The following is a 50,431-nucleotide window of genomic DNA, read 5'->3' on the forward strand; positions in this document are numbered from 1 at the left end:
GCCTCCTCCGCCGCCGCCCTGGCCTCGTCGGCCACCGCCTTGGCCTCCTCGACGGCGGCCTGCGCGGCGGCCAGCTCTTCGGCCAGCGCGGGATCGGTGGCCGGCTCGTCGATCCGCTGGGCCTCCAGGTCTTCTCTGGCCTGCCGCTCGCGCCGGGTCGCGTCGGCCACGGCCTGCCGCAGGCGTCCGATCTCCTCTTCGGCTGCGCGGCCTCTGCTGCGTACGGAATCGACCTGGCCGCGCAGCTTGGCCAGGCCCTCGCGGCGGTCGGGGGGGGCCCTGGCGGCCAGCGCGAGCCGCCGCTCCTCCTCGCCCAGCTCCGCCTCGGCCTCGGCCCGCCGCTGCACGGCGTCGTCCAGCAGCTCCTGGGCCTGCTCCAGCTCGGCCCGCAGGATCAGCTCGCGCTCGCGCACCTCGGCGGCCTCGCGCTCCAGGTCTTCTGGGTCGCGGCCGCGGCGCTCGATGGCGGCGGCGTCGAGCGCGTGGCGGTGGCGTTCTGAGGCGAGCTGCTCCAGGCCGGTGATGCGCTCGCGCAGGGAGGAGAGCCTGAAGTAGGTCTCCTGCGCGGCGGCCAGCCGGGGCTGGGTCTCGGCCTCGGCGGCCTCAAGGGCGGCCTCGCGCTGCTGCCCCTCGGCCAGCTCGGCCTCGACCTGCTGCCGCCTGGCCGTGATCGCGGCCTCGTCGGCGGCCTCGCGCTCCAGCGTGGCACGCAGGATGCACACGTCGTCGGCCAGCAACCGCAGCCGGGCGTCACGCAGGTCGGCCTGGATGACGGCGGCCTTGCGGGCGATCTCCGCCTGGCGGCCCAGCGGCTTGAGCTGGCGGCGCAGCTCGGTGGCGAGGTCTTGAACGCGGGTCAGGTTGGCCTGCATGGCGTCGAGCTTCCGTAGCGCCTTCTCCTTGCGCTTGCGGTGCTTGAGCACGCCGGCGGCCTCTTCGATGAACGCGCGCCGGTCTTCCGGGCCCGCGTGCAGCACGGCGTCGAGCTGGCCCTGCCCCACGATCACGTGCATCTCGCGGCCGATGCCGGAGTCGGACAGCAGCTCCTGGATGTCGAGCAGGCGGCAGGTGTCACCGTTGATCGCGTATTCGCTCTGCCCGGACCTGAACATCAGCCGGCTGATCGTGACCTCGGTGTAGTCGATCGGCAGCGCGCCGTCGGTGTTGTCGATGGTCAGCGTGACCTCGGCGCGGCCGAGCGGCGGCCGGGACGAGGTGCCGGCGAAGATCACGTCTTCCATCTTGCCGCCGCGCAGCGACTTGGCGCTGTGTTCGCCCATGACCCAGGCCAGGGCGTCGACCACGTTGGACTTGCCCGAGCCGTTGGGGCCCACGACGCATGTGATGCCGGGCTCGAAGCGCAGGGCGGTCGCGGAGGCGAAGGACTTGAAGCCGCGCAGGGTGAGGGTCTTGAGATACAAGCGCGACCCCCTTCCCCTGAAACGGACTGCGGAAAAGCCTACTGGTCCGCGCCGCCCGGCGGCGGCAACTGCTTATGTACCGCGTTTGACCAGGGCTTTGGCATTCGGGGAAAATAACAAGGGACGCCTCTGTGAGACGTCCCTGGGTTGCGCTCCGATCACTCTCAGGTGAGTGCCGGCTCGCGCTCCTGCATACGGCTTATCGCCTCGTCGCGGGTTTGCGCCGCAAGAGCGTCATTGGTGGCCTGAAGTCGGATGAGTTCTGCCTCCAGATCCCGGATACGCTGCTGCAGGCGGCGCATTTCCGAGACCATCCGAGGGTCAGGACCGCCGACGTGGCCGAGTAGAGCCTTCGCCATGGTAAAGGGTCCTCCACGCTGAGTGACCAGACTGGTTCGCGCACTTCTATTCCGCGGGAGGGGTGCGCGTGGTACCTAACAAGAGTCGCACCGGCAGTGTGGGCGGTCAAGTCGAACCAACCGCTGAGCCCTACTGATGGGCACTCCCGACATACAACTATACCCTATTTGGGGCGTTTGACAAAAGCGGCTACCGCTCGACAAACCCGCCCAAACTACCTCGGGGTTCGCTCCATCGTTCCACTACTCCATCCACTCTTCCCGGCGTGTCGCAACTTCTCAGCAGCTCCAGCAGCTTGACGCACGCCTCGCGTGATCCCTCCGCGACCACCTCCACGCGGCCGTCGTCGGTGTTGCGGGCCCACCCCACGAGATCGAGCTCCAGCGCCCGCGCCCGCGTCCACCAGCGGAAGCCCACGCCCTGGACGCGGCCACGCACCCAGGCGGTCAGCCGGACGTCTCCCTCGCCTTCAGCCATCTCGTCCCCCTTCACGCCACCAGGACCCGGTCACCGGTCCCCTGCCCCGGGGCCCGTTCCGCAGCCAACTGCGCCGCCGCGTCACTGAAAGCCCTGACGGCCGCGCTTTCCGCGTTCTTCACCCAGGCCAGACCGAAGATCGACGCGGGCAGCCCCGTGACGGGCACGAAACTGACGTCGGCGCGCTGGTGCTGCATGGCCGTGGGCGCGCAGAACAGCATGCCGCCCCGGCCGAGCGCCACCTGTGTCAGGCCCTCCTGGGTGGTGGTCACCCTACCGGCGCGGGGAATCGGACGTCCGGAAGGGGTCACGGAGGGTGCCACCCGCTCGTGCCATGAGCGCGGGGCCGGGCCGTCCAGCCCGATCAGCGGCACGGACGCCAGCTCCTCCGCCGCGATACCGGCCCGCCCCGCGAGCGGGTGCCGGGTGGACAGGCCGAGCGTGTAGCCGACCCGGTTCAGCTCCCTGCCACCGGCCAGGTCGGGCTCGTCCAGGGGCAGCAGCGTGAACGTGACGTCCACCTGCCCGGCCCGCAGCCGGCCGAAGGGGTCGGACAGCGGGACCTCGACCAGCTCGACCGCGCAACCCGGGTTGCGCCGCTCGAAGGCGCGCACGCTGCCCGTCACGACGTCGGTCGGCGTGGCCAGGAACCCGACCCTGAGCACGCCCGTCACCTCCCTGGCGGCCGTCCTGGCCCGGTTCACGGCGCCGGCCAGGCCGTCGTAGGCGGGGCGCAGGTCGGCCAGGAAACGCTCGCCGAGCGGGGTCAGCCGCACTCTCCTGCTCGTCCGGTCGAACAGCCTTCCGCCGATCCTGCTCTCCAGGGAGCGCATGAGCTGGCTCACCCTTCCCGGCGACAGATAAAGGCGCTCGGCCGTACGCGCGAAGTGCAGCTCCTCGCTGAGCACGAGAAAGCACTCCAGCTCCCTGAACTCCATCCCCACACCTCCGGCGGATCGTTGAGCCTGGTTAAAGGAAGCCTTCGGCATTCGTCATTGTTCCCGCCCGCGGCCCGGCCGGAGGCTGGGCGGCATGACGACGATTGACGTTTCCGGCGCCGTACGCGCGCGCTGGCCCGCCGTGACCTCCGTCGCGATGGGCACCTTCACCATCGTGAGCAGCGAGATGCTGCCCGTCGGCCTGCTCACCTCGATCGCCTCCGACCTCGGGGTGTCCACGGGCACGGCCGGGCTGACGATGTCGCTCACCGGCCTCGTCGCCGCGGTCGCCGCGCCCGTGCTGGCGCTGGCCGCGCGGGAGATCGACCGCAGGACGATCCTGCTCGGGCTGATGGCGGTGCTGGCGGTGGCGGACCTGGCCGGCGCGCTGGCGCAGAACCACCTGGTCATGCTGGCCGCCAGGGTGCTGACCGGAGTGAGCATCGGCGGGTTCTGGGCCTTCGCGGCCGGGCTCGGGACTCGGCTGGTCCCCGAGCGGTCCGTCGGGCGGGCCACGTCGATCATCCTGTCCGGCGTGTCGGTGGCCTCGGTGCTCGGGGTGCCCGCGGCGACGTTCGTCTCGTCGTTCGCGGGGTGGCGCATCGCGTTCGCCGCCGCCGGGGTGCTGGCGCTCGGCCTTCTCGTGCTGCTGGCGGTGACGCTGCCGCCCTTGCGGCCCCCGGCCGGGTCCGCGGACGCGGCGGCGCGGGAGAAGCGCCTCTCGTGGCTCTCAGGGCCGCTGAACGTCGTGCTGCTGCTGACCGCGCTGACCGTCTCCGGCCACTTCGCCGCCTACACCTACGTCCGCCCGTTCCTCGAACACGTCTCGCTCGCCGGCGCCGCCTTCATCGGCGCCGCACTCCTCCTGTACGGCGCCGCCGGCGTGGCGGGCAACTTCGCCGCCGGGGCCCGCGCGGCCAGGAACCCCAGGGCCACGCTGATCGTGCTGACCGGCCTCATGACGCTGTCGATGGCGGCGCTGGCGCTGACCGCCCTGCCGCCCCTGGTGGCGCTCGTGGCGTGGGGCCTCGGCTACGGCGGCGTCGGCGTCACCCTGCAACTGTGGATCATGCGCGAAGGCGGGGGCGAGCTCGGCACGGCGCTCTTCGTCGGCTCCTTCAACGTCTCCATCGCGCTCGGCTCGTTCGCCGGCGGCCGGATCGCGGACGGGCTGCCGATCTCCGCCGTCATGTGGGCCGGAGCCGGGCTCACGCTGGTCAGTGCGATCGTCGCTGGCATCTGGGGCAGGAGTAGGACGAGCGGTTCATGAACGCCTCACGCCTGATGGCGCTGCCGCAGCGGGAGCAGGGCTGGTCGCGGCGGCCGTACACCTCCAGCGAGCGCTCGAAGTATCCGCTCTCGCCGTTGACGTTGACGTACAGGCTGTCGAACGAGGTGCCGCCCTGCAGCAGCGCCGCGCCCATGACCGTGCGCACGGCGGTGAGCAGCTCGGCCACCTTGGGGCGGGTGAGCGTGTTCGCCGGGCGGGCCCAGTGGAGTTTCGCGATCCAGAGTGCCTCGTCGGCGTAGATGTTGCCCACGCCGCTGATCAGGGACTGGTCGAGCAGGGCCCGCTTGATCTCGGTCTTCTTCGTCCTCAGTCTGCGGGTGAACTCGGCCTCGTCGAACACCGCCTCGAACGGGTCGGGCGCGATGTGGGAGATCGGCTCGGGCACGTCGCCGGCCATCGGGGCGAGCATGACGTGGCCGAACGTGCGCTGATCGACGAAGCGCAGGTCGGGGCCGCCGTCCTCGAAGCGCACGCGTACCCGCAGATGCTTCTCCGGCGCCGTGTCGCCGTCCACCACGAGCAGCTGGCCGCTCATCCCCAGGTGGGCCATGAGCGCCTCGTCCGCGCCCGACAGCGGGAGCCACAGGTATTTGCCGCGGCGCTCGGCGGACATGAGCACGCGGCCCTTGAGCCGGGCGGCGAACTCGTCGGCGCCGGGCACGTGGCGGCGGATCGCGCGGGGGTGGAGCACCTCGGCGCCGGCGATCTCACGCCCGGTCACCCATTGCGCGAGGCCGCGCCTGACGACCTCGACCTCCGGCAGCTCAGGCACTTCCGACCTCGCCCTCTGGACGCTGGGGCAACCTAGCTCTCACCTTCAGGACAACATCCGGGAGCTCCAGAACCATCCTCCAGAGCTCCGCTCCGCGCTGATCCGGCAGCCGTTCCCGGCCCGCGGGACGCCCGCATCTCGTCGGCCGGCGTCCGGCCTTCCGGCCCGTCGATCGCCGCCGTCCGGCGTGGCGGGCCGGTCGGTCGGGGGGTCAGCCGGCGGGCTGGCTCTCGCGCTGCTCGCGGCGGGCCCTGATGCGGGTCCAGGCCGCCTCGGCCGCCTGCTGCTCGGCCTCCTTCTTGCTGCGCCCGTTGCCCGAGCCATAGGACTCGCCGCCGACCCGCACCATCGCCGTGAACGACTTGGCGTGGTCGGGGCCGCTCTCCTCGACGTGGTATTCGGGCACGCCGAGCGCCTCGGAGGCGGTCAGCTCCTGCAGCGAGGTCTTCCAGTCGAGCCCGGCGCCGAGCGAGGCCGAGCGCACGATCAGCGGGTCGAACAGCAGGTGGACCACCCGGAACGCCTCGTCGAGCCCCTTGTCGACGTAGATCGCGCCGATCAGCGCCTCAAGGGTGTCGGCCAGGATGGACGACTTGTCGCGCCCGCCCGTGCCCTCCTCGCCCCTGCCGAGCCGCAGGAACCGGCCCAGGCCGAGCCCTCTGGCCACGTCGGCCAGCGCGCGCATGTTGACCACCGCGGCGCGGAGTTTGGCCAGCTGCCCCTCGGGCAGGTCGGGGTGGTTGCGGTAGAGGGTGTCGGTGACCACCAGGCCCAGCACCGAGTCGCCCAGGAACTCCAGGCGCTCGTTGGTGGGCAGGCCACCGTTCTCGTACGCGTAGGAGCGGTGCGTCAGCGCCCGCTCCAGGATGTCGTGGCCGAGACCGACAGAAAGGACCCGCTCCAGCTCTTCTCTGGCGACCTCGACGGCCACCGGCTTAGGACCTGCGCCCACGTGTTTCCTCCTCGGACATCTTCACACGGCGCGTCGGCTGCGCATGATGCCCGAAAACGTGGTGGGCGTCGGGGTACCGGGCATAGCCCCGGCGTCCACCACGGCCGCGGGCGAACCGCCGCACACATCTAAGAGACGGTAACGCCGACCGAGGCACTTTGGCACCCGGTCGGCATCACGTCAACTGCTGGAGCGGAACCTCCGGCGCCGGCCACCGTCGCGCGCTGGGCGGAACGGCGACCCGGCGATCGGGCCGCGTCAGCGGATCAGGCGGACGGCTCGATGACCTGACGACGGTTGTAGGTGCCGCAGGTGGGGCACGCGATGTGCGGCTGCTTGGGCGAACGGCACTGCGGGCAGCTCACCAGGGCGACAGCAGTCGTCTTCCACTGGGAGCGACGGGCGCGGGTGTTGCTCCGCGACATCTTTCGCTTCGGGACGGCCACGTCACTTCTCCTGATCGTTATCTTTGTCGGAAATCAGACCTTGCAACGACGCCCAGCGGGCGTCGATCTTCTCGTGCCGGTGATCGTCGCCGGCCTCGGCCAGCTTGATCCCACACTCCGGGCAGAGCCCCTGGCAGTCGTCACCGCAGACGGGGCTCAGCGGCAGTGCGAGCACCACCGCGTCGCGGAACGTCGGCTCGAGGTCGAACAGCTCACCGTCGAGCAGTGAGTCGTCCTCCGAGGCGTCCTCGTCGGAGTAGAAGAACAGCTCCTGCAAGCCGACCTCGATCTCCGAGGAGACCGGGTCGAGGCACCGCGCGCACTCCCCGGCGAGCGGGGAATGCGCCGTGCCCGAGACGAGCACGCCTTCCATCACTGCTTCGAGCCGGAGGTCCAGCTCGACATCGGCGTCTTTGGGGACACCGATCATGTCGACGCCGAGATCCGCCGGTGCCGGGAGAGTCAGAGTCATCTGCCTCATCGTGCCCGGCCGCTTTCCCAGGTCATGAGTGGAGATCACCCAAGGGGAGCGGGGGTCGAGGTGCTGAGTCATCCTGCTCTCGCTAGGCATGGCGACAAGGATCGCCGTCGTACAAGGCCGAAATGAAAGGATAGCAGCTCGCGCTCAGCCCCTGAGCCGCTCGATGAGCAGGGTGTGCACCAGGTCCGGCACGAGACCGGAGACGTCGCCGCCGTATCGGGCGATCTCCTTCACCCGCGAGGACGACAGGAACGAGTATTCGGGGTTGGTGGGCATGAACAGCGTCTCCACTCCCGACAGGCGGTAGTTGAGCTGCGCCATCTGCAGCTCGTAGTCGAAGTCGCTGACCACTCTGATGCCCTTGACGATGGCGGGGATGTCGTTCTGTCTGCAGAAATCGACCAGCAGGCCATGGAATTTCCGCACTTTGACGTTCGGGTACTCCTTGGTCACGGTCTGCAGGATCTCGATGCGTTCGTCAACCGTGAACAGGCTGCTCTTCTCGACGTTGATGAGGACTGCCACGGTCACCTCGTCGTACAGCCGCGCCGAGCGGCCGATGATGTCGAGATGACCATTGGTGATGGGGTCGAACGACCCCGGGCAGACTACGCGGCGCAAGACGCCTCCCAGGTCTACGGGTTCCCGGCGGCGCGACCGTACCAAACGGATGCTTCGCCATAACGACGGACCCTCTCCTCAACGTACCCTTCAGGCCACATGAGGGGCTTTCCCCTGGTTTCCCTCTCGAACGCCACCAAAGCCTCATCTGCCAACCAATCGTTGTCGCGCAGCAGCTCCAGCACCTTCTGGACGTCGTCGCCGGAGACCGCGTACGGCGGATCGGCGAACACGATGTCGTACGGCCCGTCGGCCGGCTTCGCCAGCAGCCGCTCCACCTTGTCCGCCACCACCCGGGCGCCCGCGAGCCCCAGCGTCCCGACGTTGGCCCTGATCGTCCGGACCGCCTTCGGATCCGACTCCACCAGCACCGCCTCCGCCGCGCCCCGCGACAGCGTCTCCAGCCCGACCGCGCCCGAACCGGCGTACAGGTCGAGCACACGGGCGCCCCGCAGCCCGCGCAGGGAATCGAGCGTCAAGAGGATCCCTTCCCGCGCCCTGTCACTGGTAGGCCTCGTGCCGCGCCCCGGCGGCACGGCCAGACGCCGCCCACCCGCCGTGCCTGCGATGATCCGCGTCATGTGACCCATTGTTCCGCATGTTCGCGCAGGTCAAGAGTGGACAAGTGTCTGCCTCGGATACGCAAGGATGATTCACATCGGCCGGACGGGCACGCATGATGAGTTCTGCGGCCTTCAAGGTGACCCACATGAAGGCCGACCGGCGTGATCGTGAGCCCTTCCGCACGCCGGTTCCCTCGGCACCTGACCCGAGGGTGGGCCCAGCCGGGGACGGCATTCGGGGGGAGGCCGTCCCCGCGGCTGGGCATCACGTCATCACTCCCAACGGCACTACCGTCATCCTTTACGGCGGTGCCGTGGCTTTCCACCCACCGCACTCCGGCTGAGGGCCCTCCAGGAAACGGCCTCTGACCCTTCACCGGCCGACCGCCGTAACGCGAGCCCGACTTGACCGGTCAGGTGGTCGAAAAGCGCGACCGGCGACGTCGTCGAGAGCGTGATCGGCCGCGCGGTCAAGAGAGCGGCCCGGCACATCGTCCCGATACGACCCGCCACATCGGCGAAAGTGCGGCCGATTGGCCCGTCGTGCGCCAGTCCGTCAGGTCTTTTCCAAGTACTCCGCTCGTTCGTCTGCCAGGAGTCGGTCGATCTCCGATCTCAAGCCCGTGTGCCGTTCGAGCTGTGGGTCGTCCGCGAGCAGGGCCGCGGCCTCGTCTCTGGCGGTGGCGATCACGTCCTCGTCCCTCAGCAGTTGGAGCAGCTTCAGCGACGAGCGCTTGCCCGACTGCGCCGCGCCCAGCACGTCGCCCTCGCGCCGCTGTTCCAGGTCGACCCGTGACAGCTCGAACCCGTCGAGCGTGGCCGCCACCGCGTCCAGCCGGGCCCTGGCGGGAGTGCCCTCGGGGAAGTCGGAGACCAGGAGGCAGAGGCCGGGCAGGCCGCCCCGGCCGACTCGGCCTCTGAGCTGGTGGAGCTGGGAGACGCCGAACCGGTCGGCGTCCATGATGATCATGACGGAGGAGTTGGGGACGTCGACCCCGACCTCGATCACCGTCGTCGCCACCAGGACGTCGAGCTCGCCCCGCGTGAACGAGCGCATGACGGCGTCCTTCTCCTCCGGCGGCAGCTTGCCGTGCAAAGTGCCGACCCGCAGGTCGTGAAAGGGGCCCTCGGTCAGCAGCTCGGCCACGTCGAGGACCGCGAGCGGCGGCCGGCGGTCGTCGCCGCCGTTCGACGCCGCGGCCAGGTCGCCCTCGTCGCCCTCCAGGTCGCCGATGCGCGGGCAGACGATGTAGGCCTGCCGGCCGAGGCCCACCTCCTCCCTGACCCGCTGCCAGGTCCGTTCGAGGTAGTGGGGCTTCTCGGCGGCGGGGACCACGTGGGTGGTGATGGGGGCGCGGCCCGACGGCAGCTGCGACAGCGTCGAGACCTCCAGGTCGCCGAAGACCGTCATGGCGACCGTGCGCGGGATCGGCGTCGCGGTCATCACCAGGACGTGCGGCCGGCCGCCGCCCGCCTTCTCGCGCAGCGCGTCGCGCTGCTCCACCCCGAACCGGTGCTGCTCGTCCACCACGACCAGCCCCAGGTCGGCGAACTGCACGTGCTCCTGCAGCAGCGCGTGGGTGCCCACGACGATGCCGGCCGTGCCCGAGGCCGCGTCGAGCAGCGCCGAGCGGCGGGCGGCGGCGCCCATCGAGCCGGTCAGCAACGTGACCGCCGTGCCCCCGAACATGCCGCCCTGCGCGAGGTCGCCGAGCATGGCGGTGATCGACCGGTGGTGCTGCTGGGCCAGCACCTCGGTGGGCGCGAGCAGCGCGGCCTGGCCGCCGGCGTCGACCACCTGGAGCATCGCCCGCAGCGCGACCACCGTCTTGCCCGCGCCGACCTCGCCCTGCAGCAGCCGGTGCATCGGATGTTCGAGGGCCAGGTCGGCGGCGATCTCCGCGCCGACCCGTTCCTGCCCCTCGGTCAGCGCGAACGGCAGCCGCGCGTCGAAGTCGGCGAGCAGCCCGTCGGGACGCCCTGGACGCGGCTTCGCGGGCCACGCGGTGGCGGCCTGGCGGCGCTGGAGCAGCACGGCCTGCAGCACGAACGCCTCGTCGAACTTCAGCCGCTTACGCGCCCGGCCCACGTCGGCCATGGTCTTCGGCCGGTGCACGGCCACCAGCGCCTCCGCGAGGTCCTGGAGCCCGTGGCGGGCCCGCAGCGCGGCGGGCAGCGGATCGTCGAGGGGGCCGAGCGTGTCGAGCACGATGCCGATCGCGCGCCTGATCGCCCACGGCGTCAGGTCCTTGCCCGCCGGGTAGATCGGCACCGGCGCCGACGCGAACTCCTCGGCGCTCGCCTCGCTCTCCTCGAACAGCTCGAACTCCGGGTGGGCGAGCTGCCAGCGCGGACTCGTCCGCGACCCGAACAGCCCCACCTTGCCGGCGAACATCCCGCGCCGCCCCGGTTTGAGCCGCGACTCGGCCACGTGGGAGCCCTTGCCGAAGAACGACAGGTAGATCTTGTTGCGGTTGCCGTCGACGACCTCGACCTCCAGCCAGGTGCCGCCGCGGTTGCGCATGGGCTTGCGCATCAGCCGGCTCACCTCGCCCACCACGGTGACGTGCTCGTCCACCTCCAGCGCGTCGAGCGAGGTCAGCTCGCCGCGCTCGGCGTAGCGCCGGGGGTAGTGGCGCAGCAGGTCGCCGACCGTCTCAAGGTCGAGCACGCTGTGCAGCAGCTTGGCGGTCTTCGGGTCGAGCGCCTTCGTCAGAGGCTCGTCGAAACGGCTCACGGCAATAAGTTCTACCGCCTGCGGCCGACAGGAACCCCGGCGACGCTCACTCCACTCCGATGCAGGAGCGGGCAGACCCTCACTCCACGCCGATCAGCACGGGGTAGCCGCCCTGCTCGCCGTCGTACACGACCAGATCCACACCGGGCCGCGTACGTCCGAGATGCTCCTCCACCAGGCCCGCCAGGTCCTGCGGCGCCCGCTCCCCCGTGACGAGCGTGACCAGTTCGCCCCCGCCCGCGACCATCCGGTCCACCACCGTCACGGCCACGTCCGCGACCGAGTCGCCGATCACCGCCACGTCCCCGTCGATCATGCCGAGCACGTCGCCCGGACGGCACACCCCGGCGCTGGTGAACGCCTCCCTGTCCGCCACCGTCACATGTCCGTACCTCGTGTGCCCGGCCGCGTCCGTCATCGCCACCACGTCGTCGTCGAAGCGGCGCAGCGGGTCGTGCACGGCCAGCGCCGCCAGGCCCTGCACGGTCGCCTTCGTGGGCAGCACGCTGACCACCACGCCGTCCTCGCGAGCGATCTCCGCCGCCGCGGCGGCGACCGCGCGTACACCCTCGTCGTTCGGCAGCACCGCGACCTCGGCGCCCGCCTGCCTGATCGCCGCCAGCAGGGCGGGCAGCGTGGGACGGGTGCCGGGCGTGCGGCGCACCACGACCGCGCCGCACTCCTCGAACAGCGCCGCGATCCCGTCGCCCGCGGCGACCGCCACGACGCCCCTGCCCGCGCCGCCGGTGTGCGTGCTCTCGGCCAGGTACGTGATCCTGATCCGGTGCGGCCGGCCCGCGCGGATGCCCGCCTCGACCGCGGGCCCGGCCTCGACCACGTGGACGTGCACGTTCCACAGCCCCTCGCCGCCGACCACGACCAGCGAGTCGCCCATGGCGTCGAGCTCCGCCCGCAGCCCGGCCACCGCGCCGTCCTCGGCGTCCAGCAGGTACATCACCTCGTAGCCCGCCCCGACCTCGGTCATCGGCGACACGCGCAGGGTGGGGGCGGGCACCTCGTAGCGGTCGGCGTGGGAGCCGGTGATCACGGCGGCCAGCGTCTCCAGGACGATCGCCGCCCCCGCGCCGCCCGCGTCCACGACGCCACTGCGGGCCAGCACGTCGAGCTGACCAGGGGTACGGCGCAGCGCGGCCCGCGCCTCGCCCGCCGCCTGCCGAGCCACCTCGGGCAGGTCGCCGTCCACCCCCTGCACGGCCAGCGCCGCCGACTCCAGCACGCTCAGCACCGTGCCCTCGACCGGCCTGGCGACCGCCTCCCTGGCCAGTACGGCGGCCCTGAGCAGCCCGGCACGCAGGTCCTCGCCGTCCTTCAGCACCTCGGCGAGGCCGCGTAACGCCTGGCTGACGATCACGCCCGAGTTGCCGCGCGCCCCCACCAGAGCTCCGTACGAGAGCGTCTGCCACACGACGGCCGCGTCCACGTCCTCGGGCAGCGACTCGACGGCCTCGGCCGCGGACAGCAGGGTCAGGTGCAGATTGGTGCCGGTGTCGCCGTCGGCCACCGGGAACACGTTGAGCGCGTCGATCTCCGACCTGGCGTGGCCGAGCGCGTCGGCGGCCAGGCGGGCCCAGCGGCGCACCGCGGGCGGGTCGAGGATCTTCATGTGCGTCCTGCGACCTCCGCCCATGCGCTACCGTTGTGCGAGGAGGATATCGCCGCCCTGACCCGATCCAGATGCTCTGGTTCGCGCTCATAGTGCGCATCAGATATTCTCGACTGGCTGGCCGGTTGTCCCGGCATGCCCTCCGCCCGGAAAGCATCAGCGGACAGGGCTATATCGACTGTTTTAAGGAGCGATACCGTGGCTTCCGTCTGCGATGTCTGCCGCAAGGGGCCGACCTTCGGCAACAACGTGTCCCACTCTCACCGCCGCACCCGCCGTCGTTGGAACCCCAACATCCAGACGGTCCGCGCGGTCATCGGCGGCACGCCGAAGAAGCTGAACGTGTGCACCTCGTGCATCAAGGCGGGCAAGGTCACCCGCTAGTTCTCACTTCCACGAAGGCCCGCCTCCCCTGGGGAGCAGCGGGCCTTCGTCATACCCACCCCCCGGCGCCACCTCCGCCCCCGGCCCTCACCTCGGCACCCCAGCTCTTGGCACCGCTGCCCCTCGGCGCCACCGATTCTCGGCACCGCCGACCCTTCACGCCACCAGTCCTCGGCACCACACCATCGGTCCTCGGCGCCGCCGACCCTGGGCGTCGCCACTCCTCCCCGGCGACCGGGCGAAGGCGCGGGCTGACGGGCACCGCGAGGACCGCAGAGGGCGCACATCGGCGCATGACCGCGTGGGCGGCCCCACAGCGTGCGCAGCCGTGCCGTACGGATGACGCTTGCCCGGTGGGCCGCCGTGCCCCGTAGACGGCCGTACGGCGTGGGTCAGGGGCGCCACTGCCAGGCGTGGTCCACTGGGCCGATGCCCTCGCCCAGCGGGAAGCCGTGGGCGATCGCGCCCGTCACGTACTCCTTGGCCCGGCCCACCGCGGCCGGCACGTCGTCGCCCAGGGCGAGGCGGGAGGCGATGGCGGAGGCCAGGGTGCAGCCGGTGCCGTGGGTGTGGCGGTTGTCGAGGCGGTCGGCGGTGAAGCGGTACTCGGAGGTGCCGTCCGTGAGCAGGTCCACCGGAGGCCCGGGCAGGTGGCCGCCCTTGATCAGCGCCCAGGTGGGCCCCAGTTCCAGCACGGCGTCCGCGGCCCGCCGAAGCCCGTCCTCGTCCTCCACCTTGACGGAGGTGAGCTGCTCCACCTCCCACAGGTTGGGCGTCACCACGGTGGCGACGGGCAGCAGCCGGGTGCGCAGCGTCTCGACGGCCTCGGGCACGAGCAGCGTGTCGCCGTGCTTGGACACCCCGACGGGATCGACGATCACGGGCGCGGAGCAGGAGGCGAGCACGCCGGCGACCGTCTCGACGAGCGCGGGCGAGGCCAGCATGCCGGTCTTCACCGCCTGGGCGCCGATGTCACCCAGCACGGAGTCGAGCTGCGCGCGTACGGCCTCGGGCGGCAGCTCCCAGTAGCCCTGGACGCCCAGGGAGTTCTGGGCCGTGACCGCGGTGATGACGCTCATGCCGTGGACGCCCATGGCCAGCATGGTCTTCAGGTCGGCCTGGATGCCCGCGCCGCCGCCGGAGTCGGAGCCGGCGACGGTCAGCACACGGGGAGGGATCGAAACCGTCATGTCCCCCATCCAACCATTCAGCTGACGGCGCACTCTCCTTCGACCATGCCGCAGTTCTGCGCCTTGGAGCCCCTGCCGGTGGCCGTGAACGACACCTCGACCGAGTCACCGGCCGCCAGCGAGCCCGACACGTCCAGGATCAGCAGGTCGCCGTCCTGCGACCACTCGGCGCCGTCCACGTCCACGACCCTGCCGTCCACGGGCACGGAGACCGTGGGGTTCTGCAGCGTACGCGCGGAGTCGTTGGACACCGTCATCCTGGCCTTGTAGGTGGTCAGGCGCTGCTGGATGGTCTGCTTGACGTTGACGGAGCCGGCGTTCGACGGCTGCTCGAACGTCCCGGGGTCGCCCGTGCCGGGCGATTCCGGCGTGCCGACGCCGGTCCCGGCGTCGGTGTCCTCCAGGGGCGCGGGGTCCTCGGTGGGCGCCTCCGACACGGTCTCCTCGACCGGCGGTTCATCGTCCAGCGGCTCCTCCGTGGGCTCCGCCGTCTTCTTCACCTTGGACTTGGTGGGCGTCGGCGTGGGGGTCGCGGTCCTGCGCGGCGCCCTGGCGCTGTAGGTGGCCGTCGGCTTGGGGGTGTCGGCGGGCTCGGTCTCCTCGGCCTCCTCCGTCGGCTCCTCCTCAGGCGCCGGCTCGGCGTCCTCCTCATCGGCGGGCTCGGAGACGGCGGGCCCAGGCTGTCCTGTCGTCTGTACGGCGGCGCAGGTCACGCCCTCGCACTTGGCCGGATCGCCCGAGCTCATGAACTTCACGCCCGCCACGGTGCCGCCGAGCACCACGGCCACGGCGGCGACGGAGAGCAGGGCCACGCGGCCCTTGCCGGCGCCTCCCGGCGCGGCGGCCAGCATGTCGTCATCGCCGCCACCTCCGCCACGGCCCGACCTGCGCCGGCCACGACGGCCTCTGGGCTCCTCGTCCGGCGTGTCGGAGTCGCTCGACCAGCCGGAGCCCAGGAAGCCGGTCTCGGCGTCGGCCCAGGCGGGGGCGTTGTGCACGGCGGTCGGCGCACCGGCCACCTTGATGTCGCCCGGCTCGGGCGGAGCGGCGAAGCCGGCGCCGGGCGGGCCGTCGAACCTGGCGGTGCGGTTCGCGTCGTCCCCGTCATAGGAGTCGAAGGGGTCACGGGGGTCACGGGGGTCACGGGGGTCACGGTCGCCGGGGCCGCCGAACGGCCCTCCGCGCTCGTCACGCCCGTCGAACGGGCCCTGCTGGTCGAACGGCCCCTGCTGGTCGAAGGGACCGGGCTGACCGGGAGCGCCGGGCCGGTCGAACGGTCCCGGCTGGCCGAAGACGTCCGGCTGGTCGAAGGGACCGGGCTGACCGGAGGGACCCTGCTGACCGGGCTGACCGGAGGAGCCGGGCGGGCTGAAGACGTCCGGCTGGTCGAAAGGTCCGGGTCCGCCCTGCTGGGGGCCGCCGAAGAAGGCCGTCTGCCCGGGGTCCTGGGCGTCGCGGCCGGGCATCCCGCCCTGGCCGCCGCCGAACACCGAGGTCTGGTCGGGACCGTTGAACGGCCCCTGCCGGTCGAACCCGCCGGGTCCGCCGGCCTCGCCCCGCCGGCCGAAGGGCCCGTCGCCGGGCTCGTCGAAGGGGCCTCTGCCCGGCCCCGCCTGATCGGCGGCGCCGTCGAAGAAGCCGCCTGGACGATCCACGGGCGGGTTCCAGTCGGACGGACGGGTGAACGCGCCCGTCGTCTCGAACGGCCCTGAGTCGTCCCTGGAGGACGGCGGCGGGAAGGCGCCCGCGGGGTCGTCGGCCGGTGGAAAGCCGCTGGCGGAGTCGGTGGGCACCGCGAAGGCTCCGGTGGTCTCGAACGGCTCCGACTGCGGAGCGCGCGGAGCCGGCCCGTCGGTGCGCCGGGGCATGGGTGCCCACTGGCCCGTCACCTCGGGCTGGTCCGGCAGGGACGGCCAGCCTGGCGCGTCGCCCTGCTCGTCAGGACCCCAGAATGCGCTGCCGTTCCCCCGTTCTTCCCCGTCGTCGGATCCACCTGTGCCGTGGCGGCCCATGGCTGCCCTTTCTGCCGGTTACAGTGGCCGCCAATCTTCATAACACCTTTGATACGCCGTTGTCACAGCAATCCCGCTAGTCGTACCCCAAAACAGGAAAACTTCACGTAAATCGGGACAAGTCATCACCGAAAGTGATCCCACCCGCGGCGGCCGATTTCGCGCCCATACACCATGACGCCCTCACCTTCGACCACCCGCCCCACCACCCGAAACTCGGGCGGCAGCCGTACGTCAGGGGGAAAGACCGCAGCGAGGGCGTGATCTTCGCCACCCGTGAGCACCCATTCGAGCGGATCGGCCCCCAGCTCCTTGGCCGCCGCCAGCACCGGCTCCGCCACCGTGAACTCCCGCGGATCGAGCTCGATCCGCACCCCGCCCGCCTCGGCCACGTGCCCGAGATCCTGCAGCAGGCCGTCGCTCACGTCCAGCATCGCGCTCGCGCCCAGCTCGGCCGCCATGGGCCCCATCGCGTACGGAGGAAGCGGCCGCCGATGCCCGGCCACGACCTCGGCGAGCAGCGGCGTCTCCACCGGCACGCCCGCCTCCAGCAGCGCCCAGCCCGCGGCGGCGTAGCCGAGCCGGCCCGCCACCGCCACCACGTGCCCCGGCCTGGCCCCTGAACGCAGCACGGGGGCCCGCCCGGCCAGGTCGCCCAGCGCGGTCACCCCGATGACGACCAGGTCGCAGCGGGTCACGTCACCGCCGGCCACGCTCGCCCCGACCGTCGCGCACTCGTCGCCGAGCCCGTCGGTCAGCTCGTCCAGCCAGCTCAGCGGCAGGTCGGCGGGCACGCCCAGGCCGACCACGATGGCCGTCGGCGTCGCGCCCATGGCGGCCACGTCGGCCAGGTTCTGGGCGGCGGCCTTGCGGCCCACGTCGTAACCGCCGGACCAGTCGCGGCGGAAGTGCCTGCCCTCCAGCAGCAGGTCCGTGGAGACCACGACCCGCCCGTCGGGCGCGCCGACGAGAGCGGCGTCGTCACCCGGCCCGAGCATTACCGCCGCGCTTTGGGGCAGACGTCCGGTAATACGATTTACCACACCGAATTCGCCGAGATCTCCGACTGTGATGACGCACCTCCTGACGCACACAGGGTACGGTGGCCCTTCGGCGTGATCGAATCGCCCGGGAGGACGTGATGGTGCAGGCCTACATCCTTATCCAGACCGAGGTCGGCAAAGCCGCCGCCGTGGCCCGCGAGATCTCCGGCATTCCGGGGGTCACCCAAGCGGAGGACGTCACGGGGCCTTATGACGTGATCGTGCGCGCGGAGGCCAACAACGTCGACGAACTGGGCAAGCTCGTCGTCGCCCAGATTCAGGCGGTCGAGGGCATCACGCGTACTCTTACGTGCCCGATCGTCCATATCTGAAGGTAGTCCTCGCATGCGTGCCGCCGCCGTTCTGATCGTTCTCCTGGCACTCGCCGGTTGCGGCGGCACCGTGCGGGTCGAGCCGCCCGCCCCGCAGGGCGAGGCGGCCGCGGCCTGCGCCAAGCTGGCCCCCCTGCTGCCCGCGACACTCGACGGCGAGGAGCGTGGATCCTCCACGCCCGAGTCTCCGTACGTGGCCGTCTGGGGTACCGGCGTCATCGCGCTGCGCTGCGGCGTGCCCAGGCCCGCCAGGATGGCGCCCACCGACCGGCTCCAGGAGGTCGGCGGCGTGGGCTGGTTCGCCGATCCCGACAAGCCCGCGCTGTTCACGGCGGTGACCGACCTCGCCTACGTGGAGGTCACGGTCGGCGGCGAGCACGTCGCCGCCGAGGTGCTGGCCGACCTGTCGAAGCCGATCGCCCAGATCGCGTCAGAGGCCTGACGAACGCGCAGGCCCGGCTCATCTCAGGCCGGGCGAGCGCGAGAGCGCCAGCTGGATCAGCCGGTCGACCAGGGCCGGGTACGACAGCCCCGAGGCCGCCCAGAGCTGCGGCGCCACCGACAGCGACGTGAACCCGGGCATGGTGTTGATCTCGTTGAAGATCACCTGGCCCTCGGGCGTGTAGAAGAAGTCGACCCGCGCCAGCCCCTCGCAGTCGAGCGCCTCGAACGCGCGCACGGCCATCGCCCGCAGCTCCTCGGCCGTCTCCTGCGGGATGTCGGCGGGCACCGTGAGCGACATCTGGTCGGGGTAGTACTTCGCCTCGAAGTCGAAGAAGTCCTGGCCACCCTCGACCCGCACCTCGCCGGGCATCGACGCGGTGGCCGGCTCGTCGCCCAGCGACTGCAGCACCGCGCACTCGATCTCGCGGCCGACGATCGCGGCCTCGATGATCACCTTGGGGTCGTGCCGCCTGGCCTCCTCCACGGCCGCCTCCAGCTCGGCCCGGTCGGAGGCCTTGGAGATGCCCTGGGACGAGCCCGCCCTGGCCGGCTTGACGAAGACCGGGTAACCCAGCTCCTCGGCCTCCTTGAGCACGCACTCACGCCCGAGCCGCCAGTCACGGTCGCGTACGACGACGTAACGGCCGGTCGGCAGGCCCGCCGCGGCCATCACGGTCTTCATGTGGGCCTTGTCCATGCCCACCGCGCTGGCCAGCACGCCGGAGCCGACGTAACGGACGCCGGCCATCTCCAGCAGCCCCTGGATCGTGCCGTCCTCGGCGAACGGGCCGTGCATCACGGGGAACACCACGTCGACCGTGCCGAGCTCCACCGGGATGCTGCCGGGGTCGTAGGCGACCAGCGAGTTGTCGCCCGAGGGCAGCGCCAGCGCCGCGCCCGAGGTGTCGACGACCGGCAGCTCGCCCGACTCGATGGCGAACCGCTGGTCGGAGGCTGCCAGCACCCACCTGCCGTCCTGGGCGATCCCGATGGGGATCACTTCGTACTTGGTCCTGTCGATCGCATCCAGCACGCTGCCCGCTCCCATCAGGGAAACGGCGTGCTCGGAATTGCGGCCTCCGAAAACGACGGCGACGCGTGGCTTGCTCATGGTGTCCGAATCTACCGGGGGTGTCCCTGTCACAGCGAGTCGAGCACGCCGTAATCAGGTGTTTCTCACAAGCCGTACCGCTCGGGCTTGGGGGAACGGGACATCAGCAGCGTGCCCGCCTCGGCGGGCGACATGCCGTCGTGGACGACCCCGACGACCACCTCGGTGATCGGCATCTCGACGTCGTGCTTCCTGGCCAGTTCGAGCACCGACTCGCAGGACTTCACGCCCTCGGCGGTCTGCTTGGTCGCGGCGACGACCTCGGCCAGCGTCATGCCCCGGCCCAGGTTCTCCCCGAACGTACGGTTGCGCGACAGCGGGGACGTGCAGGTGGCCACCAGGTCGCCCATGCCCGCGAGCCCCGCGAACGTGTGGGCGTCGGCCCCGAGCGCCGCGCCCAGGCGGGAGATCTCGGCCAGCCCTCGAGTGATGAGCATCGCGCTGACGTTGTCGCCCATGCCCATGCCGGCGGAGACGCCCACGGCCAGCGCGATGACGTTCTTCACCGCGCCGCCGAGCTCGACCCCGATCACGTCGGGGTTGGTGTAGGGGCGGAACCACGGCGGCAGGTGGCAGATGGCCTGGAGCCGCGCGGCTACCTGCTCGTCGGTGCAGGCCACCACGGTGGCGGCGGGCTGGCGCTGGGCGATCTCCCTGGCCAGGTTGGGCCCCGAGACGACCGCGACGCGTTCCTGCGGCCACTCGGCGACCTCGTGGATCACCTCGCTCATGCGCTTGGTCGTGCCGAGCTCGATGCCCTTCATCAGGCTCACCAGCACCGCGCCGGACGGGATGTGGGCGCGCCAGGCGGCCAGGTTGGGCCGCAGGCTCTGGGCCGGCACGGTGAGCACCACGAAGTCGGCCCCCGCCAGCGCCCGCTCGGGGTCGGTCGTGGCCCGCAGCGCGGCGGGGAGCGGGATGCCGGGCAGGTAGTCGGGGTTGACGTGGTCGCGGTCGATGGCCTCGGTCACCTCGGCCCTGCGCCCCCACATCGTGACCTCGTTGCCGGCCTCCGTGAGGATCATCGCGAACGTGGTGCCCCACGAACCCGTCCCGAAAACGGCCACCTTCGTCATGCCATCACCGTCCGGCGGGATCGTAGGGAGTCTCCGGCGCCTTCTCGCCGCGCAGCTCGGCGAGCTGCGCGGTGACCGCCGCCATGATGTCGGCCGTCGCCTCGCGCAGCACGTCGGCGTGCGGCGGGCGGCCGGCGTACCTCGACAGGTCCACCGGCGGCCCCACCGACACGCGGAACGTCTTGCGCGGGAACAGCCTGGGCTTCTTCTCCCCGTACGGCAGCAGCTCCTGCGCCCCCCAGTGGGCCACCGGGATGACCGTGGCGCCGCTCTCCAGCGCCAGCCGGGCGGCACCCGTCTTGCCCACCATGGGCCACAGGTCGGGATCGCGGGTGCACGTGCCCTCCGGGTAGAACAGGATCGCGCACCCGTCGGCCAGCCGCTCGGCCGAGATGCGCAGCGACTCGGCCGCCTCGCTGCTGCCCCTGGCCACCGGGATGGCGAGCAGGCTGCGCACCGCCCGCCCCAGGAAGAAGACCTTGAACAGGCCCGACTTGGCCAGGATCACCGGCCAGCGGCCGTTGTCGTAGAGGAAGTGCGACAGCAGGACGGGGTCGGCCCAGGACAGGTGGTTGGTCGCGATGATCACGCCGCCGGTCTTCGGGATGCGCTCGCCCCCGCGCCAGTCACGCTTGACCAGGAGCGTGGACAGCGGCTTCACCACGACTACTGCGAAGGTCTCCCAGAAACGCGATGGTCGCGTGGGGCGGCTCATGGTCTCCTCCAACACCTGCGGGATGCGCCCCAAGTCTCCCGGTTGGCCGGGCGGGATGTCGAGGCGCGATGCTTAGCCTATGAGCATCCGCTGGTCCCTGGTCATTCCGGTGAAGACGCTGGTCGCGGCGAAGACCCGGCTGGCCGCCGCGACGGGCCCGCACAGGACGCGGCTGGCGGTGGCCGTGGCGAGCGACACCGTCTCGGCGGCGCTCGCCTGCCCGCTGGTCGCGCGCGTGATCGTGGTCACGGCCGATCCGGCCGCCGCGGGGCCGCTCGACGCGCTCGGGGCCGACGTGGTGTCCGACCCCGACCGGGGGCTGAACACGGCGCTGCGCACGGGGGCCGCCCATGCCGTACGCCTGGCGCCGGACGACGCCGTGGGGGCGTTGCAGGCCGACCTTCCCGCGCTGCGCCCGGCCGAGCTGGCGCTGGCGCTGGAGGCGGCGGCCGAGTTCGACCAGTCGTTCGTGCCCGACGCGCTCGACGTCGGGACGACGTTCTACGGGGTGCGGCCGGGCCGGCCGTTCACGCCCAGGTTCGGCGGGGAGTCGCGGGCCAAGCACCTGGCCGGCGGGGCCAAGGAGCTGTGCGTGCCGGGGATCGACTCGGTCAGGCGTGACGTGGACACCCCCGACGACCTGCGCGCGGCCGTCCGGCTGGGGCTGGGGCGGCACACGGCGGCGGTCGTGGCCGACCTGTGGCCGGACCCGGGCCTCATCCCGTCGTCGCGCTCCTGAGCCTGCCTCGCACGTGCTCGTCGGATGGACGGCGAACGATTACGCTGGGCGGATGCAGGCGACCGTACGCACCTTCGACGAGACCACCCGCTCCGGCACGGTCTTCCTCGACGACGGCACCGTCCTTCCGTTCGGCGCCCCCGCCTTCGACGCGGGCCCGCTGCGTCTGCTCCGCTCCGGCCAGCGGGTCAATCTCGCGATGTCCGGCGGCGAGATCGGCTACATCACGCTGTCGACTTTCCCGGTGCCGGACGCCTAGAAAAAAGCGGACGCCCGGCCCGGCCGGCCCGGGCGTGCTGGTCCGCTCGCGTTTACTTCCTCTTGCCGATTTTCTTGCCGCCCGTGTTCACCAGCTCTTTGAAATCCGAGCCGGGACGGAACTTGGGCGCCCAGCTCTCGGCGACGTTGATTTCCGCGCCGGTCGACGGGTTACGCGCCGTGCGGGCGGGCTTGTTCACCATCTCGAACGCGCCGAAGCCCGTGATCGAGACCTTGTCGCCACTGGCCACAGCCTTCTGGATGGCGTCGATGACCGCGTTGACGGCCTCGGTGGCCGTCTTCCTGTCGCCCACCCGATCCGCGATGGCCTCGACGAGTTCTCGCTTGTTCATGAAAGTCCTGCTCCCCCAGTTACGGCTCGGGGTTCCAGCTCACGAGTTCGACGTAGAAACCCCTTACGGGCTCGAAAGTAGGCGGGATCGCGGGGGAACTCAATCACCCGGCGTGTTTTCTTCGTCTCGTGGCGTGTCGTACGCGTCGTCAAGGGAGGCCAGAAACGCTTCGAGGCGTACCGCGGCCCTTTCCGGATCTCGCTTCGCGACGTCGCATATCGCGAGATAACGGCGCGCGATCCGGTCCTTTTCCGCCGCGGGCAGCATGCGGACGCGGCGGTGCGCCTCGCGCAACCGCCGCGCCAGTTCGTCGTCTTCTAGACGGTCGTCGGCAGCCATGGCTGCCGACCATTCTCGTACGCCGCCACGTCCTCGGCGTGACGCAGGGTCAGCCCGATGTCGTCGAGCCCCTCCGTCAGCCGCCAGCGGGTGTAGTCGTCGATCTCGAACGCGACGACCTCGCCGGCCCAGCGCACCTGGCGTTCGCCCAGGTCGACGGTCACTTCCAGCTTCGGGTCCGCCTCGACGGCCGCCTGCAGCGCCTCGACCCGCTCGGCCGGCAGGACGACCGGCAGCAGGCCCATCTTGGTGGAGTTGTTGCGGAAGATGTCGCCGAAGCGGGCGGCGATCACGACGCGGAACCCGTACTGCTGCAGCGCCCACACCGCGTGCTCGCGGGAGGAGCCGGTGCCGAAGTCAGGGCCGGAGACCAGGATCGAGGCGCCCTCGTAGGAGGGGTCGTTGAGGACGAACGTCGGGTCCTCGCGCCAGGCGGCGAACAGGCCCTTCTCGAAACCGGTGCGGCTGACCTGCTTGAGCCAGACGGCCGGGATGATCTGGTCGGTGTCGACGTTGCTGCGGCGCAGCGGCACCGCCGTACCGGTGTGGGTGGTGAAGGCTTCCATCTGTCTGTCTCCTTACAGGTCGGCGGGGGCGGTGAGGCGGCCGGTGACGGCGGTCGCGGCGGCGACCTGCGGCGACACCAGGTGGGTGCGGCCTCCCTTGCCCTGCCGGCCCTCGAAGTTGCGGTTGGAGGTGGAGGCGCTGCGCTCGCCCGGCTTGAGCGTGTCGGGGTTCATGCCCAGGCACATCGAGCAGCCGGCCTCGCGCCACTCGGCGCCCGCGGCCTTGAACACCTCGTCCAGGCCCTCCTCCTCGGCCTGCCGCTTGACCATCATCGAGCCGGGGACGATGAGCGTGCGAGTGGTGACCTGGCGGCCGCGCAGGATCTCGGCGGCCGAGCGCAGGTCCTCGATGCGGCCGTTGGTGCAGGAGCCGACGAACACCGTGTCGACCTCGATCTCGCGCAGCGGCGTGCCGGCGCGCAGGCCCATGTATTCCAGCGCCCGCTCGGCGGCCGAGCGCGCGACCGGGTCGGCGAACGACTCGGGGTCGGGAACGGACTCGCCCAGCGGCAGGCCCTGGCCCGGGTTGGTGCCCCACGTGACGTAGGGGGTCAGCGTCGAGGCGTCGATCTCGACGACCTTGTCGAACACGGCGTCGTCGTCGGTGCGCAGCGACGTCCAGTATTCGACGGCCTGGTCCCACGCCTCGCCCTCCGGCGCGTGCGGGCGGCCTTTCAGGTACGCGAACGTGGTCTCGTCGGGGGCGATCATGCCCGCCCGCGCGCCCGCCTCGATCGACATGTTGCAGACGGTCATGCGGCCCTCCATGGAGAGCTTGCGCACGGCCTCGCCGCGGTATTCGACGATGTAGCCCTGGCCACCACCGGTGCCGATCTCGGCGATGATGGCCAGGATCAGGTCCTTCGCCGTGACGCCCGCGGGCAGCTCGCCCGAGACCTCGATGGCCATCGTCTTGGGCCGGTAGGCGGGCAGCGTCTGCGTGGCCAGCACGTGCTCGACCTCGGAGGTGCCGATGCCGAACGCGATGCCGCCGAACGCGCCGTGGGTGGAGGTGTGGGAGTCGCCGCACACGATCGTCATGCCCGGCTGGGTCAGGCCGAACTGCGGCCCGATGATGTGCACCACGCCCTGACCGGCGTCGCCCATCGGATGGAGCCGGATGCCGAACTCGGCGGCGTTCTTGCGCAGGGTCTCGACCTGCGTCTTGGACACCGGGTCGGAGATCGGGCCGAGCAGGGTCGGGACGTTGTGGTCCTCGGTGGCGATGGTGAGATCGGGCCGCCGCACCTTCCGGCCGGCGAGACGGAGCCCGTCGAACGCCTGCGGGCTGGTCACCTCATGGATGAGGTGCAGGTCGATATAGAGCAGGTCCGGTTCGCCCTCCGCGCGACGGACTACGTGCTGCTCCCAGACCTTCTCGGCCAGTGTGCGGCCCATGATCTCCTCCTTGAGAATCATCCGACTTGCCTTCTCATATGTCGAGACGGCAGTATCGGTGTATGGACAACTCTAGCGGAGTCGGAGTACTCGACAAGGCGGTTCTTGTACTCAATGCCCTCGAAGCGGGACCCGCTTCGCTGGCTCAGCTGGTCCAGGCGACCGGCCTGGCCCGCCCCACCGCCCACCGGCTGGCGGTCGCACTTGAGCACCACAGGATTGTGAGTCGCGACACACAGGGAAGATTCGTGCTCGGCCCCCGGCTGTCGGAGTTGTCCACGGCGGCCGGCGAGGACCGGCTGCTCGCGGTGGCCGCGCCCGTGTTGATGCAGTTGCGCGACCTCACGGGGGAGAGCGCGCAGCTCTACCGCCGCCAGGGTGACGAACGCGTGTGCGTGGCCGCGGCCGAGCGCGCCAGCGGCCTGCGTGACACGGTTCCCGTCGGCTCCGCGCTGCCCATGGCGGCCGGTTCGGCGGCGCAGATCCTGCTGGCCTGGGAGGAGCCCGACCGGCTGCACCGCGGGTTGCGCGGAGCCAAGTTCACCGCCGCCACGCTGGCCTCCGTACGGCGCAGGGGCTGGGCGCACAGCGTGGGAGAGCGCGAGCAGGGGGTGGCCAGCGTCTCGGCCCCGATAAGGGGCAGCGGCGGGAAGGTGATCGCGGCCGTGTCGGTCTCCGGGCCCATCGAAAGGCTGACGAGAGCGCCCGGGCGGCTGCACGCGGTGCCCGTCATGGCGGCGGCCGAACGGATCACCGAGGCGATGCGCCGCACGTCATGATCAGCAAAAGGATGTATTTCGGGAGCCGACTGCCTCGCGGGCGCACTAGCCTGAGTGCGTGACAGATCGCATCGAGGTAGCCGCCACTGAGCTGCGACCCCTGCTCGAAGAGTTCATCATGTGGGCGCGTGCGAACGCGCCCGGGAGCGACCCCGAGCTCGTGGGACCCGCCGCCCTGTGGCACCGTCTCGCCTTCTCGCAGGATCTCGGCACGTGGAAGCGTGCCGACCTGCGTAACCTGCTGCTCGACCGCATGCCCAAGGTCGTGGAGGATCCCGACGCCGCCGCCGACGGCATGCTTCCGGCCGTGGACGCCTACCTGACGTTCCTGTCCCAGACCGGCCGGCTGGCCAAGGGCTCCGACAGCCTCGCCGATCTGCAGGCCGAGCTCGACGACGTCGAGGACGAGTTCGTCGACCTCATGGAGGAGATGCTGGACGACTCCGAGGGCGAGGACGAGGCCGAGGCCGCCGAGACAGGCGACCTCGGCGACTTCGAGCCGTTCGCCGACGAGCTGGCCGAGCTCGACACGATCAGGCTGCGGCCCGACTCCGAGCTCGCCGCCGCGGCCCGCGAGGTGCCGCTGGTCGCCAAGGCCCGCGATCTGGCCGTGTGGGTCGGCTCGGGCCGGCGCGTCGGCGAGGACGCCCTGCTCACCGACGCCGAGGTGGAGGAGGCGCTGCGGGCCACCGGCCTGCCCAGGCCCGAGACCGACGGCTCGATCGCCGAGGCCGTGCCCCAGCTGTGGAACATCTGGAACCTCGCGGTCGACCTGGAGTTCCTGGAGCCGGGTGAGGCCGGCACGGTCGCGGTGCAGGATGACACCGCCGAGTGGCCGTTCGACGACGACGAGGACGTGCTCGACGCCTGGATGCTCGGGCTCCACTCGGTCGACTACGGCGACCCCGAGCTGGAGGACGACGACCTGACGATGGCCCTGGCGGGCCTGACCAGGGGGGTGCTGGTCCGGCTGCTGCTGGCGGGCGGCTCGCGTGATCTCGGCGAGCTGTCGCGGGACCTGGCCGAGGCCGCCGCCGAGCTCGACGAGCTGGGCGGCGACGCGTGGGAGGCGGCCGGCGACCCGGTGGCCTCCGCCGTCGACTGGCTGACCGGCTACGGCATGGTCGAGCTCGGCGACGACGGCACGCTGCGCCTCACGCCGCTCGGCACCGAGGGTGTCATCCACCTGGTGGACGACGCCGACATCGAGGTCGACGCGCGGCCGGCGATCGAGTCCATGAGCGCCCACGAGCTGCTCGCGCTGAGCGCCGAGCTGCCGGAGGAGGAGGCCGACGCCGAGTTCGCCGCCTGGATGCGGCTGCGCGAGCCCGCCAAGGCGGCCGAGGAGCTGCTGGACGCGGCGGCCGAGGACGAGAGCGACGCGCTGATCAGGGTGCAGGCCGCGAGCGTGGTCGGCACGCTGGGCGAGGCCGCCGTGCCGGCCTGGCAGGCCGCGCTCAAGCAGTCGTCGCTGCGTCCCTACGCGGCCACGCAGCTGAGTCAGCTCGGGGTCGAGGGCGCGCCGGAGCCGACGCAGGACGACACCCACTGGCTCATCCTCGACATGTGGACGATCTCGGCGGGTCTCGGGCGCTCGGAGTTCGTGAGCAGCCTGCGCGACATCGGGCCCGACATGGTCAACAGCCTGCTGGAGGTGATCTGGAAGATCCCGCACGCCCACGTGGAGGAGCTGCTGGATCTGATCTCGCAGGTGCATCCGGACAAGCAGGTGGCCAAGGCCGCCAGGCGGGCGCTGTTCAAGGCCCGCTCCGCCTGATCCGGCCCCCGGTCCGGCCCCTGATCCGGCCCCTGATCCGGCTCGGCCGACGATCCCCCTGCCGCCGTTCGCGGCGGGGGGATCTCGCGTTCTGTGGCCGGGCAACAAAAAACGCTCCGGGCTGAGTGCACCGGAGCGGTTGTTGCAGACGTAGTCCCGACCGGATTCGAACCGGCGCTACCGCCTTGAGAGGGCGGCGTCCTGGGCCACTAGACGACGGGACCTTCGTGCGCTTGTGACAGTGGTAGTCCCGACCGGATTCGAACCGGCGCTACCGCCTTGAGAGGGCGGCGTCCTGGGCCACTAGACGACGGGACCCTGTCCACAAGCTGGTGTGCCGGGTCTCCCCGGCGACGCAGGTAACTCTACCGCACCCGGAAGACCACACCAAACCGCTTATCCGCCTACCAGATCGGCTCTGTGGCGCCGGACCCAGTCGCCCATCGGGCCTCGTTCCCACTGCGGATCGAACTCCCCCAGCGGGATCGCCACCTCCGGCCTGCCGGTGGCCGGGTCCGCGGGGACGGCGGCGAGGCGGGCGCGCATCCAGCGGGGCACGCGGGGCGGGACCGTGCGCTCGCCCCATCCGATCAGGCCGGTCGCACGCAGGGGCCGTACCCGCGCCCTGGCGGCGCCTGGACGCCCGATCACGCGGGGGTCGGCGAGCTGGGTGTCCACGACGCCGACCCTGGTGATGTCGGGCCAGCGCAGGCGGACGCGGAAGCCCTGGGAGTCGGCCAGCTCGACGCCGTCGGCGGAGAAGCGGACGACGGTGCCCGTGGTGAGGCGGCGGTGCTTGCCGGCCAGGACGGCGACCAGCGCGCCGGTGGCGAGCGCGCCGATGACGGCGCCGAGCGGGGTGCTGTTGGTGAGGATGGCGCCGAGGAGGAGGCAGACGGCGAAGAAGAGGACGAGCGGGGCGATGAACGGAGCGAGGAAGCGCGGGAAGCCGCCCGCGCGAAGACGAAATTCAGCCATAAGTGGGCCGCGACTCTACCCGATACGTCTTCAGAGGTCAGGGGCTACCGGGTGAGCAGGCCGCGGCGGTAGGCCTCGCCGACGGCGGCGGCGCGGTCGCGGACGTCGAGTTTGGCGTAGATGTGCAGCAGGTGCGTCTTCACGCTGGCCTCGCTGATGAGCAGGCCGGCCGCCGCCTCCTTGTTCGTCGCTCCCCCGGCCACCAGGCTCAGCACCTCCAGCTCCCGCTTGCTCAGCTGCCCCCTGGCGGGCCTGCGCAGGTGGTCGGCCAGCCGGCCGGCCACGGCGGGGGCGAGCACGGTCTCGCCCCGGTGGGTGGCGTGCACGGCACGGACCAGCTCCTCCTTCGGGGCGTCCTTGAGCAGATAGCCGCCGGCGCCCGCTTCGAGCGCGGGCAGGACGTCGCCGTCGAACGTGGTGAGGACCAGGATGCGCGGCCCGGTGCCGCTGAGCCGGCGGATGGCGCTCAGCCCGTCGAGGCCGGGCATGCGCAGGTCCATGAGCACGACGTCGGGGGCGAGCTCGGCGGCCAGCCGGACGGCCTCGTCGCCGTCGGCGGCTTCGCCGACCACCTCAAGGCCGGGCTCGCCGTCGAAGGCGGCGCGCAGTCCGTCGCGCACGATCGGATGGTCGTCGGCTATCAGCAGCCGCAGGGCCATCGGTCCTCCCTGTCCGGGTGTCGGCTCGGCGGGCATCGGTCCACACCAGGATCTCACCGCTCGTCGCGATCCCGCCGCTCGCCGTGCTCGGGGAGCGCGGGGAGCGCGGGGACGGCCGCCGCGACGGTCGTGCCCTGGCCCGGCTCCGACTCGATCTCCAGGGTGCCGCCCACGCCGCGGACGCGCCGGCGCATGCCGTCCAGCCCGAAGCCGTCAGTGCGCTCCCGCGGGGCGAAGCCGGTTCCGTCGTCGCGGATGTCCAGCAAGACGAGTTCGTCCGTGTACGAGAGGGTCAGGGCCGTCCTGGTGGCTCCGGCGTGCTTCGCCACGTTGGACAGGGCTTCCTGGGTGATCCGGAAGAGCGCCTGCTCCACGTCGGCGGAGAGCGGCACGGGCTGCCCGGTGACCTCGTACCGGAGCTCCACCCCGGCCGTGTCGGCCCACGACCTGGCCAGATGGCCGATCGCGTCCGGCAGCCTGGCCTCCTCCAGCGGCTCGGGCCGCAGGGCGCTCACGGATCTGCGGGTCTCCGTCAGGCCGCGGCGGGCCAGCTCGGAGGCGCGGTCGAGGTGGCGGCGGCGGGCCTCGTCCTGCCCGGTACGGGAGGCCGCGTCGAGCTGGCCGATCAGGGCCACGAGGTCCTGGGCCAGCGTGTCGTGGATCTCGCCGGCGACCCGGTGCCGCTCGTCGAGCACGCCGGCCCGCCGGGCCTGGTCGAGCAGCCTGGCGTTGAGGTCGGCGTTCTCGTCCATGGCGGCGCGCAGGCGGGTGACCAAGCGGCGGCGTTTGTCGTGCTCGGCGGAGACGTACCAGCCGGCCACGACCAGCGGCAGCGCCACGCCGGCGATCACCGTGAGCAGCGTCGCCCGCGAGCCGGGCGCCGCCTGGGTGGTGACGTTGACCAGGGCGGTCAGCGTGACGCCCGCCATGATCAGCCGGGCCGGGAGCATGGCGATCGCCAGCGGGTAGCCGATCGAGGCGAAGACGACGAAGGCCGTACTGCGGAAGGACAGGGCGGCGGCGAGCGCGAGCAGCACGAGGTAGTGCCCCACGACGAGCACCCGGTGCCGGTCGCGGCGCGGGTAGAGCCCGGGGACGGCCGCCAGCCAGACGGCGGCGAGCAGGACGAGCACCGGCCAGGGCATGAGCTGCCAGGGCGGGAGCGGCCACTCCGACGGCCCCAGCGATGGATCCAGTGACGCTCCTTGTGACGGACCCGCCGATGGATCCGGTGACGGCCCTGCCGACGGCTCCGGTGGTGACAGCTGTGGCGGCCGTGACGGCAGGGCGGGGACACCGGTGAGGGCGGCCGTGGTCGCGGAGATCGCGAGCAGTGCGTAGGCGAGCGCCGGATGGATCCAGCGTTCGCGGCCGTCGAGCCAGCTCATGGGGTCAAGCCTGGCACGGGGGTCCACCGATCGGTTGATGGCCGCCGTCCGCCGCTCGTCCGTCCCGGTGGGCGATGTGCGCCTCCGGCCGTCCGGGCGAGCATCGAGGCATGAACGAACCGACCCGCAGAACAGCGCTCCGGCTCGCCGCCGCCACAGGAGCCGGCGCAGTCACCACGACCGCCGCCACCGCGTCCGTCCAGGGGAAGAGGAGAGAAGTGACCACGTACGTCTTCGTGACGGGCTCCAACGGCATGGCCTCAGGCGACTCCGAGCTCGTGCTGCGCGGCCACCGCACCGTGGGCGTGAGCCTGCCGGGGCATGGCGCCGAGGAGCAGTTCCACGTCGCCTACCAGGCGCCGCAGGACCTGAAGGCGCTGGCCGCGATCCCCTCCCCCATGGCCGGGGTGACCCTGGACGACTACGTGGAGGCCACCGTGAACGTGGTGCGCCGGGTCTCCCGGTACGGCCCGGTCATCCTGGTGGGCGGCAGCCTGGGCGGCTCGACGATCACGAAGACGGCCGACGAGGTGCCCGGCCTGATCGACCGGCTGGTCTACGTCGGGGCGTACTGCTGCACGAAGCTGCGTTCGCCGGCCGAGTACCTGGAGACGCCGGAGAGCAGCACGAGCCTCGGAGCGGCCATCCTGCCGGCCGTCGTCGGCGATCCGGCCGCGCTCAAGGCGATCAGGATCAACTGGCGCACGAACGACAGGAAGTTCCTTACCGCGGCGAAGGCGGCGTTCATGGCGGAGGGGACGGAAGGAGAGTTTCTCGCCATGCTGAACTCGTCGCTGCCGGACGAGAGCCTCCAGGTGTCCAGCGCCGACGCCAGGGGCCGCAAGGACGCCTGGGGGCGGGTGCGGCGGGTCTACGTCAGGCAGACGCTGGACCGGCTGATCCCGCCGGCACTGCAGGACCGCATGATCAGGGAGGCCGACGAGGCGACGCCGGGCAACCGGTTCGAGGTCTTCTCGGTGAAGGGGCCGCACGCGCCGACACGGAAGTCGTATCGACGGATCACCGAAATTCTGGCCGGACTCGCCCGGTAAAACAAAAACGGACATCTCACTGGGAGATGTCCGTGCAAATGCTGGGGTACCAGGACTCGAACCTAGACTAACTGAACCAGAATCAGTCGTGCTGCCAATTACACCATACCCCACCGCTGCGATCTCCTCGCGGAGCGCGCTTGGCGACGTCCGAAAGAATAGCCCAGCTCTGGGGCTAAGACCAAAACGATTCCGCGACCCGCCGTCCGCCGCTCCCGTCACGTGCCCGGCCGTGCCAAGCTGAAGGGGACAAAACACGCACGTGGAGGAGCCCAAGCGTTGGCTGAGAATCCGTTGTTCGCCCCCAGCGACCTGCCGTACGAGCTGCCGCCCTTCGCCGACATCCGCGAGGAGCACTACCTGCCGGCCTTCGAGCGCGGCATGGCCGAGCAGCTGGCCGAGGTCGACGCGATAGCGAGCGGCACAGAGCCGCCGACGTTCGCGAACACGATCGCCGCGCTCGAGCGGTCGGGGCGGATCCTCGACCGCACGGCCACGGCCTTCTTCACCGTCTCCGCGTCCGACACGACCGACGGCATCATGGAGATCGAGAAGCGGATCTCGCCCGAGCTGACCCGCCACAGCGACGCGATCCGGCTCAACCGGGCCCTGTGGACCAGGATCAAGCAGGTCACCACGGAGGACGCCGAGGAGTCCTGGCTGCTGGAGAAGTACCGCGACGACTTCATCAGGGCCGGGGCCGATCTGTCGGAGCAGGAGCAGGACCGGCTGCGCGCGATCAACGAGGAGCTGTCGAAGCTCTCGACGACGTTCGCGCAGAGCCTGCTCAAGGCGTCCACGGAGTCGGCGCTGCGGGTGACGGACCCGAAGGAGCTCGACGGGTTCGACGAGGCCGAGATCGAGGCGCTGCGCCAGGACGACGGCACGTACGTGCTGCCGCTGCTCAACTACACCCTCCAGCCGGGCCTGGCCCGGCTGACCGACCGCGACGTGCGCCGCCGCCTCTACGAGCTGAGCGTCAACCGGGCGCCGGGCAACTTCGAGCTGGCCGTCACCATGGCGACGCTGCGGGCGGAGCGGGCGGCGCTGCTCGGCTTCCCCAGCCACGCCGCCTACTCGGTCGCCGACCAGACGGCCAAGACCGTCGAGGCGGTCGAGGAGATGCTCGGCCAGCTCGTCGGCCCCGCCGTGCGCAACGCCAAGAAGGAGGCGGAGGCGCTGGCGGAGCAGGCCGGGTTCGCGATCGAGCCGTGGGACTGGTCCTTCTACTCCGAGAAGGTGCGCCAGGCCCGCTACGACTTCGACGGCGCGGCGATGCGGCCGTACTTCGAGCTCGACCGCGTCTACCGCGACGGCGTGTTCTTCGCGGCCACGAAGCTGTACGGGATCACCTTCGCCGAGCGGCCCGACCTGGGCGGATACCACCCCGACGTGAGCGTGTTCGAGGTGGCGGACGAGGACGGGAGCCCGCTGGGGCTGTTCGTGCTCGACCCGTACGCCAGGGCGAGCAAGCGCGGCGGCGCGTGGATGAACAACCTGGTCGACCAGTCGTTCCTGTTCGGGCAGCGGCCGGTGGTGGTCAACAACCTCAACGTGACCAAGCCGGCGTCCGGACCGACGCTGCTGACGTACGACGAGGTGAACACGGCCTTCCACGAGTTCGGCCACGCGCTGCACGGGCTGTTCTCCAAGGTGCGATACCCGCGCGTGTCGGGCACCAGCGTGCCGCGCGACTTCGTCGAATACCCGTCGCAGGTCAACGAGATGTGGGTGACCTGGCCCGAGATCCTGGCCAACTACGCCAAGCACCACGAGACGGGCGAGCCGATGCCGGCCGAGCTGGTGGAGAAGCTGAAGGCGGCCGAGACGTTCAACCAGGGCTTCCAGACCGTCGAATACCTGGCCGCCACGCTGCTCGACTGGACCTGGCACAAGCTGACCGCCGGCGAGACCGTCGCCGACCCCGAGGCGTTCGAGGCGGCCGCCCTGGAGGCGGCCGGGATCGCCTTCCCGCTGGTGCGGCCGCGTTACCGGACCAACTACTTCGCCCACATCTTCACGGGCGGCTACAGCGCCGGCTACTACTCCTACATCTGGAGCGAGGTGCTGGACGCGGAGAGCGTGGAGTGGTTCAAGGAGAACGGCGGGCTGACCAGGGCGAACGGTGACCACTTCCGCCGCGAGCTGCTGTCCAGGGGCGGGAGCATCGACCCGCTGACGGCCTTCCGCAACTTCCGCGGGCGCGAGGCCACGATCCAGCCGCTGCTGGCCCGCCGCGGCCTCACCTGAGCCGCCGCCCGTACGGACACCGCGTGACAAGACGGCCCGCCGCGCCCCGTGCGCGGCGGGCTGCTCGCGTCCTCGCGATCAGTCTTGCGTCGCAGGGCAGGCGTTTCCGCTCAGCGCGGCGTCGCTCAGCCTTGCGTCGCGTCCAGTTCCTCGATGCGTTCGCGGAGCCATTCGCGCTCGGCCAGACTGACGGCCCGGGCGATCTTGAGCATGCCGCGCCGGTACGGGTCCGGCTCGTCCTTCGCCTTCACCGGCCTGCCGTTCTCGTAGAAGAAGCTCGCCGGAGCCTCCAGGAAGGCCAGCCTGCGCCGCAGCACCGCGGCCTGGTCGGCGCGGTCGGGCAGCGCCGACAGGAACGTCAGCAGGGCGAAGAACCGGCTCTGGTCGCTGATGTCGAGGTCGGCGGGCTCACGCAGTCGCCGCAGCAGCTCCTCGCGGCCGGCCGGCGTGATCGTCAGCACCTGCCGGCGCGCGGCCGCCGCGCCCGCCTCCTCGTGCCGTTCGACCAGCCCCTTCGCCTCCAGTCGTGAGATGGCGGGATAGAGCGCGCCGTCGCTGACCGGCCGCAGGTGGCCGGTCAATGCCGTGAGCCGCGACTTGAGCTCGTAGCCGTGCATGGGCCGCTCGTGCAGAAACCCCAGGATGGTGAGGCTCAGGTCACCGCCGCTTGCCATGGGGTGCATCGTAACGCTATACCTCTAAACGATATACATCGAAACGAGGTAAATGATGATCCGGCTCGCCCTTCCCGTCTACGTGGAACTGCTCACCGCCGTGGTCGCCGTCGGCCTGATCGACCTGCTCTGGGTGTCCGGGCTGGGCGAGGGGGCCATCGCGGCGGTCACCGTGGGCACCACGGCCGAATACCTGGCCTACGGGCTGTTCCTGGCCGTTCCGACAGGGGTCACCGTGCTGGTGGGCCGCCGCGACGGGCGCGCTCCCCTGGGGCCGGTGATCAGGACGGGATGGCTGCTGTGGGCCGTCTTCTCCATGGCCGTCGCCGTGCCGGGCGTGCTGCTGCGCGAGCCGCTGGCCGCGCTGTTCACCGACGATCCGGCGCTGACGGCGGACTTCTTCCTGATCTCGCTGGGCGGGCTGCCGGTGTACTACGCCCAGACCGTGGTGGACGGCGTGCTCAAGGGCCTGGGCGACACCCGGCGGCCCATGCGGCACGCGATCATCTGCAATGTGCTGGTGGTCGCGCTCGACCCGCTGTTCATCTTCGGGCTCGGCATGGGGGTGCAGGGCGCGGCGCTGGCCACGGTGATCGCGCGGGCCGTCACGCTGGCGGTCGCGCTCCTCTATCTCGTACGCCTGCGCGTCCCCGCCGGACGCGGCCTGACGACCCGCGAGGTGCTCCGCACCGGCTTCCCCATGTCCGGAGATTTCCTGGCTCGCGCCGTGGTGGGCCTGGCGCTGGTGGAGATCGTGGCCGGGTTCGGCACGGCGGAGGTGGCCGGTTACGGCATCGGGCAGAAGATCATGCTGGCCGGCGTCATGGTGTTCTACGCGCTGCGGCAGGCGGCGATGATCCGCACGGCGCGGTCGGAGGCGGTCGGGTCACCGCTCCTGCTCGGCCTCGGATCGGGCGCGGCGGTCGCGCTCGTGCTGAACCTGCTGGCCGCGCCGGTCGCCGGGATGTTCACCGGCGATCCGGCCGCGGCCGTCACGTTCCTGCGCTGGATGACGCTCTACCTGGTGCCCTTCGGCGGGCTGATCGCCGTGGGCGGGGTGCTGCAGGCGAGCGGCAGGGGCGGCCGCCTGCTCGCCGCCACGCTGGCGGGCTTCGCGGTGCAGCTGCCGCTCGCGTACGCGCTGAGCTCGTGGCTCGGCGTCACCGGCGTGTGGCTGTCGATGGCCGCCGGGGCGTCGATCAGCCTCGCAGCCGCGCCAGCGCGACGCGCAGGCGCTCGCGAGCCCGCTCGCGGCCGAGCACCTCGATCGACTCGAACAGCGGCAGACCCACCGTCCGGCCGGTGACGGCCACCCGCACCGGCGCCTGGGCCTTGCCCAGCTTGAGCCCGTGGGCCGCGCCGACCTGCTCCAGCGCCTCCTTGAGCGACTCGGCGTCCCAGCTCACGTCCTCAAGGCGCTCCAGGTAGCCGGTGAGGATCTCCTCCGGGGAGCTCTTCATCGCCTTGTCCCAGGACGCCTGGTCGAAGACGGGCTCGTCGAGGAAGAGGAAGTCGACGTTCTGCCGGATCTCCGACAGCACGGCGATGCGGGTCTGGGCCAGCGCCGCGACCTTGCTGAACAGCCCGCGGTCCCAGCCTTCTTCGAGGTAGGGGGCGCAGCGCTCCTCGAACGTCTCCAGCGGCAGCGCCCTGATGTATTCGCCGTTGAACGCGCGCAGCTTCTTCTCGTCGAAGAACGCGTTGGAGGGGTTGACGTCCTCCAGCCGGAACAGCGGCACCATCTCCGACCACGGCATGATCTCGCGGTCCTCGCCGGGACCCCAGCCGAGCAGCATGAGGTAGTTGACCATGGCCTCCGGCAGGTAACCCTCGGCGCGATAGTCCTCAAGCGCCACCTTGTCACGGCGCTTGGACAGCTTTTTGCGCTGCTCGTTGACGATCACCGGCAGGTGGGCCCAGACCGGCGGGGTCGCGCCCAGCGCCGGCCAGAGCAGCTCCTGGCGGGCGGCGTTGGGCAGGTGCTCCTCGCCTCTGGCCACGTGGGTGATGCCCTGGGTGATGTCGTCGACGGCGTTGGCCAGCACGTAGAGGGGCGAGCCGTCGGTGCGCGCGATGACGAAGTCCTCCTGCGCGTTGTTGGGGAACTCCACCCGGCCGCGCACCAGGTCGTCGACCACCGTGACGCCCTCGTCGGGGGTGCGGAAGCGCACCGCGCCCTCGCTCAGCCCGCGCTCGCGGCAGTAACCGTCGTAGCCCTTGTCCTTGGAGCCGGTGCGCTCCTGCACCTGCTCGCGGGTGCAGTCGCAGTAGTACGCCTTGCCGTCGGCCAGCAGCTTGGCCACGGCCTCGCGGTGCTGCGGCTCGTAGGCCGACTGGAAGTAGGGGCCCTCGAAGACCGGATTGCCGCCGTTGATGCCGATCCAGTCGAGCGCCGAGATGATGCCCTCGGTCCACTCGGGCCGGTTGCGGGTGGCATCGGTGTCCTCGATGCGCAGGATGAACCGCCCCTTGGACTGCTCGGCCACGGCCCAGTTGAACAGCGCGGCGCGGGCGCTGCCCACGTGGAACATGCCGGTTGGTGACGGGGCGAACCGCACCCGTACGTCAGTCACGGGAGACCACCTTGTTCGTGAGTGTGCCGATGCCTTCGATGCCGACGCTGACCTCGTCGCCGATCTCCAGAGGACCGACGCCCGCGGGGGTGCCGGTCAGGATGATGTCGCCGGGGATCAGCGTCATGACGGCGCTGACATAGGCCACCAGCGCCGGAATGTCGTGGATGAGCTGGTTGGTGCGGCCGCTCTGCCGGATCTCGCCGTTGACCGTGGTCGTCAGCGCCAGGTCGCTCGCGTCGAGATCGGTCTGGATCCACGGCCCGAGCGGGCAGAACGTGTCGAACCCCTTGGCCCGGGTGAACTGCACGTCCTTCTTCTGCAGGTCGCGCGCAGTGACGTCGTTGGCGCAGGTGTAGCCGAAGATGACGTCCTTGACCCGCTCGACCGGCACCTCGCGGCAGAGCCTGCCGATCACCACGGCCAGCTCACCCTCGAAGTCGACGCGGTCGGACAGCGTCGTGGGGTAGGCGATGTTCTCGCCGTGGCCGATCACCGTGGTGGACGGCTTCATGAAGATGAGCGGCTCGTCGGGCACCTCGTTGCCGAACTCGGCCGCGTGCTCGGCGTAGTTTCTGCCGATGGCGACCACCTTGCTCGGCAGCATCGGGGCCAGCAGCTTCACCTGGGACAGCGGGAATCGCTCGCCCGTGAACTGCACCTGGCTGAACGGGTGACCGGAGATCGCGGAGACGAACTCCTCGCCCGGACCGCCCTCGACCACGCCGAACGAGACGCCTTCGCCTGTGGAGAACCTCGCTATACGCACCCGACAAGGCTATCGCCGACGCCGGAGGGGTCCGCCCACCTTTTACCCGTCCCGCCTGCGGGCGAGTCAGGTGCTGTCCATTATTCGCCCTCAAGTCCGTTTTGATGAGCTTCGGTCGTGTAGCAGGGGTTATGTGGACCCATAAGGAGACATGTAGGGGGTGACGATCGTGTCGGACACGATGTCGAACCGGCCCGGCGGAACCGGTGCGACCGGAACCGTGCCACGGGCCAGGACCGAGGAGAGCACCGGCTCGCCACGCTCGCTCGTCACGGACAAAGGCACGACCACCATCGAGGACGGTGTCGTCGCCAAGATCTCCGGCCTGGCCGCCCGGGAGGTGTCCGGCGTCTACGCCATGGGCGGAGGCGCCGCAAGGGCCCTCGGCAGCATGCGCAACATCGTCGGCGGCGATCCCAGCCTGACGCAGGGCGTGTCGGTCGAGGTGGGCGAACGGCAGGCGGCCGTGGACCTGGATCTGGTGGCCGAGTACGGGACGGCGATCCCGGAGCTGGCGGCGGCCGTGCGCAGGAACGTGATCGGGGCGGTGGAGCGGATGTGCGGGCTGGAGGTGACCGAGGTCAACATCCGGGTCGACGACGTCCACCTCCCCGGCCAGGACCGGGATCGTGATCGCGACCGTGGCCGGGACCGGGACGGCGAACGAGCGCAGGACGGACAGCGGAGGGACACGGAACAGGAGCCCCGGGTCCGATGACCGACGCCCCGACCGGCCCCGGCACTCCGACCGCTCCCAGCGACCCACCCACTCCGGCCGCCCCGCCCGTCCAAGGCGGGCCGGTCGCCTCAGGCGGGCCGGTCGCCTCAGGCGGGCCGGTCGCCTCAGGCGGGCCGACGAGCCCGGTCGGTCCGGGACGCCCGGTTGACGTCGGTGGACCGGTTGACGTCGGTGGACCCGCTGAAGCCGGTGGACCCGCTGAAGTCGGTGGGGCGTCGTCCGAGGTGCGGATGATCGCGGAGCGGGTGCGGAAGTGTGCCGGGGTGGCGGGGTTGTCCGGGGGGCTGTTCGGGACGGTGGCCACGTACCTGCCGCACGAGCGGTTCGTCGGCGTGTCGGTGGACGGGCGGGCGGTGGAGATCGCGATCGTCGCCACTTTGGCCAGGCCGCTGCCCGAGACCGCCGACGAGGTGCGGCGAGCCGTGGCCGACCTGGCCGGGGACCGTCCGGTGAACGTGCGCGTCGACGACATCATCGTGGAGGGACCATGAACGACATCCAGTGGATGCCGGTGATCGGCATGGCCGTGGGCATCATTCTCGGCCTGGTCGGAGCGTTCGGAGGGCTGGGGGCGTTCCTGCTCGTCCTCGTGCTCGGAGCGGTCGGCTTCGTGGTCGGCCGGATCGCCGAGACCGGAGAGGTGAACCTGTCCGGCCTGTCCTTGAGACGGAAATGACCGGCATCGCCCCAGGCCGCCCCGGCCCGGACACGGCACCGAGCACGGGTCCGGGCACCGCTTCAGGCACGGCATCGGGCATGGGACCGGGCGCGGCTTCAGGCACCGGTTCGGGTGCTGTGCCGGGTGTGGTGGGGGTGCCGGCGCAGCGTGCCACTCCCCTGCCGTCTCCCGAGCGGCGCGGCCGTACGGAGATCTCGGATCGGGTGATCACCAAGATCGCGTGCGGCGCCGCCATGGAGGTGCCCGAGGTGCGCGACGCGCGCCCGCGCGGGCTCCCGTGGACGCGCGCGTCGGGCGGTGCGGTGCACGGAGGTCAGGCGGCGCTGCGGCTGAACGTGAGGGTGGGCTACCCGTCACCGCTGCACGCGGTGGCGAGGCGGCTCAGGGAGCACGTGACCCGGCGCGTCGCGGCCCACACCGGGCTGGACGTCACCCGCCTGGACATCACCATGACCGACCTGGACGGCGACCTGCCATGACCCCACGCATCCCAGACCACGACCCACGCCGTGACCCGCCCACCGAGCCGTACCCCGAACAGCAGGGGGACCCGGGCGCGGCCGAGCATGACCTGTGGACGGACGGGCAGGGCGCGGGGGCGGAAGAACAGGGTGACGGCGGCACGCCCGAGATGTGCCTCATCCCGGATTCGACCGGTAGCGAGCCGCAAGGCGCTTACCGGGCGCCCGACGATCCGTCCGGCCCGGAGGGCGAGCCTTCGGGTGCGTTCGGGGCGCGGGGCGAGCCTTCGGGTGCCCATCGTGCGGCGGTGAGCGTGCAGCGGTCCAAGGCGGCCGACCGGGCGGCGGTGCGGGCGTTTCGGCCCCAGCGCCGGGTTCCCGCCGTCGTGGTCGCCCTCCTGCTCACCCTGCTGGGCCTGCTCGTCGCCCTCGAAACGTTGTCGGGGCTGTTCGGCCGGCCGTTGCGGTGGATCCCGTACGAGGGCATGCGGGCCTGGGCGGCCTCGACCCTGTGGTCGAACCCGCTGGTCCTGCTCGCCTCGGCGGTCGTGACGCTGCTCGGGCTGGCGCTGCTGATCACGGCGGTGGCGCCGGGGCGGCCGAGCATGGTGCCCGTACGCAGCGGCGATCCCGACGTGATCGTCGGCCTGCGTCCCAAGAGCGTCACCAGGGCCCTGGCGCACGCGGCCGAGCAGGTGCCCGGGGTGCACTCCGCCCGGGCCGTCCGGCGCGGGCACACCTTCGAGGTGCGGCCGACCACGTACGGGCGGGACACCGGCGAGTTCGGCCAGGAGGTGCGCGGCGCGGTGCTGACCAGGCTGGCCGCGCTGGACCTCGTGGAGCCGTACCGGGTGACGGTGCAGGTGAAGGAGCGCCGGCGCAGGTGATTCGGGACGAACGACAGGGGGCGCGGTGAACGCGGTGAACAGGAAGACGGGGCGGGGGAACCGGCTGGGGCTGGCTCTGGTCGGCTTGGTGCTGGTCGTGCTGGGAGGATCGGCGCTGGCCAGGGGGCTGGGCGCGTTCTCGCGGGACTGGGCGGCGGCCGACACGCCCGTCGTGGACGGCAACGTGGTGGGCTTCTTCGCCCGCAACAGCCCGTGGATCTGGTGGCTGGTGGCCCTGGCGGCGCTGGTCGTGGCGGTGCTCGGGCTGCGCTGGCTGCTCGCGCAGGGGCGCAGGGACGCGCGCGGGCGGCTGCGCGTCGAGAGCGGCCCGTCCGGGGTCACGGAGGTGTCGGCGGGCGGCATGGAGCGGGCGGTGGCGGCGGACGTGGCGACGAGCCCGGCCGTCCTGAGCGCCGACGCGAACGTACGGTGCCCGCGCGGCCATCCCGAGGTACGCCTGCGCCTGGTCGCCGACGAGTCGGTGCCCATGGGCGAACTGACGGAGCATCTGACCACGGTGGCGCTGCCGCACATGCGGGAGGCGCTGGACCGGGATCAGGTACCGGCGCTGGCCCGCGTTAGCCTGGAGCCCGCACCTTCGCCGCACCGGATCGTGCGCTGACGAGAGGGGTTCTCTGTTGTCCGTAGTGAAGATCAACGTGCTGACCGTGCCCGCCGAGATGCGCGCGGAGCTGGAGAAGCGTTTCGCCAGTCGCGCGGGGATGGTGGAGACGGCCGACGGGTTCGAGTGGTTCGAGCTGCTGCGGCCGGTCGAGGGCACCGAGCGCTACCTCGTCTACACGCGCTGGCGCAGCGAGGAGGACTTCCGGAAGTGGCAGCAGGGCGAGGCGTTCCGGCGCGGTCACGCGCAGGCGGCGGCCCAGGCGGCCGAGGCGGCCGCAAACCAGGGGCCCGGAAACGAGGGACAGGGTCACGGCCACGGGCATGGTCACGGTCAGGGGCCGGCGGCGTCGGGCTCGGAGCTGTGGAGCTTCGAGGTCGCCGAGAGCACCGGCCCCAAGGCGTAAGCCGCTCAGTCGTCGAGCCGGCCCGCGCCGGAGGATCCGTTCATCGGTCGAGCGGAACCCACGTTCAGTCGTCGAGCGGGTTGCGCAGGATGCGGTCCACGATGCCGTCACGCACGAACCCGGCCGCGAAGCTGGCCGGCTTGCGCGCGCCCTGATCGGCCACGCACACGCTGAACTCCTTGGCGATCTCCAGCCGCGGGTAGCGTTCGAGCACCTCCCGCCGCACGTCGGCGGGGATCTCGTCGGTGCGGCGGCCCGAGATGTCCATGCCGGTGGACAGTTCGAGCAGGTGCCCCTCGGGGTCGTCCGCCACGGGCACCTCGGCCCACATGTGCTTGACGATCACCTCGTACGCGCGTGACCTGCGCTCGGGCGACCAGCCGGCCCCGGCGCAGAAGGCCCAGGCCACGTGCCCGCCGGCCTCCTCGTACGGCACGGCGTTGCTGTCGAACTCCGGCACCAGCCCGATGTCGTGCAGCATGGACGAGACGTAGAGCAGCTCGGCGTCGAACGCGATGCCCTGATCCTGCGCGTACGCCGCCGCCCACAGATAGGCCCGGATCGAGTGGTTGAGCAGCGATGGCGTGTGGTAGCCGGTGGCCACTTCGAGCGCGCCACGGCAGGCGGGCGTGTCGGGGATCACCAGGTCGTCGAATCTCACAGGTACCAGCATGCATCGGGCGGCTAACGAATCGGGCACTCGACTTGACCTCTTGATCAAAATTCCGAAAGCATGTCCCGCCCTCATCGTTTTGTCCGGAAGGAACTGGCGTGCGCCGGCTCGCGATCCCCCTCGCCCTCATGCTCTCGGTCGGAGCTCTGGGTGTCCCGGCTCAGGCCACCGACAAGGTGACCCGCACCGCCGAGTGCCAGGGTGACTGGCTGCCCGGCACGCCGACGGCGAACGATGTCATGAAGGGCGAGATCTCGCTGGTGGGGCTGCCCGCGTACAAGCTGGGCAAGGACATCAAGTGGGCCGCGAGCCCGTTCAGGAACCGGTCGTGGGAGTTCGTGTTCCAGTCGCTGCGCTGGATGGGCACGCTCGTCGTCGAGTACGAGAACACCGGCGAGCGCCAATACCTCGACCGCGCCACCGACATCGCCAAGGACTGGGTGGCGAGCAACAGGTACGGCGCCAAGGGCACCCCGTCGTACGTCTGGAAGGACCACCCGGTCTCGCTGCGCACGCAGCCGCTGCTCTGCCTGAGCAGGCACGTGAACGCGGGCTGGCTGAAGGAGAGCCTGGCCACGCACGCGAAGCTCCTGTCGAACCCGAGGCTCTACAAGAAGGGCCACAACCACGGCATCGACCAGGACATCGCGCTCATGGGCATCGGCTGCAGGTACGGCAGGAAGGACTGGGCGAGCCTGGCCTCGCGCCGCCTCACGGGCACGGTCAAGCTGGACGTGGACGCGCAGGGCGCGCTGATGGAGCAGGCGCCCCGCTACGCCGTCTACGTCTACGGCCGGCTCCAGGTCGCCATGACGAACATGAAGGCGTGCGGCCGCAAGGTGCCCGGTGAGATCGCCAGGCGGGCGGAGGCGCTGAAGGACTTCATCGCCCACTCGACCTTGCCGAACGGCTTCATGGTGCCCATCGGCGACGGCAGTGCCGAGACCGAGCCGAAGATGGAGACGGGCACGCCGAAGCAGAAGATCAGGACCTACCGGGCCGGATACATCTTCGGCCGCACCAAGTGGGGCGAGCCGGACTCGGCGTACTACTCGATCAGGTACGGCCCCGGGATGAAGTTCCACGGCCACGAGGACCACCTGGGCGTGACGTACTACGCGCAGGGGCGCGACATCCTGATGGACGGCGGGTTCCACTCCTACGAGAAGAGCTCCTACCGCTACTGGACGCTCTCGCCCGAGGCGCACAACGTGCCGATCGTCGTGGGGGCGAAGTTCCGGCCGCGCACGGCGAGCAAGCTGATCAAGTCGTCGTACGGGGACGACCGGCAGGCGTTCAAGCTCACCGACCGGGCGTACGGGGTGAGCCGCACTCGTTCGGTGCTGGTCAACCACGGCGAGGACCTGATGGCGGTGCTGGACACCGCCTCCGGCGGCAAGAAGGTCAGCAGCATCTGGCGCTTCGCCCCGTCGTTCAAGGTCGTCTCGAACGGCGGCGGCAAGGTCGTCCTGGCCGACGGGAAGTTCAAGGTCACGCTGCTGCAGTACTCGGCGTCGTGCGGCAGGACAGGCGGGCAGAAGGTGCAGCGGGGCGGCAAGCTGGGCTGGGTGTCGCCGACGTATCTGTCCAAGCAGCCGGCCAGCGTGGTGCAGTCCCCGGCGGCGAAGTCGCTGCTGACGATCATCGTGCCGGGGGCGGACTCGCCCAAGGTGTCCTGCTCGGGCGGCAAGGTCAAGGTGGACGGCGTCTCCTTCTCCACCAAGCTGCTCTGACGAGCGGGAACCGGCCGCCGGGCCGCTGCCTACGTGAGGTCGCGGCCGGCGCGCAGCAGGCCGTAGGTGACGGCCTGCTCCAGGGCCTGCCAGGAGGCGTCGATGATGTTCTCGGCGACGCCGACCGTGGCCCACTCGCTCTTGTCGTCGCTGGAGGTGATGAGCACCCGGGTGACGGCGTCGGTGCCGTGGGTGCCCTCCAGTATGCGGACCTTGTAGTCGACCAGCTCCAGCTTGGCCAGCTCGGGGTAGAGCTGCTCAAGCGCCTGGCGTACGGCCTTGTCGAGGGCGTTGACGGGGCCGTTGCCCTCACCGGTGGCGACGATGCGCTCGCCCTTGGCGTGCAACTTGACCGTGGCCTCGCTGACCAGCTCGCCGCCCTTGGTGCGCTCGACGATCACCCGCCAGGACTCGACCTCGAAGTGGCGCCTGCGCTCGCCCTGGACGGTGTCGCGCAGCAGCAGCTCGAACGAGGCGTCGGCGGCCTCGAACGTGAAGCCCTCGGCCTCCAGGTCCTTGACCCGCTCGACCAGTGACTTGGTGTGCTCGGGGGTCAGGTCGTAGCCCAGCTCACGGCCCTTGAGCTCGACCGAGGCCCGCCCGGCCATGTCGGAGACCAGCATGCGCATGTCGTTGCCCACCTGCGCCGGATCGATGTGCTGGTAGAGGTTGGGGTCGACCTTGATGGCGCTGGCGTGCAGCCCGGCCTTGTGGGCGAAGGCGGAGGTGCCGACGTAGGGGGCGTGGGAGTTGGGGGTGACGTTGGTCAGCTCGGTGATCGCGTGGGCGATGCGGGTCATGTCGGCCAGCGACTCTTCGGGTACGAGGTCGTAGCCCCGCTTGAGCTGCAGGTTGGCCACGACCGTGAAGAGGTTGGCGTTGCCCGAGCGCTCGCCGTAGCCGTTGGCGCACCCCTGCACGTGGGTGGCGCCGGCCCTGACGGCGGCCAGCGTGTTGGCCACGGCGCAGCCGGTGTCGTCGTGGCAGTGGATGCCGACGCGGGCGCCGGCCCGGGCGGCGTCCTGGACGATCTCGGCCAGCTCGTCGGGGAGCATGCCGCCGTTGGTGTCGCACAGGGCGATGACGTCGGCCCCCGCCTCGGCGGCGGTGCGCAGGACCTCCAGCGCGTAGGCTGGATTGGACTTGTAGCCGTCGAAGAAGTGCTCGGCGTCGAGGAAGACTCGCTGTCCCTCCGCACGAAGGTGAGAGACCGTGTCGCGGATCATCGCGAGGTTCTCCTGGAGAGTCGTGCGGAGGGCCAGCTCCACGTGCCGGTCGTGACTCTTGGCGACAAGGGTCACGACCGGCGCGCCGGATTCGCGCAACGCGGCAACCAGAGGGTCGTCGGCTGCCTTCATACCTGCCCGGCGGGTCGCGCCGAACGCGGCGAGTTGCGCGTGCTTCAGGTCGAGCTCTGTTTGAGCGCGCCTGAAGAACTCTGTGTCCTTGGGGTTGGCGCCCGGCCAGCCCCCTTCGATGAAGCCGACGCCCAGGCCGTCCAGGTGCCGCGCCACGGCGAGCTTGTCGGCGACCGTGAGGGTGAGCCCCTCCTGCTGTGCGCCGTCTCGCAGTGTCGTGTCGTATACGTGGAAGCGGTCGTCGGCCATGAGGTGTCTCTTCTCTGCGGAAGCTTCGGTGTGTTCGGGAAAACAAAAAGACCCCTCACGGACGTGAGAGGTCTGCGCGCCGGCGGTGTCCTTCGTCAGCCGGCGCGCCTGCCGATAATGAGCAGACCGTAGAACATGGTGCCGTCCAGTCTGCCACATGGATTCACCATCTGGCACACCGGTCTCACCTCATGGACACCACCGGTGTGCACAGCCGCATCATCCAAGGTCACCCCAGGCCGGGTGCACAACTCCGATCACACCTGGACGCCGATGCCTCCGGTGATGAGCTTCTCCAGCGCCGCCGGGTCGAACGCCTCGTTGCCCAGCAACTGGCCGTCGAGGACCACGGTCGGCGTGCCCTCCAGCGGGATCTTGGCCGTCTCCGCCACGTGCACCTCGGCGTACGACTGCGACGTCACGCACGAGTCCACCGACGCGCCCGCCTTCCGCGCGGCCGCGGCCAGGTCGGCGACGGCGAACCCGGACGCCTGTCCGTGCGGCGCGGGCTGCATGGCGTAGAGCGCGTCCCTGAAGGCCAGCCAGTTCGGCTCGGGCACGCAGCGGGCGGCCGCGGCGGCGCGGATGGAGTTGGAGCGCATGGGCTCGTCACGGAAGATCGTCACGGTGTGGAAGACGACCTTCACCTTCCCCTCCCTGGCCAGCCGCTGAATCGTCGTGTCCACTTTGGCGTGCATGTCCTTGCAGACGGGACAGTCGAAGTCCTCGTACACGTCGAGCACGGGGGCCTTGCTCCCCAGGTCGGCCAGGACCATCGAGCCGTCCGCCTGCCTGGTCAGGGTCACGCCGTCGGACGACTCGCCCGGCTCGGAGAACGCCAGCACCCCGAGCACGGCGATCGCCAGTCCCGCCAGCGCGACCGCCAACAACCGCTTCATCATCAGCCCACTCTCACCTCGTCGATCGCGCGAACCCTACCGGAAGCGGAAACAACGCCCGCATAAGGCATGCCCGTCCGGCGGGATCGTGCGGGACCTTTGCCGGCCCCATACCTGTCCGACATCGGCGGGCGACGATCACACCCTGTTGTCACACACCCGTCCGGCCGTACGCTCGATCACCCCCGACGCAGGTGAAGGACGGAAGGCATGGCCGGGCCACTCGAAGAGCGATTTCGCAGCGTGCGCGATCTGCTTCCTGAATATCGGGTGGAGACGGCGCGCGGCCGGATCGTGGTGAACGAATCCGGCACGTGGCAGCACAATACGCTCGTCTTCCAGATGGTGTGCCGGCTGATCGGCCCGGCGGTCGAGCGGGGCTGGGAGATCTGGCCGAACATCACCGTCTATCTGGGCCAGAACGCCGACCGCTACGTGCCCGACCTGGCCGTGGTGCCCCGCCGTCCGCGCATGCGGATGGAACACGCGGTGTACGGCGACGCGACCGTGCTGCTCGTCGACATCGTCACCGCCGGCAGCGTCTACGAGGATTATCACGTCAAGCCGGGCGAATACGCGCAGGCCGGGGTGCCGCTTTATCTGCTCGTCGATCCGTTGCAGTGCACGGTGAAACTCTTCGGCCGGCCGGAGGGCGGGAAATACGGGACGGAAATTCTGGTGACGGGCGCCGAACCGCTCGTTCTTCCGGCGCCCTGGGAATTCGCCGTGGAAACCGGGGAACTCTGGTGACCGATTCCCCGGGCCGCGTCGGCCCCGGGGGGCCTGGGCCGCGTGGTCCCGGGGAGTTCCAGGTCAGACGATCTTGTGGATCCAGTTGTGGGCGTCGGGGCGGGCGCCGTACTGGATGCCCACCAGCTCCTCGCGCACCCGCATGGTCACCGGGCCGGGCGCGCCGTCGGCGATGGTCCAGGAGCGGTCCGCGCCCTTGACCGTGCCCACCGGCGTGACCACGGCGGCCGTGCCGCACGCGAACACCTCCGTGAGCTCGCCCGACGCGCACGCGGCCTGCCACTCGTCCACGGTGATGAGCCGCTCCTCGGTCTCCAGCCCGAGGTCCCCGGCCAGCTCCAGGATCGAGTCCCTGGTGATGCCGGGCAGCAGGGTGCCGGTGAGCGCGGGGGTGACGAGCTTGCCGCCGAAGACGAAGAACAGGTTCATCCCGCCCATCTCCTCCACGTAGCGGTGCTCGTGGGCGTCCAGCCAGACCACCTGGTCACAGCCGTTCTCCACCGCCTGCCGCTGCGCGACGAAGGCCGCGGCGTAGTTGCCGCCGCACTTGGCGAAGCCGGTGCCGCCGGGGGCGGCCCTGGTGTACTCGGTGGACAGCCAGACGGAGACGGGCTTGATGCCGCCGGTGAAGTACGAGGCCGCCGGCGAGGCGATGACCATGTACTTGTAGGTCTTCGACGGGTAGTTGACCCCCAGCCCCGCCTGCGTGGCGATCATGAAGGGGCGCAGGTAGAGGCTGTGGCCCTCGGTGGTGGGCACCCACTCCTTGTCGGTCTGGACGAGCAGCTCCAGCGAGTCGACGAAGGTCTCCTCGGGCAGTTCCGGCATGGCCATGCGCGCGGCCGAGCGGTTGAAGCGGGCGGCGTTCGCGTAGGGGCGGAAGGTCACGATCGACCCGCTGAGCTGGCGATACGCCTTGAGGCCCTCGAACAGCTCCTGCGCGTAGTGGAAGACCGAGGTGGCGGGATCGAGCTGCAGCGGACCGTACGGCAGCAGCCGGGCGTCGTGCCAGCCCTGGCCCTCGGTGTAGTCGATCGAGACCATGTGATCCGTGAAGGTCTGCCCGAAACCGGGGTCCGCCAGTACCTGCTCCCGCTCGGCCGCGGTGCGAGCGTGGTCGGATAGCTGCACGTCGAAGCTGAGCTTCTGAGCGATGGTCATGACGGCGGTCCTTCTCTCTGCGGTCTACCGAAAATCTACCGAAATTACCGGATCTACGGGATCTGCCCGCCGGTTGCGGGCCCGCTGCGGTGAGCGGCCATGCCCGTTAGGGCAGTCCGTACTTCCTATTGTCTCGCCATATGGGATAGCAAGGGGCCAAAGGGGCCATTGGTCCTTTTGACCGCTGGATTCGCGCGCGTGGTCGCCGGAACCCGCACACGAAAAAGCGCCCGGCAGCCCTCCTCGGACCGCCAGGCGCTTGATCGGGGCTAGGCGGTCCTAGCCGGATACTCGCGCGGTGATGTCGTCGCCGATCTCGTGGGTGGTGCGACCGGCCCAGCCGGCCAGGCGCTCGACGATGTCGTCGGCGACCGCCTGCTCGACCTTGGCCGCCTCGTCGCGCAGGCCGAGGTGGTCGAGGAGCATGGCGACGGACAGGATGGTCGCGGTGGGGTCGGCCTTGCCCTGGCCGGCGATGTCGGGCGCGCTGCCGTGGACCGGCTCGAACATGCTGGGCGCGGTCCGCTCGGGGTTGATGTTGCCGCTGGCCGCCAGGCCGATGCCGCCGGCGATGGCCGCGCCGAGGTCGGTGATGATGTCGCCGAACAGGTTGTCGGTGACGATCACGTCGAAGCGCTCGGGCTGGGTGACGAAGAACATCGAGGCCGCGTCGATGTGGCTGTAGTCGGTGGTGACCTCGGGGTATTCCTCGGCCACGCGGTTGACCGTGCGCTGCCACAGGTCGCCGGCGTAGGACAGCACATTCGTCTTGTGGACGAGCGTGAGCTTCTTGCGCGGCCGGGACTTGGCCTGCTCGAACGCGTAACGCACCACGCGCTCGACGCCGTGGGCGGTGTTGAGCGACTCCTGGGTGGCGATCTCGTGGGGCGTGCCCCGCCGCATGACCCCGCCGGTGCCGGCGTAGAGGCCCTCGGTGCCCTCGCGGACGACGATCATGTCGATGTCCTCGGCGGGCGTGTCGGCCAGCGGTGTCTCCACGCCGGGGAACAGCTTGACCGGCCGCAGGTTGACGTAGTGGTCGAAGGTGAAGCGCAGGCGCAGCAGCAGGTCGCGCTCCAGGATGCCGGGCGGCACGCTGGGGTCGCCGATGGCGCCGAGCAGGATCGCGTCGAAGCCACGCAACTCCTCCAGCACCGAGTCGGGCAGCGTCTCGCCCGTGCGGTGGTAGCGTGCGGCCCCCAGGTCGTAGTGGGTGGGCTCGATCTTCGTGCCCACGGCCTCCAGGACCTTGAGTCCTTCGGCGACGACCTCGGTGCCGATGCCATCCCCGGGGATGACGGCCAAGCGGATGTTACGCGACTCCATGGGCGGTACCTTACCGGCTCGTCTCGTCTGACGAACACACCATCTCAACTTCCGGACGTCCGATTTTTGGGGGTTTACTACCTTTTGACCCATTCGCTAGAGTCCATCGGGCCTAATCCACGCAGCCGCTGCGTGGAGCCGGGGACCCATCTCTCCCCCAGGGGCGAATCGGCGCCCGGCGCGCCGTAGGGCTGTCTTCCAGGCCCGAGCCCGTCAGCTAACCCGGCCGGCCATATGGAAGGACAAGTGCTCTGTCTCGCATCGCCATCGTCCTGGCGGCCGCGGCCGCCGGACTCACCTTGGCCACCCCAGCAGCCCAGGCAGCCACCCCCGACGACGACACCACCACCCTGACCGGCGCCGAGATCAGGCGCATCCAGGAGAAGCAGATCCCCGCTCCCGCCTGGAAGATCGCCATCAGATACGCCATGGACAAACGCGGCACCCCGTACGTCTGGGGCGGAGCGAGCAGGCAGGGCTACGACTGCTCGGGGCTGATGCTCCGGGCCTACGAGGCTGCCGGGATCGAACTCCCGCGCACCGCCGCGGAACAGTACGGCGCGTTCTCCAGGAAGATCTCCTGGGACGACCTCAAGCCCGGTGACCTGGTCTTCTTCAGCGGACTCGGTCACGTGGGCATGATCTCCAAACCCGGATACATGGTCCACTCGCCGCACACGGGCGACGTGGTGAAGGAGGAGAAGCTCTCCGACTGGCGCAGGCAGGCGTTCGTCGGAGCGGTCCGGCCGGATCGCGCGGGCGTACGCGAGTGGAAGCAGGTGCTCGAACACCGCGAGGAGACCGGCCCCGCCCCGCTCACCGCCTCCGTGGAGTGAGCCGCAGGAGATAGACGGCGGGTGGGCGGCGGCCGCGCGGGGCCACCGCCCACCCGCCCGGCGCGCGGCCGCAGAGAGCGCGGAGCCGCCGTCCGCCCCACCCGCCGCGC

Annotated in this window: 54 protein-coding genes, 3 tRNA genes and 1 riboswitch; of the genes, 21 read left to right on the forward strand and 36 right to left on the reverse strand. The window is 70.8% G+C overall.

What is annotated here, in order from left to right; all coding sequences use genetic code 11:
* The 4 genes from ABFX54_RS36700 to ABFX54_RS36715 form a co-directional block, all read right to left on the reverse strand.
* A partial coding sequence (locus tag ABFX54_RS36700) for a chromosome segregation SMC family protein (RefSeq protein WP_346111334.1) occupies positions 1-1,421 on the reverse strand: 1,421 nt, incomplete at its 3' end.
* Between the two features lie 164 nt (positions 1,422-1,585).
* Positions 1,586-1,780 carry a hypothetical protein gene (locus ABFX54_RS36705; RefSeq protein WP_106249247.1) on the reverse strand — a complete coding sequence of 65 codons (195 nt, stop codon included), beginning with the start codon at positions 1,778-1,780 and terminating at the stop codon, positions 1,586-1,588.
* 190 nt (positions 1,781-1,970) lie between these two features.
* Entirely contained in the window at positions 1,971-2,258 is a 288-nt protein-coding gene (locus ABFX54_RS36710; RefSeq protein ID WP_346111335.1) for an acylphosphatase, read from the reverse strand.
* 11 nt (positions 2,259-2,269) lie between these two features.
* Entirely contained in the window at positions 2,270-3,196 is a 927-nt protein-coding gene (locus ABFX54_RS36715; RefSeq protein WP_346111336.1) for a LysR family transcriptional regulator, read from the reverse strand.
* 94 nt (positions 3,197-3,290) lie between these two features.
* Here ABFX54_RS36715 and ABFX54_RS36720 point away from each other — a divergent pair, with 94 nt between their 5' ends.
* Complete coding sequence (locus tag ABFX54_RS36720) at positions 3,291-4,466, forward strand: MFS transporter (protein ID WP_346111337.1); 1,176 nt, start codon at positions 3,291-3,293, stop codon at positions 4,464-4,466.
* On the opposite strand, the gene mutM is transcribed toward ABFX54_RS36720, so the two are convergent.
* The 8 genes from mutM to ABFX54_RS36760 form a co-directional block, all read right to left on the reverse strand.
* On the reverse strand, positions 4,414-5,259 hold the full coding sequence (gene mutM, locus ABFX54_RS36725) for a bifunctional DNA-formamidopyrimidine glycosylase/DNA-(apurinic or apyrimidinic site) lyase (RefSeq protein ID WP_346111338.1): 846 nt from the start codon (positions 5,257-5,259) through the stop codon (positions 4,414-4,416). The genes ABFX54_RS36720 and mutM overlap by 53 nt on opposite strands.
* Before the next feature lie 211 nt (positions 5,260-5,470).
* Positions 5,471-6,190 (reverse strand): ribonuclease III, encoded by a 720-nt coding sequence (rnc, locus tag ABFX54_RS36730; RefSeq protein ID WP_346111383.1) that lies wholly within the window; start codon positions 6,188-6,190, stop codon positions 5,471-5,473.
* A gap of 287 nt (positions 6,191-6,477) precedes the next feature.
* Positions 6,478-6,657: a 50S ribosomal protein L32 gene (rpmF, locus tag ABFX54_RS36735; RefSeq protein WP_033409409.1), complete on the reverse strand. Its 180-nt coding sequence runs from the start codon at positions 6,655-6,657 to the stop codon at positions 6,478-6,480.
* Position 6,658: 1 nt separating this feature from the next.
* The gene (locus ABFX54_RS36740; RefSeq protein ID WP_346111339.1) at positions 6,659-7,210 is read right to left on the reverse strand and encodes a YceD family protein; all 552 of its coding nucleotides are present in this window, start codon (positions 7,208-7,210) and stop codon (positions 6,659-6,661) included.
* A 72-nt stretch (positions 7,211-7,282) separates the two neighbouring features.
* Positions 7,283-7,759, reverse strand: coding sequence for a pantetheine-phosphate adenylyltransferase (gene coaD / locus ABFX54_RS36745; protein WP_346111340.1), 477 nt, complete (start codon positions 7,757-7,759; stop codon positions 7,283-7,285).
* Between the two features lie 14 nt (positions 7,760-7,773).
* Entirely contained in the window at positions 7,774-8,340 is a 567-nt protein-coding gene (gene rsmD, locus ABFX54_RS36750; RefSeq protein WP_346111341.1) for a 16S rRNA (guanine(966)-N(2))-methyltransferase RsmD, read from the reverse strand.
* 538 nt (positions 8,341-8,878) lie between these two features.
* Complete coding sequence (recG, locus tag ABFX54_RS36755) at positions 8,879-11,059, reverse strand: ATP-dependent DNA helicase RecG (RefSeq protein ID WP_346111342.1); 2,181 nt, start codon at positions 11,057-11,059, stop codon at positions 8,879-8,881.
* Between the two features lie 79 nt (positions 11,060-11,138).
* Positions 11,139-12,683 carry a DAK2 domain-containing protein gene (locus ABFX54_RS36760; RefSeq protein WP_346111343.1) on the reverse strand — a complete coding sequence of 515 codons (1,545 nt, stop codon included), beginning with the start codon at positions 12,681-12,683 and terminating at the stop codon, positions 11,139-11,141.
* 198 nt (positions 12,684-12,881) lie between these two features.
* Between ABFX54_RS36760 and rpmB the strand changes: the two genes are divergently transcribed.
* Positions 12,882-13,067, forward strand: a complete 186-nt coding sequence (rpmB, locus tag ABFX54_RS36765) for a 50S ribosomal protein L28 (RefSeq protein ID WP_049556934.1) — start codon at positions 12,882-12,884, stop codon at positions 13,065-13,067.
* A gap of 392 nt (positions 13,068-13,459) precedes the next feature.
* Here the strand turns inward: rpmB and thiD are convergent, their stop codons facing one another.
* The 3 genes from thiD to ABFX54_RS36780 form a co-directional block, all read right to left on the reverse strand.
* Positions 13,460-14,266, reverse strand: a complete 807-nt coding sequence (gene thiD, locus ABFX54_RS36770; protein ID WP_346111344.1) for a bifunctional hydroxymethylpyrimidine kinase/phosphomethylpyrimidine kinase — start codon at positions 14,264-14,266, stop codon at positions 13,460-13,462.
* 8 nt (positions 14,267-14,274) lie between these two features.
* Entirely contained in the window at positions 14,275-16,269 is a 1,995-nt protein-coding gene (locus tag ABFX54_RS36775) for a hypothetical protein (RefSeq protein WP_346111345.1), read from the reverse strand.
* Between the two features lie 125 nt (positions 16,270-16,394).
* Positions 16,395-17,363 (reverse strand): thiamine-phosphate kinase, encoded by a 969-nt coding sequence (locus tag ABFX54_RS36780; protein WP_346111346.1) that lies wholly within the window; start codon positions 17,361-17,363, stop codon positions 16,395-16,397.
* A 47-nt stretch (positions 17,364-17,410) separates the two neighbouring features.
* Here ABFX54_RS36780 and ABFX54_RS36785 point away from each other — a divergent pair, with 47 nt between their 5' ends.
* Together ABFX54_RS36785 and ABFX54_RS36790 are read left to right on the forward strand one after the other, a co-directional pair.
* The gene (locus ABFX54_RS36785) at positions 17,411-17,644 is read left to right on the forward strand and encodes an Lrp/AsnC family transcriptional regulator (RefSeq protein WP_106249262.1); all 234 of its coding nucleotides are present in this window, start codon (positions 17,411-17,413) and stop codon (positions 17,642-17,644) included.
* Between the two features lie 13 nt (positions 17,645-17,657).
* Positions 17,658-18,086: a DUF3515 family protein gene (locus ABFX54_RS36790; RefSeq protein ID WP_346111347.1), complete on the forward strand. Its 429-nt coding sequence runs from the start codon at positions 17,658-17,660 to the stop codon at positions 18,084-18,086.
* 18 nt (positions 18,087-18,104) lie between these two features.
* Here the strand turns inward: ABFX54_RS36790 and ABFX54_RS36795 are convergent, their stop codons facing one another.
* The 3 genes from ABFX54_RS36795 to ABFX54_RS36805 all read right to left on the reverse strand — a co-directional run bounded on the left by ABFX54_RS36795 (position 18,105) and on the right by ABFX54_RS36805 (position 20,990).
* Positions 18,105-19,199, reverse strand: a complete 1,095-nt coding sequence (locus ABFX54_RS36795; RefSeq protein ID WP_346111348.1) for a D-alanine--D-alanine ligase family protein — start codon at positions 19,197-19,199, stop codon at positions 18,105-18,107.
* 65 nt (positions 19,200-19,264) lie between these two features.
* On the reverse strand, positions 19,265-20,275 hold the full coding sequence (locus ABFX54_RS36800; protein WP_346111349.1) for an NAD(P)H-dependent glycerol-3-phosphate dehydrogenase: 1,011 nt from the start codon (positions 20,273-20,275) through the stop codon (positions 19,265-19,267).
* A gap of 4 nt (positions 20,276-20,279) precedes the next feature.
* Positions 20,280-20,990, reverse strand: coding sequence for a lysophospholipid acyltransferase family protein (locus tag ABFX54_RS36805; protein WP_346111350.1), 711 nt, complete (start codon positions 20,988-20,990; stop codon positions 20,280-20,282).
* 79 nt (positions 20,991-21,069) lie between these two features.
* On the opposite strand from ABFX54_RS36805, the gene cofC reads away from it, so the two are divergent.
* Entirely contained in the window at positions 21,070-21,729 is a 660-nt protein-coding gene (cofC, locus tag ABFX54_RS36810; RefSeq protein WP_346111351.1) for a 2-phospho-L-lactate guanylyltransferase, read from the forward strand.
* 52 nt (positions 21,730-21,781) lie between these two features.
* A complete protein-coding gene (locus ABFX54_RS36815; protein WP_106249272.1) occupies positions 21,782-21,988 on the forward strand; it encodes a hypothetical protein in 207 nt (68 codons plus the stop codon).
* A 52-nt stretch (positions 21,989-22,040) separates the two neighbouring features.
* Here the strand turns inward: ABFX54_RS36815 and ABFX54_RS36820 are convergent, their stop codons facing one another.
* From ABFX54_RS36820 to leuC, 4 genes are all read right to left on the reverse strand, one after another.
* Positions 22,041-22,340 carry an HU family DNA-binding protein gene (locus ABFX54_RS36820; protein WP_346111352.1) on the reverse strand — a complete coding sequence of 100 codons (300 nt, stop codon included), beginning with the start codon at positions 22,338-22,340 and terminating at the stop codon, positions 22,041-22,043.
* A gap of 99 nt (positions 22,341-22,439) precedes the next feature.
* Positions 22,440-22,679: an SCO5555 family protein gene (locus ABFX54_RS36825; protein WP_346111353.1), complete on the reverse strand. Its 240-nt coding sequence runs from the start codon at positions 22,677-22,679 to the stop codon at positions 22,440-22,442.
* The gene (leuD, locus tag ABFX54_RS36830; protein ID WP_346111354.1) at positions 22,658-23,245 is read right to left on the reverse strand and encodes a 3-isopropylmalate dehydratase small subunit; all 588 of its coding nucleotides are present in this window, start codon (positions 23,243-23,245) and stop codon (positions 22,658-22,660) included. Before leuD ends, ABFX54_RS36825 begins: the two co-directional genes overlap by 22 nt.
* Positions 23,246-23,257: 12 nt before the next feature.
* On the reverse strand, positions 23,258-24,643 hold the full coding sequence (gene leuC, locus ABFX54_RS36835; RefSeq protein ID WP_346111355.1) for a 3-isopropylmalate dehydratase large subunit: 1,386 nt from the start codon (positions 24,641-24,643) through the stop codon (positions 23,258-23,260).
* Positions 24,644-24,705: 62 nt separating this feature from the next.
* Here leuC and ABFX54_RS36840 point away from each other — a divergent pair, with 62 nt between their 5' ends.
* Together ABFX54_RS36840 and ABFX54_RS36845 are read left to right on the forward strand one after the other, a co-directional pair.
* Entirely contained in the window at positions 24,706-25,422 is a 717-nt protein-coding gene (locus ABFX54_RS36840; RefSeq protein ID WP_346111356.1) for an IclR family transcriptional regulator, read from the forward strand.
* Between the two features lie 58 nt (positions 25,423-25,480).
* Positions 25,481-27,199 (forward strand): hypothetical protein, encoded by a 1,719-nt coding sequence (locus ABFX54_RS36845; RefSeq protein WP_346111357.1) that lies wholly within the window; start codon positions 25,481-25,483, stop codon positions 27,197-27,199.
* A gap of 151 nt (positions 27,200-27,350) precedes the next feature.
* On the opposite strand, the gene ABFX54_RS36850 is transcribed toward ABFX54_RS36845, so the two are convergent.
* The 5 genes from ABFX54_RS36850 to ABFX54_RS36870 all read right to left on the reverse strand — a co-directional run bounded on the left by ABFX54_RS36850 (position 27,351) and on the right by ABFX54_RS36870 (position 30,224).
* Positions 27,351-27,423 (reverse strand) — tRNA-Glu (locus ABFX54_RS36850).
* Positions 27,424-27,441: 18 nt separating this feature from the next.
* Positions 27,442-27,517 (reverse strand) — tRNA-Glu (locus ABFX54_RS36855).
* A 78-nt stretch (positions 27,518-27,595) separates the two neighbouring features.
* Complete coding sequence (locus ABFX54_RS36860; protein WP_346111358.1) at positions 27,596-28,177, reverse strand: hypothetical protein; 582 nt, start codon at positions 28,175-28,177, stop codon at positions 27,596-27,598.
* Between the two features lie 44 nt (positions 28,178-28,221).
* Positions 28,222-28,836, reverse strand: coding sequence for a response regulator (locus ABFX54_RS36865; RefSeq protein WP_346111359.1), 615 nt, complete (start codon positions 28,834-28,836; stop codon positions 28,222-28,224).
* Between the two features lie 53 nt (positions 28,837-28,889).
* Complete coding sequence (locus ABFX54_RS36870; protein ID WP_346111360.1) at positions 28,890-30,224, reverse strand: sensor histidine kinase; 1,335 nt, start codon at positions 30,222-30,224, stop codon at positions 28,890-28,892.
* 110 nt (positions 30,225-30,334) lie between these two features.
* Between ABFX54_RS36870 and ABFX54_RS36875 the strand changes: the two genes are divergently transcribed.
* On the forward strand, positions 30,335-31,276 hold the full coding sequence (locus ABFX54_RS36875) for an alpha/beta fold hydrolase (protein WP_346111361.1): 942 nt from the start codon (positions 30,335-30,337) through the stop codon (positions 31,274-31,276).
* 41 nt (positions 31,277-31,317) lie between these two features.
* Here the strand turns inward: ABFX54_RS36875 and ABFX54_RS36880 are convergent.
* Positions 31,318-31,389, reverse strand: a tRNA-Gln gene (locus ABFX54_RS36880).
* 166 nt (positions 31,390-31,555) lie between these two features.
* Here ABFX54_RS36880 and ABFX54_RS36885 point away from each other — a divergent pair.
* A complete protein-coding gene (locus ABFX54_RS36885; RefSeq protein ID WP_346111362.1) occupies positions 31,556-33,526 on the forward strand; it encodes a M3 family metallopeptidase in 1,971 nt (656 codons plus the stop codon).
* Between the two features lie 125 nt (positions 33,527-33,651).
* Here ABFX54_RS36885 and ABFX54_RS36890 read toward each other — a convergent pair whose 3' ends face one another.
* Positions 33,652-34,200 carry a PadR family transcriptional regulator gene (locus ABFX54_RS36890; protein ID WP_346111363.1) on the reverse strand — a complete coding sequence of 183 codons (549 nt, stop codon included), beginning with the start codon at positions 34,198-34,200 and terminating at the stop codon, positions 33,652-33,654.
* Between the two features lie 52 nt (positions 34,201-34,252).
* On the opposite strand from ABFX54_RS36890, the gene ABFX54_RS36895 reads away from it, so the two are divergent.
* Positions 34,253-35,506 carry an MATE family efflux transporter gene (locus ABFX54_RS36895; RefSeq protein ID WP_346111364.1) on the forward strand — a complete coding sequence of 418 codons (1,254 nt, stop codon included), beginning with the start codon at positions 34,253-34,255 and terminating at the stop codon, positions 35,504-35,506.
* On the opposite strand, the gene gltX is transcribed toward ABFX54_RS36895, so the two are convergent.
* Complete coding sequence (gene gltX, locus ABFX54_RS36900; protein WP_346111365.1) at positions 35,400-36,773, reverse strand: glutamate--tRNA ligase; 1,374 nt, start codon at positions 36,771-36,773, stop codon at positions 35,400-35,402. The genes ABFX54_RS36895 and gltX overlap by 107 nt on opposite strands.
* Positions 36,766-37,542: a fumarylacetoacetate hydrolase family protein gene (locus tag ABFX54_RS36905; RefSeq protein WP_346111366.1), complete on the reverse strand. Its 777-nt coding sequence runs from the start codon at positions 37,540-37,542 to the stop codon at positions 36,766-36,768. The genes gltX and ABFX54_RS36905 overlap by 8 nt, the downstream gene beginning before the upstream one ends.
* A 181-nt stretch (positions 37,543-37,723) precedes the next feature.
* On the opposite strand from ABFX54_RS36905, the gene ABFX54_RS36910 reads away from it, so the two are divergent.
* From ABFX54_RS36910 to ABFX54_RS36940, 7 genes are all read left to right on the forward strand, one after another.
* Positions 37,724-38,260, forward strand: a complete 537-nt coding sequence (locus ABFX54_RS36910) for an Asp23/Gls24 family envelope stress response protein (protein WP_428834613.1) — start codon at positions 37,724-37,726, stop codon at positions 38,258-38,260.
* Between the two features lie 251 nt (positions 38,261-38,511).
* On the forward strand, positions 38,512-38,772 hold the full coding sequence (locus ABFX54_RS36915; protein ID WP_346111368.1) for an Asp23/Gls24 family envelope stress response protein: 261 nt from the start codon (positions 38,512-38,514) through the stop codon (positions 38,770-38,772).
* Complete coding sequence (locus tag ABFX54_RS36920; RefSeq protein WP_346111369.1) at positions 38,769-38,957, forward strand: hypothetical protein; 189 nt, start codon at positions 38,769-38,771, stop codon at positions 38,955-38,957. The genes ABFX54_RS36915 and ABFX54_RS36920 overlap by 4 nt, the downstream gene beginning before the upstream one ends.
* A gap of 137 nt (positions 38,958-39,094) precedes the next feature.
* A complete protein-coding gene (locus tag ABFX54_RS36925; RefSeq protein WP_346111370.1) occupies positions 39,095-39,439 on the forward strand; it encodes an Asp23/Gls24 family envelope stress response protein in 345 nt (114 codons plus the stop codon).
* Positions 39,436-40,308, forward strand: coding sequence for a DUF6286 domain-containing protein (locus ABFX54_RS36930; protein ID WP_346111371.1), 873 nt, complete (start codon positions 39,436-39,438; stop codon positions 40,306-40,308). Before ABFX54_RS36925 ends, ABFX54_RS36930 begins: the two co-directional genes overlap by 4 nt.
* 34 nt (positions 40,309-40,342) lie before the next feature.
* On the forward strand, positions 40,343-40,930 hold the full coding sequence (locus ABFX54_RS36935) for a hypothetical protein (protein WP_346111372.1): 588 nt from the start codon (positions 40,343-40,345) through the stop codon (positions 40,928-40,930).
* Positions 40,931-40,946: 16 nt separating this feature from the next.
* Positions 40,947-41,336 (forward strand): antibiotic biosynthesis monooxygenase family protein, encoded by a 390-nt coding sequence (locus tag ABFX54_RS36940; protein ID WP_346111373.1) that lies wholly within the window; start codon positions 40,947-40,949, stop codon positions 41,334-41,336.
* 64 nt (positions 41,337-41,400) lie between these two features.
* On the opposite strand, the gene ABFX54_RS36945 is transcribed toward ABFX54_RS36940, so the two are convergent.
* Entirely contained in the window at positions 41,401-41,997 is a 597-nt protein-coding gene (locus ABFX54_RS36945; protein WP_346111375.1) for an HD domain-containing protein, read from the reverse strand.
* Positions 41,998-42,107: 110 nt separating this feature from the next.
* Here ABFX54_RS36945 and ABFX54_RS36950 point away from each other — a divergent pair, with 110 nt between their 5' ends.
* Positions 42,108-43,742, forward strand: coding sequence for a heparinase II/III domain-containing protein (locus ABFX54_RS36950; RefSeq protein WP_346111376.1), 1,635 nt, complete (start codon positions 42,108-42,110; stop codon positions 43,740-43,742).
* A 29-nt stretch (positions 43,743-43,771) separates the two neighbouring features.
* Here ABFX54_RS36950 and cimA read toward each other — a convergent pair whose 3' ends face one another.
* Positions 43,772-45,349, reverse strand: a complete 1,578-nt coding sequence (gene cimA, locus ABFX54_RS36955; RefSeq protein WP_346111377.1) for a citramalate synthase — start codon at positions 45,347-45,349, stop codon at positions 43,772-43,774.
* A 257-nt stretch (positions 45,350-45,606) separates the two neighbouring features.
* Positions 45,607-46,251 (reverse strand): DsbA family protein, encoded by a 645-nt coding sequence (locus ABFX54_RS36960; protein WP_346111378.1) that lies wholly within the window; start codon positions 46,249-46,251, stop codon positions 45,607-45,609.
* Between the two features lie 207 nt (positions 46,252-46,458).
* Here ABFX54_RS36960 and ABFX54_RS36965 point away from each other — a divergent pair, with 207 nt between their 5' ends.
* Positions 46,459-46,998 carry a Uma2 family endonuclease gene (locus ABFX54_RS36965; protein WP_346111379.1) on the forward strand — a complete coding sequence of 180 codons (540 nt, stop codon included), beginning with the start codon at positions 46,459-46,461 and terminating at the stop codon, positions 46,996-46,998.
* A gap of 63 nt (positions 46,999-47,061) precedes the next feature.
* On the opposite strand, the gene ABFX54_RS36970 is transcribed toward ABFX54_RS36965, so the two are convergent.
* Both ABFX54_RS36970 and ABFX54_RS36975 read right to left on the reverse strand, forming a co-directional pair.
* Complete coding sequence (locus ABFX54_RS36970; RefSeq protein WP_346111380.1) at positions 47,062-48,159, reverse strand: branched-chain amino acid aminotransferase; 1,098 nt, start codon at positions 48,157-48,159, stop codon at positions 47,062-47,064.
* A gap of 279 nt (positions 48,160-48,438) precedes the next feature.
* The gene (locus ABFX54_RS36975) at positions 48,439-49,485 is read right to left on the reverse strand and encodes a 3-isopropylmalate dehydrogenase (RefSeq protein WP_346111381.1); all 1,047 of its coding nucleotides are present in this window, start codon (positions 49,483-49,485) and stop codon (positions 48,439-48,441) included.
* A 99-nt stretch (positions 49,486-49,584) separates the two neighbouring features.
* A riboswitch (cyclic di-AMP (ydaO/yuaA leader) is annotated at positions 49,585-49,731 on the forward strand.
* Between the two features lie 53 nt (positions 49,732-49,784).
* On the opposite strand from ABFX54_RS36975, the gene ABFX54_RS36980 reads away from it, so the two are divergent.
* On the forward strand, positions 49,785-50,321 hold the full coding sequence (locus ABFX54_RS36980) for a C40 family peptidase (RefSeq protein WP_346111382.1): 537 nt from the start codon (positions 49,785-49,787) through the stop codon (positions 50,319-50,321).
* Positions 50,322-50,431: the final 110 nt, after the last annotated feature.

Source organism: Nonomuraea maheshkhaliensis (genome assembly GCF_039529435.1).
GTDB lineage: Bacteria > Actinomycetota > Actinomycetes > Streptosporangiales > Streptosporangiaceae > Nonomuraea > Nonomuraea maheshkhaliensis.

Bases quoted from the DNA above. Each gene is read 5' to 3' on its own strand.
- ABFX54_RS36705 (WP_106249247.1), bottom strand. From the start codon at position 1,780: ATGGCGAAGGCTCTACTCGGCCACGTCGGCGGTCCTGACCCTCGGATG.
- ABFX54_RS36710 (WP_346111335.1), bottom strand. From the start codon at position 2,258: ATGGCTGAAGGCGAGGGAGACGTCCGGCTGACCGCCTGGGTGCGTGGC.
- ABFX54_RS36715 (WP_346111336.1), bottom strand. From the start codon at position 3,196: ATGGAGTTCAGGGAGCTGGAGTGCTTTCTCGTGCTCAGCGAGGAGCTG.
- ABFX54_RS36720 (WP_346111337.1), top strand. From the start codon at position 3,291: ATGACGACGATTGACGTTTCCGGCGCCGTACGCGCGCGCTGGCCCGCC.
- ABFX54_RS36740 (WP_346111339.1), bottom strand. From the start codon at position 7,210: ATGACTCAGCACCTCGACCCCCGCTCCCCTTGGGTGATCTCCACTCAT.
- rsmD (WP_346111341.1), bottom strand. From the start codon at position 8,340: ATGACGCGGATCATCGCAGGCACGGCGGGTGGGCGGCGTCTGGCCGTG.
- ABFX54_RS36760 (WP_346111343.1), bottom strand. From the start codon at position 12,683: ATGAAGATCCTCGACCCGCCCGCGGTGCGCCGCTGGGCCCGCCTGGCC.
- thiD (WP_346111344.1), bottom strand. From the start codon at position 14,266: ATGGGGGACATGACGGTTTCGATCCCTCCCCGTGTGCTGACCGTCGCC.
- ABFX54_RS36775 (WP_346111345.1), bottom strand. From the start codon at position 16,269: ATGGGCCGCCACGGCACAGGTGGATCCGACGACGGGGAAGAACGGGGG.
- ABFX54_RS36785 (WP_106249262.1), top strand. From the start codon at position 17,411: ATGGTGCAGGCCTACATCCTTATCCAGACCGAGGTCGGCAAAGCCGCC.
- ABFX54_RS36790 (WP_346111347.1), top strand. From the start codon at position 17,658: ATGCGTGCCGCCGCCGTTCTGATCGTTCTCCTGGCACTCGCCGGTTGC.
- ABFX54_RS36795 (WP_346111348.1), bottom strand. From the start codon at position 19,199: ATGAGCAAGCCACGCGTCGCCGTCGTTTTCGGAGGCCGCAATTCCGAG.
- ABFX54_RS36800 (WP_346111349.1), bottom strand. From the start codon at position 20,275: ATGACGAAGGTGGCCGTTTTCGGGACGGGTTCGTGGGGCACCACGTTC.
- ABFX54_RS36805 (WP_346111350.1), bottom strand. From the start codon at position 20,990: ATGAGCCGCCCCACGCGACCATCGCGTTTCTGGGAGACCTTCGCAGTA.
- cofC (WP_346111351.1), top strand. From the start codon at position 21,070: ATGAGCATCCGCTGGTCCCTGGTCATTCCGGTGAAGACGCTGGTCGCG.
- ABFX54_RS36815 (WP_106249272.1), top strand. From the start codon at position 21,782: ATGCAGGCGACCGTACGCACCTTCGACGAGACCACCCGCTCCGGCACG.
- ABFX54_RS36820 (WP_346111352.1), bottom strand. From the start codon at position 22,340: ATGAACAAGCGAGAACTCGTCGAGGCCATCGCGGATCGGGTGGGCGAC.
- ABFX54_RS36825 (WP_346111353.1), bottom strand. From the start codon at position 22,679: ATGGCTGCCGACGACCGTCTAGAAGACGACGAACTGGCGCGGCGGTTG.
- leuD (WP_346111354.1), bottom strand. From the start codon at position 23,245: ATGGAAGCCTTCACCACCCACACCGGTACGGCGGTGCCGCTGCGCCGC.
- leuC (WP_346111355.1), bottom strand. From the start codon at position 24,643: ATGGGCCGCACACTGGCCGAGAAGGTCTGGGAGCAGCACGTAGTCCGT.
- ABFX54_RS36840 (WP_346111356.1), top strand. From the start codon at position 24,706: ATGGACAACTCTAGCGGAGTCGGAGTACTCGACAAGGCGGTTCTTGTA.
- ABFX54_RS36860 (WP_346111358.1), bottom strand. From the start codon at position 28,177: ATGGCTGAATTTCGTCTTCGCGCGGGCGGCTTCCCGCGCTTCCTCGCT.
- ABFX54_RS36865 (WP_346111359.1), bottom strand. From the start codon at position 28,836: ATGGCCCTGCGGCTGCTGATAGCCGACGACCATCCGATCGTGCGCGAC.
- ABFX54_RS36870 (WP_346111360.1), bottom strand. From the start codon at position 30,224: ATGAGCTGGCTCGACGGCCGCGAACGCTGGATCCATCCGGCGCTCGCC.
- ABFX54_RS36875 (WP_346111361.1), top strand. From the start codon at position 30,335: ATGAACGAACCGACCCGCAGAACAGCGCTCCGGCTCGCCGCCGCCACA.
- ABFX54_RS36890 (WP_346111363.1), bottom strand. From the start codon at position 34,200: ATGGCAAGCGGCGGTGACCTGAGCCTCACCATCCTGGGGTTTCTGCAC.
- ABFX54_RS36895 (WP_346111364.1), top strand. From the start codon at position 34,253: ATGATGATCCGGCTCGCCCTTCCCGTCTACGTGGAACTGCTCACCGCC.
- ABFX54_RS36910 (WP_428834613.1), top strand. From the start codon at position 37,724: ATGTCGAACCGGCCCGGCGGAACCGGTGCGACCGGAACCGTGCCACGG.
- ABFX54_RS36915 (WP_346111368.1), top strand. From the start codon at position 38,512: ATGATCGCGGAGCGGGTGCGGAAGTGTGCCGGGGTGGCGGGGTTGTCC.
- ABFX54_RS36920 (WP_346111369.1), top strand. From the start codon at position 38,769: ATGAACGACATCCAGTGGATGCCGGTGATCGGCATGGCCGTGGGCATC.
- ABFX54_RS36930 (WP_346111371.1), top strand. From the start codon at position 39,436: ATGACCCCACGCATCCCAGACCACGACCCACGCCGTGACCCGCCCACC.
- cimA (WP_346111377.1), bottom strand. From the start codon at position 45,349: ATGGCCGACGACCGCTTCCACGTATACGACACGACACTGCGAGACGGC.
- ABFX54_RS36960 (WP_346111378.1), bottom strand. From the start codon at position 46,251: ATGATGAAGCGGTTGTTGGCGGTCGCGCTGGCGGGACTGGCGATCGCC.
- ABFX54_RS36965 (WP_346111379.1), top strand. From the start codon at position 46,459: ATGGCCGGGCCACTCGAAGAGCGATTTCGCAGCGTGCGCGATCTGCTT.
- ABFX54_RS36970 (WP_346111380.1), bottom strand. From the start codon at position 48,159: ATGACCATCGCTCAGAAGCTCAGCTTCGACGTGCAGCTATCCGACCAC.
- ABFX54_RS36975 (WP_346111381.1), bottom strand. From the start codon at position 49,485: ATGGAGTCGCGTAACATCCGCTTGGCCGTCATCCCCGGGGATGGCATC.